Source organism: Streptococcus sp. HMSC067A03 (genome assembly GCF_001814295.1).
In the GTDB taxonomy this organism is placed as follows: domain Bacteria; phylum Bacillota; class Bacilli; order Lactobacillales; family Streptococcaceae; genus Streptococcus; species Streptococcus constellatus.
Window position 1 is genome coordinate 1 of the sequence record NZ_KV815651.1, and the last position, 49780, is coordinate 49780.

The 49780-nt window shown below is 37.9% G+C and carries 54 protein-coding genes, 2 tRNA genes, 1 pseudogene and 1 riboswitch; of the genes and pseudogenes, 51 read left to right on the forward strand and 6 right to left on the reverse strand.

The annotated features are described in order from the left end of the window. The first annotated feature begins 93 nt into the window (after positions 1-93). The 13 genes and pseudogenes from HMPREF2963_RS04900 to HMPREF2963_RS04960 all read left to right on the forward strand — a co-directional run bounded on the left by HMPREF2963_RS04900 (position 94) and on the right by HMPREF2963_RS04960 (position 9094). A tRNA-Arg gene (locus HMPREF2963_RS04900) sits at positions 94-167 on the forward strand. Positions 168-206: 39 nt separating this feature from the next. Continuing rightward, positions 207-280: transfer RNA gene (locus HMPREF2963_RS04905), tRNA-Pro, on the forward strand. A 420-nt stretch (positions 281-700) separates the two neighbouring features. Continuing rightward, positions 701-1549, forward strand: a complete 849-nt coding sequence (locus HMPREF2963_RS04910) for an SAM hydrolase/SAM-dependent halogenase family protein (RefSeq protein ID WP_070669051.1) — start codon at positions 701-703, stop codon at positions 1547-1549. A 14-nt stretch (positions 1550-1563) separates the two neighbouring features. Beyond that, positions 1564-2109, forward strand: a complete 546-nt coding sequence (locus HMPREF2963_RS04915; RefSeq protein WP_003068088.1) for an ECF-type riboflavin transporter substrate-binding protein — start codon at positions 1564-1566, stop codon at positions 2107-2109. Between the two features lie 145 nt (positions 2110-2254). Further along, positions 2255-2461 carry a hypothetical protein gene (locus HMPREF2963_RS04920; protein WP_022525734.1) on the forward strand — a complete coding sequence of 69 codons (207 nt, stop codon included), beginning with the start codon at positions 2255-2257 and terminating at the stop codon, positions 2459-2461. Next, positions 2445-2648, forward strand: coding sequence for a helix-turn-helix transcriptional regulator (locus tag HMPREF2963_RS04925; RefSeq protein WP_020998005.1), 204 nt, complete (start codon positions 2445-2447; stop codon positions 2646-2648). The genes HMPREF2963_RS04920 and HMPREF2963_RS04925 overlap by 17 nt, the downstream gene beginning before the upstream one ends. After that, positions 2645-3130, forward strand: coding sequence for a DUF6773 family protein (locus HMPREF2963_RS04930; RefSeq protein WP_070669054.1), 486 nt, complete (start codon positions 2645-2647; stop codon positions 3128-3130). Before HMPREF2963_RS04925 ends, HMPREF2963_RS04930 begins: the two co-directional genes overlap by 4 nt. A gap of 13 nt (positions 3131-3143) precedes the next feature. Continuing rightward, positions 3144-3623 carry a DUF6773 family protein gene (locus tag HMPREF2963_RS04935; protein ID WP_070669057.1) on the forward strand — a complete coding sequence of 160 codons (480 nt, stop codon included), beginning with the start codon at positions 3144-3146 and terminating at the stop codon, positions 3621-3623. Between the two features lie 566 nt (positions 3624-4189). Further along, complete coding sequence (locus tag HMPREF2963_RS04940; RefSeq protein WP_070669061.1) at positions 4190-4951, forward strand: nucleoside phosphorylase; 762 nt, start codon at positions 4190-4192, stop codon at positions 4949-4951. Between the two features lie 11 nt (positions 4952-4962). Next, positions 4963-6642 carry an ABC transporter ATP-binding protein gene (locus HMPREF2963_RS04945; protein WP_003068102.1) on the forward strand — a complete coding sequence of 560 codons (1680 nt, stop codon included), beginning with the start codon at positions 4963-4965 and terminating at the stop codon, positions 6640-6642. Then, positions 6635-7471, forward strand: a complete 837-nt coding sequence (locus HMPREF2963_RS04950) for an energy-coupling factor transporter transmembrane component T family protein (protein ID WP_003071815.1) — start codon at positions 6635-6637, stop codon at positions 7469-7471. The genes HMPREF2963_RS04945 and HMPREF2963_RS04950 overlap by 8 nt, the downstream gene beginning before the upstream one ends. Before the next feature lie 32 nt (positions 7472-7503). Further along, positions 7504-8254, forward strand: a pseudogene (locus HMPREF2963_RS04955) (SDR family oxidoreductase). Between the two features lie 15 nt (positions 8255-8269). Next, positions 8270-9094 carry a glycosyltransferase family 8 protein gene (locus tag HMPREF2963_RS04960; RefSeq protein ID WP_070669064.1) on the forward strand — a complete coding sequence of 275 codons (825 nt, stop codon included), beginning with the start codon at positions 8270-8272 and terminating at the stop codon, positions 9092-9094. A 51-nt stretch (positions 9095-9145) separates the two neighbouring features. Here HMPREF2963_RS04960 and rsmG read toward each other — a convergent pair whose 3' ends face one another. Continuing rightward, the gene (gene rsmG, locus HMPREF2963_RS04965; protein WP_070669090.1) at positions 9146-9859 is read right to left on the reverse strand and encodes a 16S rRNA (guanine(527)-N(7))-methyltransferase RsmG; all 714 of its coding nucleotides are present in this window, start codon (positions 9857-9859) and stop codon (positions 9146-9148) included. Positions 9860-10006: 147 nt separating this feature from the next. Between rsmG and HMPREF2963_RS04970 the strand changes: the two genes are divergently transcribed. Together HMPREF2963_RS04970 and htpX are read left to right on the forward strand one after the other, a co-directional pair. Continuing rightward, a complete protein-coding gene (locus tag HMPREF2963_RS04970) occupies positions 10007-10567 on the forward strand; it encodes a LemA family protein (RefSeq protein ID WP_039677367.1) in 561 nt (186 codons plus the stop codon). A gap of 1 nt (position 10568) precedes the next feature. Continuing rightward, positions 10569-11465 (forward strand): zinc metalloprotease HtpX, encoded by an 897-nt coding sequence (gene htpX, locus HMPREF2963_RS04975; RefSeq protein ID WP_003068114.1) that lies wholly within the window; start codon positions 10569-10571, stop codon positions 11463-11465. 68 nt (positions 11466-11533) lie between these two features. Here htpX and HMPREF2963_RS04980 read toward each other — a convergent pair whose 3' ends face one another. Continuing rightward, positions 11534-12793 (reverse strand): MFS transporter, encoded by a 1260-nt coding sequence (locus tag HMPREF2963_RS04980; protein WP_070669066.1) that lies wholly within the window; start codon positions 12791-12793, stop codon positions 11534-11536. A gap of 187 nt (positions 12794-12980) precedes the next feature. Between HMPREF2963_RS04980 and HMPREF2963_RS04985 the strand changes: the two genes are divergently transcribed. The 17 genes from HMPREF2963_RS04985 to HMPREF2963_RS05065 all read left to right on the forward strand — a co-directional run bounded on the left by HMPREF2963_RS04985 (position 12981) and on the right by HMPREF2963_RS05065 (position 32664). Next, positions 12981-13517 carry a YceD family protein gene (locus HMPREF2963_RS04985; protein ID WP_039677365.1) on the forward strand — a complete coding sequence of 179 codons (537 nt, stop codon included), beginning with the start codon at positions 12981-12983 and terminating at the stop codon, positions 13515-13517. Between the two features lie 91 nt (positions 13518-13608). Next, on the forward strand, positions 13609-15033 hold the full coding sequence (gene gndA, locus HMPREF2963_RS04990; protein ID WP_006268166.1) for an NADP-dependent phosphogluconate dehydrogenase: 1425 nt from the start codon (positions 13609-13611) through the stop codon (positions 15031-15033). Positions 15034-15041: 8 nt separating this feature from the next. Beyond that, positions 15042-15731: a response regulator transcription factor gene (locus tag HMPREF2963_RS04995; protein WP_003068120.1), complete on the forward strand. Its 690-nt coding sequence runs from the start codon at positions 15042-15044 to the stop codon at positions 15729-15731. Positions 15732-15941: 210 nt separating this feature from the next. Next, positions 15942-18131 (forward strand): PTS transporter subunit IIBC, encoded by a 2190-nt coding sequence (locus HMPREF2963_RS05000; RefSeq protein ID WP_037590989.1) that lies wholly within the window; start codon positions 15942-15944, stop codon positions 18129-18131. A 16-nt stretch (positions 18132-18147) separates the two neighbouring features. After that, entirely contained in the window at positions 18148-18963 is an 816-nt protein-coding gene (locus tag HMPREF2963_RS05005) for an endonuclease/exonuclease/phosphatase family protein (RefSeq protein WP_058669787.1), read from the forward strand. A 182-nt stretch (positions 18964-19145) separates the two neighbouring features. Further along, positions 19146-19619 carry a transcriptional regulator NrdR gene (gene nrdR, locus HMPREF2963_RS05010; protein ID WP_070669068.1) on the forward strand — a complete coding sequence of 158 codons (474 nt, stop codon included), beginning with the start codon at positions 19146-19148 and terminating at the stop codon, positions 19617-19619. Then, the gene (locus tag HMPREF2963_RS05015; protein WP_070669071.1) at positions 19620-20771 is read left to right on the forward strand and encodes a DnaD domain protein; all 1152 of its coding nucleotides are present in this window, start codon (positions 19620-19622) and stop codon (positions 20769-20771) included. It begins immediately after the preceding gene. Further along, on the forward strand, positions 20772-21671 hold the full coding sequence (gene dnaI / locus HMPREF2963_RS05020; protein WP_070669073.1) for a primosomal protein DnaI: 900 nt from the start codon (positions 20772-20774) through the stop codon (positions 21669-21671). It begins immediately after the preceding gene. 78 nt (positions 21672-21749) lie between these two features. After that, positions 21750-23060: a ribosome biogenesis GTPase Der gene (gene der / locus HMPREF2963_RS05025; RefSeq protein WP_070669075.1), complete on the forward strand. Its 1311-nt coding sequence runs from the start codon at positions 21750-21752 to the stop codon at positions 23058-23060. 455 nt (positions 23061-23515) lie between these two features. Next, complete coding sequence (locus tag HMPREF2963_RS05030; protein ID WP_070669077.1) at positions 23516-26626, forward strand: pilus expression-regulating Snf2 family helicase; 3111 nt, start codon at positions 23516-23518, stop codon at positions 26624-26626. A gap of 41 nt (positions 26627-26667) precedes the next feature. After that, the gene (locus HMPREF2963_RS05035; RefSeq protein WP_006269471.1) at positions 26668-27300 is read left to right on the forward strand and encodes a divisome accessory protein ZapJ; all 633 of its coding nucleotides are present in this window, start codon (positions 26668-26670) and stop codon (positions 27298-27300) included. Positions 27301-27382: 82 nt separating this feature from the next. Then, the gene (gene murC, locus HMPREF2963_RS05040) at positions 27383-28714 is read left to right on the forward strand and encodes a UDP-N-acetylmuramate--L-alanine ligase (protein WP_006269441.1); all 1332 of its coding nucleotides are present in this window, start codon (positions 27383-27385) and stop codon (positions 28712-28714) included. After that, positions 28704-29222, forward strand: a complete 519-nt coding sequence (locus tag HMPREF2963_RS05045; protein ID WP_070669080.1) for a GNAT family N-acetyltransferase — start codon at positions 28704-28706, stop codon at positions 29220-29222. The genes murC and HMPREF2963_RS05045 overlap by 11 nt, the downstream gene beginning before the upstream one ends. Positions 29223-29224: 2 nt before the next feature. Next, positions 29225-29722 carry a GNAT family N-acetyltransferase gene (locus HMPREF2963_RS05050; protein ID WP_037598793.1) on the forward strand — a complete coding sequence of 166 codons (498 nt, stop codon included), beginning with the start codon at positions 29225-29227 and terminating at the stop codon, positions 29720-29722. Between the two features lie 110 nt (positions 29723-29832). Beyond that, a complete protein-coding gene (gene mltG / locus HMPREF2963_RS05055) occupies positions 29833-31437 on the forward strand; it encodes an endolytic transglycosylase MltG (RefSeq protein WP_070669082.1) in 1605 nt (534 codons plus the stop codon). 203 nt (positions 31438-31640) lie between these two features. Then, complete coding sequence (gene greA, locus HMPREF2963_RS05060; protein WP_003068147.1) at positions 31641-32123, forward strand: transcription elongation factor GreA; 483 nt, start codon at positions 31641-31643, stop codon at positions 32121-32123. Positions 32124-32199: 76 nt separating this feature from the next. Beyond that, entirely contained in the window at positions 32200-32664 is a 465-nt protein-coding gene (locus HMPREF2963_RS05065) for an 8-oxo-dGTP diphosphatase (RefSeq protein WP_037598795.1), read from the forward strand. Between the two features lie 132 nt (positions 32665-32796). Here HMPREF2963_RS05065 and yidC read toward each other — a convergent pair whose 3' ends face one another. Together yidC and HMPREF2963_RS05075 are read right to left on the reverse strand one after the other, a co-directional pair. After that, complete coding sequence (gene yidC / locus HMPREF2963_RS05070; protein WP_003068149.1) at positions 32797-33714, reverse strand: membrane protein insertase YidC; 918 nt, start codon at positions 33712-33714, stop codon at positions 32797-32799. Between the two features lie 79 nt (positions 33715-33793). Beyond that, positions 33794-34072, reverse strand: a complete 279-nt coding sequence (locus HMPREF2963_RS05075; protein ID WP_048800593.1) for an acylphosphatase — start codon at positions 34070-34072, stop codon at positions 33794-33796. A gap of 31 nt (positions 34073-34103) precedes the next feature. Between HMPREF2963_RS05075 and HMPREF2963_RS05080 the strand changes: the two genes are divergently transcribed. From HMPREF2963_RS05080 to yidD, 13 genes are all read left to right on the forward strand, one after another. Beyond that, entirely contained in the window at positions 34104-34844 is a 741-nt protein-coding gene (locus HMPREF2963_RS05080) for a TrmH family RNA methyltransferase (RefSeq protein WP_006268567.1), read from the forward strand. 45 nt (positions 34845-34889) lie between these two features. Then, positions 34890-35381: an HDIG domain-containing metalloprotein gene (locus tag HMPREF2963_RS05085; RefSeq protein ID WP_003068154.1), complete on the forward strand. Its 492-nt coding sequence runs from the start codon at positions 34890-34892 to the stop codon at positions 35379-35381. Positions 35382-35406: 25 nt separating this feature from the next. Continuing rightward, entirely contained in the window at positions 35407-36090 is a 684-nt protein-coding gene (locus HMPREF2963_RS05090) for a Bax inhibitor-1/YccA family protein (RefSeq protein ID WP_006268119.1), read from the forward strand. 337 nt (positions 36091-36427) lie between these two features. Then, positions 36428-36676 (forward strand): YneF family protein, encoded by a 249-nt coding sequence (locus HMPREF2963_RS05095; RefSeq protein WP_003068156.1) that lies wholly within the window; start codon positions 36428-36430, stop codon positions 36674-36676. A gap of 92 nt (positions 36677-36768) precedes the next feature. Further along, positions 36769-37563, forward strand: coding sequence for a glutamate racemase (racE, locus tag HMPREF2963_RS05100; RefSeq protein WP_048800595.1), 795 nt, complete (start codon positions 36769-36771; stop codon positions 37561-37563). Further along, entirely contained in the window at positions 37560-38546 is a 987-nt protein-coding gene (locus HMPREF2963_RS05105; RefSeq protein WP_003068158.1) for a nucleoside-triphosphate diphosphatase, read from the forward strand. Before racE ends, HMPREF2963_RS05105 begins: the two co-directional genes overlap by 4 nt. Beyond that, positions 38522-39043: a metallophosphoesterase gene (locus HMPREF2963_RS05110; RefSeq protein WP_003068159.1), complete on the forward strand. Its 522-nt coding sequence runs from the start codon at positions 38522-38524 to the stop codon at positions 39041-39043. The genes HMPREF2963_RS05105 and HMPREF2963_RS05110 overlap by 25 nt, the downstream gene beginning before the upstream one ends. Beyond that, positions 39040-39501 (forward strand): cyclic-di-AMP-binding protein CbpB, encoded by a 462-nt coding sequence (gene cbpB / locus HMPREF2963_RS05115; RefSeq protein ID WP_003068160.1) that lies wholly within the window; start codon positions 39040-39042, stop codon positions 39499-39501. The genes HMPREF2963_RS05110 and cbpB overlap by 4 nt, the downstream gene beginning before the upstream one ends. Continuing rightward, positions 39498-40229, forward strand: a complete 732-nt coding sequence (gene xerD, locus HMPREF2963_RS05120) for a site-specific tyrosine recombinase XerD (protein WP_003068161.1) — start codon at positions 39498-39500, stop codon at positions 40227-40229. Before cbpB ends, xerD begins: the two co-directional genes overlap by 4 nt. Beyond that, entirely contained in the window at positions 40229-40939 is a 711-nt protein-coding gene (locus tag HMPREF2963_RS05125) for a segregation/condensation protein A (protein WP_020998359.1), read from the forward strand. Before xerD ends, HMPREF2963_RS05125 begins: the two co-directional genes overlap by 1 nt. After that, positions 40932-41498, forward strand: coding sequence for an SMC-Scp complex subunit ScpB (scpB, locus tag HMPREF2963_RS05130; RefSeq protein ID WP_070669084.1), 567 nt, complete (start codon positions 40932-40934; stop codon positions 41496-41498). Before HMPREF2963_RS05125 ends, scpB begins: the two co-directional genes overlap by 8 nt. Next, a complete protein-coding gene (locus tag HMPREF2963_RS05135) occupies positions 41485-42210 on the forward strand; it encodes a pseudouridine synthase (protein WP_020997994.1) in 726 nt (241 codons plus the stop codon). The genes scpB and HMPREF2963_RS05135 overlap by 14 nt, the downstream gene beginning before the upstream one ends. Then, positions 42210-42464 (forward strand): membrane protein insertion efficiency factor YidD, encoded by a 255-nt coding sequence (yidD, locus tag HMPREF2963_RS05140; protein WP_058669772.1) that lies wholly within the window; start codon positions 42210-42212, stop codon positions 42462-42464. Before HMPREF2963_RS05135 ends, yidD begins: the two co-directional genes overlap by 1 nt. Before the next feature lie 32 nt (positions 42465-42496). On the opposite strand, the gene HMPREF2963_RS05145 is transcribed toward yidD, so the two are convergent. Together HMPREF2963_RS05145 and trkA are read right to left on the reverse strand one after the other, a co-directional pair. Next, a complete protein-coding gene (locus HMPREF2963_RS05145) occupies positions 42497-43936 on the reverse strand; it encodes a TrkH family potassium uptake protein (RefSeq protein ID WP_070669086.1) in 1440 nt (479 codons plus the stop codon). Positions 43937-43939: 3 nt separating this feature from the next. Then, the gene (gene trkA / locus HMPREF2963_RS05150) at positions 43940-45289 is read right to left on the reverse strand and encodes a Trk system potassium transporter TrkA (RefSeq protein WP_006269456.1); all 1350 of its coding nucleotides are present in this window, start codon (positions 45287-45289) and stop codon (positions 43940-43942) included. A gap of 362 nt (positions 45290-45651) precedes the next feature. On the opposite strand from trkA, the gene HMPREF2963_RS05155 reads away from it, so the two are divergent. The 6 genes from HMPREF2963_RS05155 (at position 45652) to HMPREF2963_RS05180 (ending at position 49685) form a co-directional block, all read left to right on the forward strand. Continuing rightward, complete coding sequence (locus HMPREF2963_RS05155; RefSeq protein WP_070669088.1) at positions 45652-46164, forward strand: tRNA (cytidine(34)-2'-O)-methyltransferase; 513 nt, start codon at positions 45652-45654, stop codon at positions 46162-46164. A 68-nt stretch (positions 46165-46232) separates the two neighbouring features. After that, positions 46233-46459, forward strand: a riboswitch (FMN riboswitch). A gap of 148 nt (positions 46460-46607) precedes the next feature. Then, positions 46608-47171 (forward strand): ECF transporter S component, encoded by a 564-nt coding sequence (locus tag HMPREF2963_RS05160; protein ID WP_003068171.1) that lies wholly within the window; start codon positions 46608-46610, stop codon positions 47169-47171. Next, positions 47161-47811, forward strand: coding sequence for a phosphatase PAP2 family protein (locus HMPREF2963_RS05165; RefSeq protein WP_006269455.1), 651 nt, complete (start codon positions 47161-47163; stop codon positions 47809-47811). Before HMPREF2963_RS05160 ends, HMPREF2963_RS05165 begins: the two co-directional genes overlap by 11 nt. 22 nt (positions 47812-47833) lie before the next feature. Next, on the forward strand, positions 47834-48160 hold the full coding sequence (locus HMPREF2963_RS05170) for an MGMT family protein (protein ID WP_048800600.1): 327 nt from the start codon (positions 47834-47836) through the stop codon (positions 48158-48160). Positions 48161-48201: 41 nt separating this feature from the next. Then, a complete protein-coding gene (locus HMPREF2963_RS05175) occupies positions 48202-49146 on the forward strand; it encodes a tRNA modification radical SAM protein MnmL/YtqA (protein WP_021001949.1) in 945 nt (314 codons plus the stop codon). Then, positions 49140-49685 carry a tRNA 5-(aminomethyl)-2-thiouridylate-methyltransferase MnmM gene (locus tag HMPREF2963_RS05180; protein ID WP_048800601.1) on the forward strand — a complete coding sequence of 182 codons (546 nt, stop codon included), beginning with the start codon at positions 49140-49142 and terminating at the stop codon, positions 49683-49685. The genes HMPREF2963_RS05175 and HMPREF2963_RS05180 overlap by 7 nt, the downstream gene beginning before the upstream one ends. Positions 49686-49780 lie beyond the last annotated feature (95 nt).

Here is a 49780-nt window from a genome sequence, read left to right on the forward strand (position 1 = left end):
GGCGGTTAGAGGTTCGACTCCTCTAGGGTGCATAAAAAGGTTTGACTTTTTTAATATTTTTGGTATAATGAATATATATATTCAATAGTTAGAGCACCCTTAGCTCAACTGGATAGAGTACCTGACTACGAATCAGGCGGTTAGAGGTTCGACTCCTCTAGGGTGCATGTGGAAGAAGTCTGAGGGCTTCGGTTTTTCTACCTATACGGGAAGTAGCTCAGCTTGGTAGAGTACTTGGTTTGGGACCAAGGTGTCGCAGGTTCGAATCCTGTCTTCCCGATATTTTATTCGATATTAGCTTAAATAAATGTTAGTTTTTAACATCTGGAGAGAATAAGTTTATTCTCTCCTTTTTTCGACTTAATATAAATTGTAGTATTGAAAGCGGGAGAAGTATTTTGCTTTTCTATTTTATATGTAAATGCTACTGGCTTATTTATTATCAACTTCTTGAATCATATGTTACATTCTGGAGAGGTGTGAAATTTTATAAATATTAGGTTAGAAATTATTATGTTTTGCTGGTAATGTTATCTTCTAATATTTGAGATTTGTATCAACTCAAAATAGTTATTTTATATTTAGTCATTTGCTAAGATGGGCGAATAACTATAGATAGTATTTATTGATGTGATAAAAAAATAGATATGGATAAGAAATTTAATTTGTGTTATGATAGAAGTGTGATGAAGGAGAGAAGATGTATAATAATTTACTTGTACTACAATCAGATTTCGGTTTGGTAGATGGGGCTGTATCGGCGATGGTCGGTGTGGCGTTAGAAGAATCTCCAACTTTAAAAATACATCATTTGACCCATGATATTACGCCTTACAATATTTTTGAGGGAAGTTATCGTTTGTTTCAAACGGTGAATTATTGGCCGGAGGGAACAACTTTTGTATCAGTTGTGGATCCGGGTGTTGGCTCTAAGCGCAAAAGTGTGGTTGCCAAAACTGTACAAAATCAGTATATTGTCACGCCAAATAATGGGACACTTTCTTTTATCAAGAAACATGTGGGAATTGTTGCGATTCGTGAGATTTCGGAGGTGGAAAACCGACGAAAAAATACGGAGCATTCTTATACGTTTCATGGTCGGGATGTTTATGCTTATACAGGGGCAAAACTAGCTAGTGGACATATTACTTTTGAGGAGGTAGGACCTGAACTAGATACTGAGGATATCGTGGAAATTCCTGTTGTGGAAACGACAATTGGGAATGATTTTGTTAGTGGGGCTATTGATATTTTAGATGTTCGTTTTGGGTCACTGTGGACTTCTATTAGGCGTGAGGAATTTTATACTCTAAGTCCTGAATTTGGTGATCGGTTTGAGGTCACGATTTACAATAATGATATGCTGGTCTATCAGAATCAGGTGACTTATGGGAAATCTTTTGCGGATGTCCGGATTGGTCAGCCAATTTTGTATATCAATTCTCTTTATCGTGTTGGTCTGGCTATCAATCAAGGTTCTTTTGCAAAGGCCTATAATGTAGGAGTCGGAGCGCAATGGAGTATTGAAATCAAACGGATTGAAAAATAATAAAGGAGGTTGTTATGAAAAATAATTCAATAAGAAGTGTTGTCGCAACGGGGATTGGAGCAGCTCTCTTTGTTGTTATTGGAATGATTAGTATTCCAACACCTGTTCCAAATACTAGTATTCAATTGCAGTATGCTTTGCAAGCCTTGTTTAGTGTAATTTTCGGACCTGTCGTTGGATTTTTGACGGGCTTTGTTGGTCATGCACTAAAGGATTCATTGCAATATGGGAATCCTTGGTGGTCATGGGTCATTGCCAGTGGTTTGTTTGGTTTGATTGTTGGGCTGTTTCGAAAACGGATTCGTGCTACGCAAGGGATTTTTGAGGTAAAAGATATTATATCTTTTAATGTGATTCAAGTATTAGCTAATGCTATAGTATGGGTTGTTATTGCCCCATTAGGGGATATTTTGATTTACAATGAGCCTGTCAATAAGGTTTTGGTACAAGGTGTTGTTGCAACGATTTCTAATGGCTTAACTGTTGCTATTGCAGGAACAGTGCTGTTGCTGGCTTATGCTCGTACACAAACCAAATCGGGAAGTTTGAAAAAGGATTAGTTATATTTGAGGGCTCAGAAAGAATAATCTGAGCTTTTTTATTTTAAATTTTTTCTAAGGACATAAAAAATGTACAAAATGTTATTTATATATTGCATTTTACAAAATATAATGTATAATAGTAGTAAAGAAAGAGTTAAAATTTATGAAAAATGATAAAAAACCAGTAGGAGCAGCTTACATGATATGGCTGTTGCTAGGAGTAACTTTTTTATTAGTAGGATTGAGTCAGAAAAATCGGACGTTCATAGTTCTGGGTTTTAGTAATATAACTTTGGGTTTCACCTTGTACGCGGCAAAGAAAAAAAGTGATGCTGACCGAGAGGACAAAGAGAATGGCAAAAAATCTTAAATTGAAAATGGCGCGGGTAGAGCATGACATGACACAGGGAGATTTGGCCGATGCGATTGGTGTGACACGGCAAACGATTGGTTTGATCGAAGCAGGGAAATACAATCCTAGCTTGAGTCTTTGTATTGCAATTTGCAAACGATTGGACAAAACATTGGATCAATTATTTTGGGAGGAGGAATCATGAAATTCATTAAACGTCAGATTTTGGATGAGCGAGAAGAGCAATTAATCAATAAGGCTGGGACGGAAGCATTTAGTTTGCTGATGATTAGTAATTTTATCTTTTATATTGGAAGTGTCTTTGTCCATTCAGGGGAAATCTATGCGCAGTTATTCTTGTTTTCGAGTATTATTGCATTTCTTTACTTTTTGGAGCGTTGTCGGCGGTTAGGTGCAAATTATTTTAATAGTTTTACCTTTACTATTTGGGGTGTGATTGCCATGACAGCTTTTGTGACTGTCATGATCCTAGTTCAAAATTTCCAAGTTAATCATGCTATGTATCAAAACAATCCGTTGCATGCCAAGTTTTTATTGGCTATCCCAATTACATTTTTGCTGTATCTCCCTATCATGTTGGTGATTAATCTGCTACTAGAGATTATCGGTAAATGGCAGAAGGCGCGATTTGAGAAATATTTATCGGAATTAGAAGATGAAGCCTGAGAGGAGGTTTGTCATGAACAAAATAAAGAATTATTTTGATGGCGAAAAGGACGAGCGTATTCGGCAAGGGACATACAAGGCTGAAGCTTATGCATTTCGAGTTTTACTTGTTATTTTAGGTATTGGAATTATTATCAAGTTTTTCCTGTTTAACTTTTCAATAAAATCTTATGTGGATGAATTGCTAGCTATTCTGATTAGCGGTGGAATTTACTTCTTTGTGATGAGGAAAGAAAAAATTGTTGAAAAGAAGAAGCTAGGAATACTCATGACTTTCTTCCAAGCATTCTGTTTGACAGTTTTGAGTGGTTATTATCACTATCATTTTGGTGTATTGCACTATAAAACTCGTCCGACAAATGATTTCATTCTGTTTCTATTTAGCAGTTTTATCACATATTTGGTTGCGCTAGGAATACTTAATTGGCTTTTAAATACATACAATCAATCCTGTCAACATAAGATTGACAAGGAAATGGACGATTCTGAATGAGAGAAGATCAGGCTGTCTTTATATGTTAAGGAGGTTGGGCTACCCAGCCTCTTTTTGATAAAAGTGAACTACTTTTTGGGTAATCCGTCCGCCCCTCGGCCAGAGCAAACTAGTTTCGGTTCATGTTGTCCTAGGCTCGGATGAAGAAAACTGCTTTTGGTTCATATCGTCCGAGGCTCGGATGGAGAAAACTGCTTTTGGTTCATATCATCCGAGGCTCGGCCAGAAGAAAGAAGTTCTTGTTCGTCCTGTCGCTCTAGTCGGCAGTCTTAACGAGTTTTGATTTGCTTTGTCGACTGGGTCGCTAATCTTAACAAGTTTTGGTTTGTTTTGTCGACTGAGACGCCAATCTCAACGAGTTTTAGTTTACTTCGTCGACAAGGTCGACCATTTTAATCATTGTCACATTTTCTCATTAACCAAGTAGGGTCGGCAAGAAGCTGAACTCTTTTTGTTTGGTTAGATTCTTTTACACTTAGGGAGAGTTTTAAGGAACTTCAAAATTGATTTTCATCTTATTTTCTTTTGTGCTACAATAGAATGAGTATATATGGGAGGAGCAGTGGATGATTTTAGAGGAATTTGATAACAATCGCAGAGCGATTATCAATCCAGAAGATTTGATTGAGGCGTTGCCAGATTTTCCTGAAACAGTAGTATCTTGTTTTGCTCACGCAACTTTTGAGCGGATGCTAATGAGTTTCCGACATGAACAGGTGGCCACCACTTCCATGGCAAATATTGAGATTCCAATTTACAGGATTATTGTAAAAGGTACACCGATTGCTCTATTTAATGCACCGGTTGGTGCATCAGCTTGTGTCGCTATTCTGGAAGATTTGATTGCCTTCGGGATGAAAAAATTGGTCTTATTTGGAACATGTGGTGTTTTAGATGAAGCTATTAAGGAAACATCTATCATTGTACCTCAGATGGCTATTCGTGATGAAGGAACCAGCTATCATTATCTGCCAGCTTCTGATGAGATAGAGGTGAATGTGGGCTTGCAAGATTTTCTGATTTCCTTTTTAGATGAGAATGGGATTTCTCACTCCGTTGGTAAAGTTTGGACAACGGATGGCATTTATCGAGAGACCGCAGAAAAATTGTATAAGCGTAAAGAAGCAGGAGCCATTTGTGTAGATATGGAATGTTCAGCAGTTGCAGCCTTAGCCGCTTTTCGTAATATTCCCATCTGCCACTTCTTTTATGCGGCGGATCATTTGTCCGAGGAAAATTGGGATATGCGTAATCTGTCGAATCATGCAGATTTAGATGAAAAAGACAAAGTAGCTAACTTGGCAATACAAATTGCTCTTGCTTTATAAAGAAGAATGTGATGGAAAAACCAATTATTCAATTTGAAAATTTTAGTTTTCAGTATCAAGTACAGACAGAACCAACATTAAAAAATGTTGATTTGACAATTTATGAGGGGGAAAAAGTCCTGATTGTGGGGCCTTCTGGTTGTGGTAAATCGACGCTTGGCCAGTGCTTGAATGGAATTATCCCCAATATTTATCATGGAGAAATGACAGGAAGTTTATTGATTCAAGGAAAGTCTGTCTTTGATAGGAGCGTCTATGAACTGTCAAATCTCGTGAGTACAGTTTTGCAGGATACAGACGGTCAGTTTATCGGGTTGAGCGTTGCAGAAGATTTAGCATTTGCTTTGGAAAACGACATGGTGGATTTGCCAACGATGAGAGATAGGGTACATTTGTGGGCTGAGAAATTGGAGCTACTGTCGCTCTTACATCAGCGTCCTCAAGATTTGTCTGGTGGGCAGAAACAGCGGGTCAGTTTAGCCGGGGTGTTGATTGATGAAAGTCCGATTTTATTGTTCGATGAGCCTTTGGCAAACCTAGATCCTAAATCAGGGCAGGATACAATTGAGCTGATTGACCAAATTCATGCGGAAGCAGGAACGACGACGATTATCATTGAACATCGTTTGGAAGATGTGCTTTATCGAGCGATTGATCGAATTGTGCTCATCAATGATGGGCGAATTTTGTTTAATGGTAGTCCAGATGATTTGTTGCATACGGATTTACTAGCTGCCAATGGTATTCGTGAACCTCTTTATCTTACAACGCTGCGCCAGCTTGGCTTTCATGTGAAAGATGCTACACAGTTGGCAACTTTAGATCAGATAGACGTATCTTCTATTCAGTTTTTGGGAGAGTTGGTTCCTATTCAAAAACCACAGGTGCAAGATTACTTGCTAGAATTGAAAAACGTTCAATTTGCTTATGGGGAGAAAAAAGTTTTAAAGGATATTCATCTAGCAATCTCTAGAGGGGAAAAGATTGCGATCGTTGGAAAAAATGGTGCAGGAAAATCCACGTTAGCAAAAGCGCTTTGTCAATTCATTGAAACGGAAGGAAGCTATACTTGGCAGGGGCAAAACATCAAAAATGACTCTATCAAGGAGCGTGCCGAACGAATTGGTTATGTGTTACAAAATCCAAATCAGATGATTTCAACAACCATGATTTTTGATGAAGTTGCCTTGGGATTGAAGCTGCGTGGCGTTGCAGAAGAAGAAATAAAAAAGCGAGTCTTAACTGTACTAAAAACTTGTGGTCTATATGAATTTCGACATTGGCCTATTTCTGCTTTGTCCTTTGGCCAAAAAAAGCGTGTGACCATTGCTTCCATTTTAGTGTTAAATCCAGAGATTATTCTTTTAGATGAGCCAACAGCTGGGCAAGACCAACATAATTATACAGAAATCATGAATTTTTTGGACGAGTTGAATCAAAAAGGCCACACTATTGTGATGATTACACACGATATGCAATTAATGCTGGATTATTCTGAACGTGCGATTGTTATGCTGGATGGACATATCTTAGCAGATAAAGCCCCTGCAGAAGTTCTGACAGATAAGAAGTTGATTCAGGCGGCAAATCTGAAAGAAACATCAATTTTTTCTTTGGCTGAAAAACTAGAAGTAGATCCGCTAGCTTTGACTGAATTTTACATGCGAGAAAGGGAAAAAAGTCATGCTTAATCAACAAAAACTAATCGGTTACCATGCGGGTACGACCTTTCTTCATCGCTTATCGGGTGCTAGTAAATTGCTGTTTTTCATTTTAGTATCAACTGCAGCAATGATTAGCTATGATACACGTTTATTATTGGTCATTGCGGTTGGATCGCTCTTTTTATTCAAAGTGTCTCATATTCATTTTAAGGATGTATCATTTATTTTGATCTTTGCTGGTCTTTTTGCTGCTTTGAATCTCATCATGGTCTACCTGTTTGCGCCTCAGTATGGAGTAGAGATTTATGGAGAACAGACAGTTTGGCTAAGTGGACTAGGTAGTTACACTGTAACTGCTCAGGAGATATTTTATCTATTTAATTTATTTTTGAAATATCTCTGCACTATTCCTTTGGCGGTTATTTTTCTGATGACAACTCACCCAAGTCAGTTTGCCTCTAGCATGAATCAAATCGGAATACCCTATAAAATAGCTTATTCAGTCAGCTTAACGCTGCGATATATTCCGGATTTGCAAGAGGAGTTTTACTTGATTAGAATGTCCCAAGAAGCGCGTGGATTAGAATTGTCAAAAAAAGCAAAGTTCAGTCAGCGAATCAAAGGCAATTTGCAAATTATTGTTCCCTTGATTTTTAGTTCGCTGGAACGGATTGATACGATTGCGACAGCTATGGAATTGCGGCGTTTTGGCAAAAATAAGAAGCGGACATGGTACACTTATCAGGCTTTTCAGAGGTTGGATATTGAAGTAATTGTACTGGCTGGTTTATTTTTATTATTCAGTCTATTACTCTTTGTCGTGAATCACGGTCGATTTTACAATCCTTGGTTATAAATGAGAATGAAAATACATATAGGAGGAAGAAAATGATTGCATTGGTAACAGGAGCTTCGGCTGGTTTTGGACAAGCTATTTGTCGCCGTTTGGTGGCAGAAGGCCATCAAGTGATTGGTGCAGCAAGAAGATCAGAAAAATTAGCGCAACTTCAGCAGGAATTGGGCTTTGCAAACTTTTATCCACTTCAAATGGATGTATCGGATGTGAAAAGTGTAGATCAGGCTTTAGAAAATTTGCCAGAGGCTTGGCAAAAGATTGATATTTTGGTCAACAATGCAGGTTTGGCATTGGGTTTAGATAAGGCTTATGAAGCAGATATGCAAGATTGGCTGACAATGATTCAGACTAATGTTGTTGGTTTGGTTTATCTAACACGCCAGATTATACCACAAATGGTAGAGCGGGATAGTGGGCTTATTATCAACCTTGGTTCAACTGCTGGGACAGTCCCTTATCCGGGAGCTAATGTGTATGGAGCTAGTAAAGCATTCGTAAAACAGTTTTCTCTGAATTTACGTGCTGATTTGGCTGGACATCATATTCGTGTGACCAATATTGAACCCGGTCTTTGTGAAGGCACAGAATTCAACTGTTCGGTTTAAGGGAGATAAGCAACGATCTGAAAAATTGTATGAAGGAGCTCATGCTATTCAGCCAGTAGATATTGCCAATACTGTTGCTTGGATTGTTGGGCAGCCTCCTCATGTCAATATTAACCGAATTGAGCTCATGCCTGTTTCACAAACATTTGGTCCACAACCCGTTTTTCGAGAAGAATAGATAGATGGGGAATAAATGATGGAAATAAATCTTTTATTCTCAATTGATGATCACTATATAGAGCCGTTTAAAACGACCTTATATTCAGTGTATCAGAATACACCGTCAGCTTTGCTGCATGTGTTTGTCTTGCAGAAACAATTGTTAAAAAAGCATGCAGAGATTGAGAGCTTTTGTGAGGCATTAGGAATCGTTTATGATCCAGTTGTGATTGGTGAAAGAGCTTTTGAAGATGCTCCAATCGCTGATCGGTATCCAGAGACAATTTACTATCGTTTATTGGCTCATGAATATCTCCCTAAGGATTTAGACAAAATTCTATATTTGGACGCCGATATTTTATGTTTGAATGATATTTGTCCACTTTATGAAATGGAGTTAGGCGCTTCTTTATATGCTGCAGCTAGTCATGGTTCAGATACTAACATGACAGATTTAGTCAATAAGCTACGCTTACAAAATTTTGAGGCAGAAAGTTACTATAATTCAGGAGTTTTACTCATGAATTTGATAGCAATTCGACAAAAAGTGAAGCGTGACGCTATTTTAGATTATATTGCTCAAAATCGTTTTAAACTTTTTTTACCAGACCAAGATGTACTAAATGCTTTGTACGGGCATTTGACACTCCAGATTCCAGATGAATTATATAATTACGATGTACGCTATAATGTTCTTTATTACGCTAGAAGTAAGGGAGAGTGGGATTTAGACTGGGTCATAAAACATACTGTCTTTCTTCACTTTTGTGGCCGAGATAAGCCTTGGCGGAAAGACTACCACGGCCGCTATGCTGCCCTTTATAAGCATGTCCAGCATTGCTGTAGAAAAGTGGGCTAAATTGGAGATAATAAAGAAACCAAGCAGTTTTAAAGTGCTTGGTGTTTCGTTTTATAAGGGGCGTTTATTAGGAATTCCTGCTTTGCGAGGGTATTTATTGGGAGTTTCTTTTTTCTTATCAACAATAGTGATATAGCGTGGGTCGCCATTTGGAAGTTGATAGCTACTATTTTCTTTGACTTTGCTAAATAGAAGTTTGAGAGCATCGTTAGCCTCCGTTAATTCCTCAGGGGCATTAGTAGCTTTGAGTGCTAAAAGACATCCACCAACTTTCAGAAAAGGAATGGTTAGTTCGGCTAAGATTTGCATACAGGCAACGGCGCGCGCAGTTACAATATCAAATTGGGCGCGGAAGTCTTTATCTTGAGCAAAATCTTCTGCCCGACCATGATAGAAATGAACTTTTTCCAAATCTAATTCGTCAGCCAAATGATTTAAAAATAGAATGCGCTTGTTTAGAGAATCAATAACCGTCACATCTAACGCTGGATAGAGGATTTTCATAGGGAGGCTAGGAAAACCTGCCCCGGCTCCAATATCCAATAGTTTGATATTTTGGTTTTTAATGCGTCCCTGCAAAATTGGTGCAATGGAGTCATAGAAATGCTTGAGATACACTTCTTTTTTTTCAGTGATAGCTGTCAGATTGATTTTTTTATTCCATTCAACGAGCAGTTCAAAATAGCGTTCAAACTGCATCTGTTGTCGGTCCGTGAGTTCAATCTGTTGCTGTTTTAAAAGTTGATAAAATTCTTCGGGTGTCATCATTTGTCCTTACTTGTATCTTCTTGCCTCTATTATACCAAATAATCAGAAGAGAATCTTTAAAATTTCTCTTTTGAAGAAGTCAAAATGTTTATTATTTTCATTTTTCTGGTATAATATCTATAATAAATTAAAAGGAGAATGACTATGTGGATAATTATTTTAGCTATTGTAGTGGTACTAGTGCTGTTTGTAATTGCTAGTTACAATGGTCTTGTCAAAAGTCGTATGCAAACCAAAGAAGCATGGAGTCAGATTGATGTTCAATTGAAACGTCGAAATGACTTGCTACCAAACTTGATTGAAACGGTCAAAGGGTATGCCAAATATGAAGCATCAACGTTTGAAAAAGTAACAGAACTGCGTCGGCAGGTAGCTGCTGCAACAACTCCAGCAGAAGCTATGAAAGCAAGTGATGCCTTGACGCGTCAGATTTCAGGAATTTTTGCTGTTGCAGAAAATTACCCAGAATTGCAAGCAAGTACAAATTTTGTAAAATTGCAAGAAGAATTAACTAATACTGAAAATAAAATTTCGTATTCTCGTCAACTTTATAATAGCGTAACAAGCAGTTATAATGTGAAGATAGAAACATTTCCAAGTAATATTATTGCTGGAATGTTCAGTTTTAAGCCAGCAGATTTCTTGGCTGTTCCAGAGGAAGAAAAATCCGTACCAAAAGTTGATTTTAGCGGTTTAGGTGACTAATATGCTCTTTGATCAAATTGCTAGTAATAAAAGACGAACGTGGGTTCTCTTGATTGCATTTTTTGCTCTCTTAGCGATTATTGGTGCTGCAGTTGGCTATTTGTGGTTCGATTCGATTCTTGGCGGAGTGTTGATTGCCTTTATCATTGGAGGGATTTATGCTTTTAGCATGATTTTTCAGTCTACTGAGGTTGTCATGTCCATGAATGGTGCTCGACAAGTCACGGAAGCTGAGGCTCCTGATCTTTATCATGTGGTAGAAGATATGGCGATGGTAGCCCAAGTTCCTATGCCACGAGTGTATATTGTTGAGGACTCATCACCCAATGCTTTTGCAACAGGCTCAAAACCTGAAAATGCGGCAGTAGCAGCGACAACAGGTCTGTTGAATATGATGAATCGTGAAGAATTGGAGGCTGTTATTGGACACGAAGTGAGTCACATTCGGAATTATGATATTCGAATTTCAACGATTGCAGTAGCGCTTGCTAGTGCGGTAACGATGTTATCGAGCTTGGCAGGGCGTATGATGTGGTTTGGTGGGAGTGGTCGCAGACGTGATAGCCGAGATAATGATAATGGTTTGGGCGTTCTAATGTTGATTTTATCGCTCGTTGCGATTATATTAGCTCCTTTAGCAGCAACGTTGGTTCAATTAGCCATTTCTCGTCAGCGTGAATTTTTAGCGGATGCTTCAAGTGTAGAATTAACTCGCAATCCACAAGGGATGATTAATGCTCTCTTGAAATTAGAAAATAGCGATCCTATGCACCATAAAGTTGATGATGCTAGTGCAGCTCTCTATATTAATGATCCGAAAAAAGAAGGTGGCTTGCAAAAATTATTTTACACCCACCCACCGATTTCTGAACGGGTTGATCGTTTAAGAAAAATGTAAAAAGATTGAGATAGATTCCTATGATTGTGTTGCAATCATGACTGTCTATCCCGATCTTTTTTGCTGTTTTACAATATAAGTGAAAGCAATCTAGTTTTATTCCTATCTTTTCTTAATGAGAGTAGGAGGGATATGATACCGCATCCTGTAAACACCATCCAGGTGATTTTCATATTCCAAATAGCTAGACTGGTAAAAATCATTGTTCCTAGTGGAATAGAGAACGAAAAGAGCAAACTAAGAAAACTAGAAGTTTGAGCTAAAACATCTGAAGGCAGTTTGCTGAGAAGCAGGCTGTTAATTTTAGGATTGACCTTCCCAGCAATATACATCATAAAGAAAATAACAAGTAATCCTAGAAAAACAGGTAGATGATAGAAATTGATAATCCCTAAAATAGGAATTGTTAGAGAAGCCCAAAGAGCTAATTTATTGATCGATAATTTGCTAAAATAATCATTGGGGGTAAGACTAGCAGAAATAACTCCTAAAATAAACGTCGTTTCAAAGATTAGTAAAGATTGACTGAAAGAGAGACCAAATAAAGGATGATCCAATAAATACAAATTATAAAGAGCCATAATAGAGCCACCTAGCGCATTAAGGATGAGCACCTGTAATAGCAATTTGAAAAAATTAGTAGAACTATCTTGCTCAAAAATTAATTTAGAACTTTGATACATCTGTTTGAATTGCTGCTTTAGCGGAGTCGTCTTTATTTGTTCACGTTGAACGATTTCGTGGGTCAAACGGTGACGGACAAAATAGAGTGTTGTAGAAGATAGTAGGAAAGACAGGGCATTGATAAGAGCGACTAGAGTGAAGTTTTGATTGCTAACAGTTAATAGCCAAACACCAAGAGCTTGTCCAGCAAGATTGCATAGATAGGTGAGGAGTTGTGTGAAAGAAAAAGCTTCCATCATATCTACATCAGCAATATTCTTTTTCAAAATAGGCATTTGTAGTCCACTACGATAGTCGCTGATAATATCTGAAAGGATATTGATGAGACAAACGGTTGAAAAGGCAATGTAGGTACTAGACTTTGTCAAAATAGCTACCGCGGTAAAGACGAAAGCTTGTACATAACCCATATGAATGAGCCAGCGAGCTTTCTGAATCGTTTTATCCGCTTGCATACCGATAAATATCGTAAAAAATGTTGGAACAAGAACGATAAAGTTTGCAATTCCCACAGCAAATTTTGGATGTGGCAGACTGGAAGCAAAAACAACAAAAACAATATTATAAATGGAAGAACCTAGAATATTGAACATGCGTGACAAGCTGATAAAAGCGAATACTTTATTTTTGAAGATGAGTTTCATCATAATCTCCTTTTTATTTGTTGCAATGATTATAGCAGGAACGAGCCTGATTTCAAGGCATTTTCTGTAAGTGGTAATAAAGTATAAGTAAGTGAATGGTATAGTAAAGTAACTTGCAAGTGAACTTTATGTCTTTTTTTAAAAATGGTATAATAAAACTAGAAATTTAAATACAAACGAGGAAATCATGTTACATATTCAAGAAATTCATAAAAATCCAGATGGTCTTACTTTTGAGCAAGATTTTGATTTGACACAAGAATTACAAATGCGCAATCCAGAAATTTTGAATGTCGCAGATATTGTTGCAAGTGGAAAGGTGCAGTATGAGGATGGCCTTTACTTTTTAGATTATGATTTGTCTTATACCATTACACTAGCGTCCAGTCGTAGCATGGAACCGGTAGATCAAAAAGAAAACTACTTGGTGAATGAGGTTTTCTCTGATGCACATAGTGGGAAAATGGATCAAGATTTGATAGCTGATGATTTGGTGTTGCCGATTGAAAATGAAGTAATCAATCTAGCCGAAAGTGTGGCAGATAATATTTTATTGCATATTCCACTTAAAGTGTTGACGTCCGAGGAGAAAGCGAGTGACTGCATGCCTTCAGGAAATGATTGGCAGGTCATGACTGAAGAAGAGTATCAAAAAAGTAAACAAGCGCAAAAAGAGAAGAATAGTCCGTTCGCCAGTTTGCAAGGCTTATTTGATGAAGAGTGAACCCCTCTTTAACATTGGTTTTTAGCAACAAATCCTTTCTTTTCCTGCTTAAAAATGATAAAATAAGACAAACAAAAAAGAGGAGTGCAAAATGACAAAAGCGAATTTTGGTGTTGTTGGTATGGCTGTTATGGGGCGTAACCTCGCCCTTAATATTGAATCTCGTGGCTATACAGTGGCAATTTACAACCGATCAGCGAATAAAACAGAGGATGTGATTGCATCTCATCCTGAAAAAAACTTTGTTCCAAGTTACGATGTGGAAAGTTTTGTGAATTCTATTGAAAAACCACGTCGGATCATGCTCATGGTTAAAGCTGGGCCAGGGACAGACGCAACGATTCAGGCATTGTTACCGTTTCTTGATAAGGGAGATATCTTGATTGACGGTGGAAATACGTTCTATAAAGATACTATTCGTCGTTCAGAAGAATTGGCAAATTCTGGAATCAATTTTATCGGGACAGGTGTATCTGGTGGTGAAAAAGGTGCGCTTGAAGGTCCATCTATCATGCCTGGTGGACAAAAAGAAGCCTATGAATTGGTAGCAGATGTATTGGAAGAAATTTCAGCGAAAGCGCCAGAGGATGGGGCACCATGTGTAACTTATATCGGACCAAATGGTGCAGGTCATTATGTAAAAATGGTACACAATGGGATTGAGTATGGCGATATGCAATTGATTGCAGAAAGTTATGATTTAATGCAGCACTTGCTTGGATTTTCAGCAGCAGAAATGGCTGAAATCTTTACTGAATGGAATAAGGGTGAGTTGGATAGCTATCTGATTGAAATCACTGCTGATATTTTGACACGTAAAGATGATGAAGGACAAGATGGACCAATCGTTGATTACATTTTGGATGCAGCTGGAAATAAAGGAACGGGCAAATGGACGAGCCAATCAGCTCTTGATTTTGGTGTTCCACTTCCACTTATTACGGAGTCTGTTTTTGCGCGTTATATTTCTGCTTATAAAAAAGAACGTGTTCAAGCTAGCAAAGTTCTTCCAAAACCTACTGCTATTAAATTTGATGGGGACAAGGCTGAATTAATTGAAAAAATTCGCCAAGCTCTATACTTCTCGAAAATCATGTCTTATGCACAAGGTTTCTCACAATTGCGTGTCGCATCTAAAGAGCAGGCTTGGAATCTTCCATTTGGTGAAATTGCTTCTATTTGGCGTGCTGGATGTATCATCCGTGCTCGTTTCTTACAAAAAATTACAGATGCATATGGTCGTAATGCAGATCTTGCAAACTTACTTCTTGACGAATACTTTATGGATGTTACTGCAAAATATCAACAAGCTGTTCGCGATGTAGTTGCTTTAGCTGTTCAGGCGGGTGTGCCAGTGCCAACTTTCTCTAGTGCGATTGCTTATTTTGATAGCTATCGTGCAGAAAACTTGCCAGCCAATTTGATTCAAGCGCAGCGCGATTACTTTGGGGCGCATACGTATGAACGCAAGGATAAAGAAGGCATTTACCACTATTCTTGGTATGATGAAAAATAGGATAAGCTATGGGGAAGCGGATTTTATTAGTTGAGAATGAAAAAAAATTAGCACAATTTATTAGCTTAGAGTTGCAAAATGAAGGTTATCGAGTGGATCTTCTTGAAACGGGAAAAGATGCTTTAGCATCTGCGAGAGCTAATCAATACGATTTATTCCTGTTGAATTTTATGCTTGAAGATATGACAGGAACGGAGTTTGCTGAGCAATTAAGTTTGATAAAGCCTGCTTCAGTCATTATTGTATTGGATAATCGTGATATTATTTTAAAATATACTGAGGAAATCCAACGTTTTGCTGTTAGTTATATGATAGAGCCTTTCATTGTGATGGACTTGGTCGAAAAAATTTCTGCTATTTTTCGTGGGCGTGATTTTATTGATCATCATTGTAGTCAGATGAAAGTTTCAACATCTTATCGGAATCTTCGCATTGACGTGCAAAATCATACTGTATATCGAGGGAATGAAATAATTTCCTTGACTAGAAGAGAGTATGATTTGTTAGCAACGCTGATGGGCAGTCATCAGGCTTTAAGCCGTGAACAGCTGTTAGAGCGCGTTTGGAAATACGAAGGAGCAGTCGAAACAAATGTTGTTGATGTCTATATTCGTTATCTTCGTAGTAAACTTGATATAGCAGGGCAGAAAAGTTACATAAAAACCGTGCGTGGTGTTGGCTATGCTATGCAAGAATAAACGTGAAGTGCAGGAAATATCGTTTTTCTGCACTTTTCTAATGGGGATGTTTTTTAATCTGTTATACTTTGCAAGTAAAAAATAGGGAAAGTTTTTAAAATATTATATAAAAACGCTTTACAAAATAGAAATATATGATATAATTAAAGAGTCAAATAAATGCAAACGTTTGCGGAAAGCGTTTGCGGAAAATTTTATAAGGAGATATGAATGATGAAAGAGACATTCAAAAACATATTCAGTTTCGAATTTTGGCAAAAATTCGGAAAAGCTCTGATGGTCGTTATCGCAGTAATGCCCGCGGCTGGTTTGATGATCAGTATTGGTAAGTCAATTCCAATGATCAATCCAAACGTAGCTGCTCTTGTTACAACAGGCGGTATTCTTGAGCAAATTGGTTGGGGAGTTATCGGAAACCTTCACATTTTGTTTGCATTAGCTATTGGAGGTAGCTGGGCAAAAGAACGTGCTGGTGGTGCATTTGCGGCCGGACTTTCATTTATTTTAATTAACCGTATTACAGGGGTCTTTTTTGGAGTAACTTCAGACCTTCTTACAAAACAAGGAGCTACTGTAAAAACTGTCTTTGGTGGAACCATTAAGGTGGCTGATTATTTTGTAAGTGTACTTGAAGCTCCTGCCCTTAATATGGGGGTGTTTGTTGGTATCATTGCCGGTTTTGTTGGAGCAACTGCTTACAACAAATATTATAATTACCGTAAATTACCAGATGCGCTTTCATTCTTTAATGGTAAACGGTTTGTGCCATTCGTTGTTATTTTGCGTTCTACAATTGTGGCTTTGATTCTTGCAGTATTTTGGCCAGTTGTTCAAACTGGAATCAACAATTTTGGTATTTGGATTGCTAACTCTCAAAAGACAGCTCCAATTCTCGCACCATTCTTGTTTGGTACTTTAGAACGTCTTCTTTTACCATTTGGACTTCACCATATGTTGACAATTCCAATCAACTATACTCAATTAGGTGGGACATATGAAGTGTTGACAGGGGCTGCTAAAGGAACGACTGTATTTGGTCAAGATCCATTATGGTTGGCTTGGGTAACAGACCTTGTTAATTTAAAAGGTTCACACGCTGACCAATATCAACATCTTCTAAATAGTATTACTCCAGCTCGTTTTAAAGTTGGGCAAATGATTGGTTCATTTGGTATTTTGATGGGGGTTGCCTTTGCAATTTATCGAAATGTAGATGATGATAAGAAACATAAATACAAAGGGATGATGATTGCAACAGGACTTGCAACTTTCTTAACAGGTGTTACAGAACCAATTGAATACATGTTTATGTTTGTTGCAACACCTCTTTATTTGGTGTATGCTGTTGTGCAAGGGTTAGCCTTTGCTATGGCAGATATTGTTCACTTGCGTATGCACTCATTTGGTTCAATCGAATTTCTGACTCGTACTCCACTAGCCATCAATGCTGGTTTGGGTATGGATATTATTAATTTTGTTTGGGTAACAGTGCTCTTTGCAGTTGGAATGTACTTTATTGCCAACTTCATGATTAAGAAATTTAACTACGCAACTCCAGGACGTAACGGAAACTATGAAACAGCTGATGGAGAAGATAGTCCTTCGTCTGCCCCAGCTGGTGGCAAAGTAGCAGAAGCATCTCAAGCTGTGAATATTATCAATCTTCTTGGTGGACGCGCAAACATTGTTGATGTTGACGCATGTATGACACGTCTTCGTGTAACTGTTAAAGATGCAGAAAAAGTTGGTACAGAAGAGCAATGGAAAGCCGAAGGAGCTATGGGCTTGGTGATGAAAGGTCAAGGTGTTCAAGCAATTTATGGACCAAAAGCGGATGTTTTGAAATCTGACATTCAAGACTTACTTGACTCAGGCGAAGTGATTCCCGAAACTCTTCCGAGCCAAATGACAGCTTCACAAGCTGCCGAAGCGAGCTACAAAGGCGTGACAGAAGAAGTTGAGACAGTCGCAGACGGTGAAGTGATTGCGATTACAGATGTCAAAGATCCAGTCTTCTCTCAAAAAATGATGGGTGACGGATTTGCTGTTGAACCTGAAAATGGCAAGATTTACTCACCAGTAGCAGGTACGGTTAGCAGCATTTTCCCTACCAAGCACGCTCTCGGTCTCTTGACTGATAATGGTCTTGAAGTGCTTGTTCATATCGGACTTGATACAGTCAGTCTTGAAGGTAAACCATTTGAAGTGCATGTAGCAGAGGGACAAAAAGTAGCAGCTGGTGATTTGCTTGTAACTGCTGATTTGGAAGCGATTAAAGCAGCAGGTCGTGAAACTTCAACGGTTGTTGTCTTCACAAATGCACAAGCGATTAAATCTGTATCAGTTGAAACATTCGGCAAAGTAGCAGCGAAAACAGTTGTTGCTAAAGTAGAATTGTAGATAGAAAAGAGAAATCATGGCAAAATTCCTGACTTTAAATACTCATAGTTGGATGGAAGATGAGCAAGAAAAAAAGCTAGATCAACTAGCTGAGCGGATTCTTCAAGAAAAATATGATGTCATTTGCCTGCAGGAAGTCAATCAAGAAATGGAGTCTGAACAGGTTGTTCAGGCTCCGTTTTATCATGCGGTAGATGACGCCATTGCGATTCATAAGGATCATTTTGTATATTGTCTCGTGGAGAGATTGGTGGAGAAAGGTCTTATTTATCATTGGTCTTGGGCTTATAATCATATTGGATTTGATCGGTTTCATGAGGGAGTTGCTATTTTATCTTTAAATCCATTGAAAGCAAGTGAGTTGTTGGTTTCTAAGACCAACGATCCAACGGATTATCACACTAGAAAAGTACTTTTGGCGGAAATAGAAGTTGCTGGACGGCTTGTAACAGTGGCTTCCTGTCATCTTTCCTGGTGGAACAAAGGGTTCCAAGAAGAATGGGGACAAGTAGAAAAAGAATTATTGCAGCGCAACATGCCTCTACTATTGATGGGAGATTTTAATAATCCTGTCGGTTATGAGGGCTATCGGTACATTCTGAAAAGTCCACTTGCTTTGCAAGACAGTCATGTTGTTGCTGCCACAGTGCTTGGTACAGCAACAGTTGAAGGTGACATTGCTGGCTGGACTGGAAATAAGGATGCTCTGAAAATTGATTATATCTTTACAAGTAAAGATTTCAACATTGAAAAATCTGTTGTCGTCTTTGATGGCAAATCAACACCAATGATTAGTGACCATTTTGGATTAGAAGTAGAAGTGACATTTTAACAATCAAAAGCGAGAAGTTTTGAAATGAAATTTCTCGTTTTTTGATTGTCATTTTTTCGAAGTGAATGTTTTCTAAATAGATAGCTGAAATTTCACTATACTATGGGAATACCAATTTACTAGCTTTTGTTATTTCTTAAAACATGGTATAATGAAGTATTAAGAGTTCAGGAGGGAAGCAGATGCGTTGTCCTAAGTGTGGTGGTAGTAAGTCAAGCGTTATTGACAGTAGACAGGCTGAAGATGGCAATACAATTCGTCGTCGTCGTGAATGTGATGAATGTCAATATCGGTTTACAACGTATGAACGTGTAGAAGAGCGGACGCTTGTTGTCGTAAAAAAAGACGGTACACGAGAACAATTTTCAAGAGATAAAATCTTTAATGGAATCATTCGTTCGGCGCAAAAACGTCCTGTTTCTAGTGATGAGATTGAGGCGATTGTTAGCAGAATTGAGCAAAAAGTGCGTAGCAATAATGAAAATGAGATTGCGAGTGAGTTTATCGGAGGTCTGGTAATGAAAGAATTAGCGGAATTAGATGAGATTACCTATGTTCGCTTTGCCAGTGTCTATCGTAGTTTTAAAGATGTGAGCGAGTTGGAAAACCTCTTGAAGCAGATTACAAAAACAGCTAAAAAGAAAAAGGAACAATAAATGAAACCCAATGATCAATTTTCTTTTGTGAAAAATAATCTGATCAGTCAGGACAGTACAAATTTAATTCGTCTGTATTTGCCGATTTTAGGGTTTGATGCGACCTCTATTTATCAATATTTGCTCGCTTTTTGGGATAATGGGAAATCATCTTATACTTTTGGACACATTTTGAATCATCTCAATCTGGGAATGAATGCCTTACAAAAAAGTTTAGAAATTTTGTCTGCTATGCGGTTAATAGAGCTTTATCATGCGGAGAATTATTTTCAAGTTTATTTGCAGCCGACTTTATCTGCTGTTGACTTTTTAGCTAATCCTGTTTATAGACGTCTTTTGGAAAAGAAGATTGGTGAAGCTGCGGTAGAGGCTTTGTTACCTAGTCAACCAAGGGGTGAGAAGCAAGATGTGAAGCTGTCAGAGATTTTTCAAGTAGAAGAAACGAAGGTGGAGACACAAATAAAACAGAATCATTTTGAGTTGGACTATTTTAAACAATTGATGGCACGTGAAAACTTGCGCTTTGATAATGAAAAAGAAGATTTGCTGGTACTCTTTGCCATTGCAGAGAAAAAAAATTGGACCTGGTATGAGACCTATTTGTTAGCTAAAAAAACAGCTGTCGGTCATGTGATTTCAACTAAGCGAATGAAGCAAAAATTACAGCAAAAAGTTTCAAATGAACTGTTTTCAACTCAAGAGCAAACGATTCTTCGAGAGGCTAAGAGTAAAACAGCTCTGCAATTTTTGGCGGAAATCAAGAAAACTAAGCATGCAACGATTACACACGGAGAGCGTCAGTGCTTGACAGAAATGGCAAATTTAGGCTTGTTAGATGAAGTGATCAATGTAATTTTATTATTGACTTTTAATAAGGTAAATTCAGCCAACCTTAATGAAAAGTATGCTTTAAAAGTAGCAAATGATTTTTCCTATCAAAAAGTCTTCTCAGCTGAAGAGGCTGTGGTGTATATTCGCGAACGTTATCAAACACAGCATAGCAAAAAAGCAGCGAAAGATTCTGCTCCAAAGAGCAATGTTCCTGACTGGAGTAATCCTGACTATAAGAATGAAACAAGTGCTGAAAAACAGGCTGAGCTAGAGGAGCAAAAGAGAAAACTTTTAGCGAAATTAGATCAAGGAGGTGACTAGATGGAACGTGTTGGACAAGCAATGTCACGTAGAAATGGTGCGCAGCAATTTGATTATGATAAATTGGTCGAGCAAATCATGGCTGATCCAGATGTGGCGGATTTTATCCAGTCAGAAGGGATGACACCAGCTGAAATTAAACGAAGCATTTCTAAGTTTAATCAGTATATTTCTGAGCGAAATCGTTTTTTACTAGGCGATAAGGCTTATATTGCTAAGGGATATAAGCCAATTTTAGTGAAAAATGAGGGATATGCTGACGTTTCTTATGAAGAAACTCCAGAGCTAGTTGAAGCACAGAAGCAAGCAGCTATCAATGCGCGCTTAAACCTGATTAGTCTTCCGGCTAGTCTCAAGGAAGCTAGTTTGGCAAAAGTGGATTTAGACGATGTTGGTCGTTACAAGGCTTTTGAGTTGCTGACGAATTTTGTAGCGGATTATCCAAACTATAAAAAAGCGATTTACCTTTATGGTGATTTTGGCGTGGGTAAAAGTTACATGATGGCTGCCTTGGCACATGATTTGTCGGAAAAACGCAGTGTTTCCACAACGTTGCTTCATTATCCTAGTTTTGTGTTGGATGTAAAGAATGCCATTTCTTCTGGTTTGGTGAAGGAAAAGATTGATGAAGTAAAAGTAGCACAAGTCTTGATTTTGGATGATATTGGTGCGGAGCAATCAAGTCCTTGGATGCGAGATGAGATTTTGCAGGTTATTTTGCAGCATCGGATGCAGGAAAATTTGCCAACTTTCTTTACATCAAATTTTAATTTTGCGGATTTGGAACGTCATTTTGCTACATCCAAAAACGGAGATGAAACTTGGCAGGCTCGTCGGGTCATGGAAAGAATAAAATTCTTAGCAGAGGAAGTGCGTCTGGAAGGAGAAAATCGCCGGTGAATGAAATAGTTCATTGTTAGATGAGAAGTTACTTTATGTAGATCAGTTGACTAGTGAATAAATAAGAAAGAGGAGAATATGGCTTTACCAACCATTGCCATTGTCGGTCGTCCCAACGTTGGCAAATCAACACTTTTTAATCGGATTGCCGGGGAACGGATTTCTATTGTTGAGGATGTTGAAGGGGTCACTCGTGACCGTATTTACGCGACGGCTGAATGGCTGAATCGCAAGTTTAGCATGATTGATACAGGTGGTATTAATGATGTGGATGCTCCTTTTATGGAGCAAATCAAGCACCAAGCAGAGATTGCTATGGATGAGGCAGATGTTATCGTTTTTGTTGTGTCTGGAAAAGAAGGTATTACAGATGCGGATGAATACGTGGCTCGTATGCTCTACAAGACCCATAAGCCGATTATTCTAGTGGTCAATAAAGTAGATAACCCAGAGATGCGTAATGAAATTTTTGATTTTTATGCGCTGGGCTTGGGTGACCCTTATCCCGTTTCTTCCGTTCATGGAATTGGCACAGGGGATGTCCTAGATGCCATTGTTGAAAATCTACCGAATGAGGAAGTGGCTGAAAATCCTGATATGATTAAGTTTAGTCTGATTGGCCGTCCTAATGTCGGCAAGTCTAGCTTGATCAACGCGATTTTGGGAGAAGATCGCGTGATTGCTAGTCCTGTAGCTGGAACCACTCGTGATGCTATTGATACGGTCTTTACAGACAACGAGGGACAGGAATTTACCATGATCGACACGGCTGGTATGCGCAAGTCAGGCAAGGTCTATGAAAATACAGAGAAGTATTCTGTTATGCGAGCTATGCGAGCGATTGACCGCTCAGATGTCGTTCTGATGGTGCTCAATGCTGAAGAGGGCATTCGCGAGTATGACAAGCGCATTGCTGGTTTTGCTCATGAAGCTGGTAAAGGAATCATTATCGTTGTTAACAAGTGGGATACGCTGGAAAAAGATAACAAGACCATGCAAAATTGGGAAGCAGATATTCGTGACCAATTTCAGTATCTTTCTTATGCACCGATTGTCTTTGTATCAGCTCTTACCAAGCAACGTTTGCATAAGCTTCCAGAGATGATTAAAAATATCAGTCAAAGTCAAAATACCCGCATACCGTCTGCAGTGCTCAATGATGTCATTATGGATGCTATTGCGATCAATCCAACACCAACCGACAAAGGGAAACGGCTGAAAATCTTCTATGCGACACAAGTCGCGACTAAACCACCAACTTTTGTCATTTTTGTCAATGAAGAAGAACTCATGCACTTTTCTTACCTTCGTTTCCTAGAAAATCAAATTCGTAAGGCCTTTGTTTTTGAGGGGACACCAATTCATCTTATTGCCAGAAAGCGGAAGTAGGGCGGAGCCAGCTAAACAAGGACTGGCATAAAAATAATAGGAGAAGCACAAGGTGATTAGTTTAATGTACCTATGTGAGAAAGAAATATGAATTGGATGAATGTTTCTAGGGCAGTGCTCATTGGAACTGCAAGTTTAGCTTATGCGAATATTTACTACGATGATAGAAAGTATAAACCATTTGTTTTTCGTTAATGGTTATCACTTTTTAGTCTGATATTTGTAGGAGTTGCACATCTTGACTGCCATAACGTTGGGAACCATTTGACTTATGATAACAAAATTCTCTCTCCCTTTACTGGAGATTTGGCTCTTTTTAGTGTTCCTAGTAACACGCACTAAATGCTATAAAAAGCTCAAAGAAAATATTTTTTAAAAGAAAGCAAGAAAGAGCTTGCTTTTTTCTTTATGCCGAAAATATGATATAATGAATAGATAAAATAAAGGTGGTACTTATGGCAAAATTGATTCCTGGGAAGATTCGGACAGAAGGGACGACTCTTTATGAAGCAGGGAAAATTGAAATTCTTAAAGTGAAAGATCGGATGATTTACAGCCGAGTTGAAAATCACAATCTGCGATATAGCTTGGACGACGAAGCCATTTTTTGTGCCTGTGATTTTTTTCAAAAAAAGAAATATTGTGCTCATCTCGCAGGATTAGAATATTTTCTAAAAAATGACCCCGAAGGAAAAGTTGTTTTGGCCAATCTGGAAGAAGAACAGACAACTTCTGAGGCAACACAAACAAAGGTCTCTTTTGGCAGTCTTTTTTTGGATAAAATTCTTCTAACAGAAGAAATACCTGTTCGATATGAATTATCGGCAGTTGGGCAAGAAGATGATTATACAGGACAATTTCTGTGGACTTTGCGTATCAGTCGTTTACCCGATGAACGCTCTTATGTTGTTCGAGATATTCGTGCTTTTTTAAAAATTGTTGAAAAAGGCGATTATTATCAAATCGGAAAACACTACTATGAAAAAATGCAATTAGCTGCTTTTGACGAAGCCAGCCAAGAGGTGATTCAGTTTTTACGAGGGCTTGTTTCTTATCAGCAAGATCAAGATACTTCTTTTATTTTTCCAAATGCAGCTAGACATCTTTATTTTCCATCTAGTCTGTTTGAGGAAGGCTTGAATCGGCTTATGAATTTGCCGCATTTCCGCTTAGAATACAGTCTTTATGACTATGACGAAGTTTTTTTCCAAGATTTACATGCCGAAGTAGGAATTTATGATTTTACAGTAGAGGAAAATTCAGATTATTTTGAACTCACTATTACAGAGCAAAATTATAAAATTCTATACGGTGGTGACTTTATTTTTTATGGAAATCATTTTTACCAATTAACTGAACAGCAAAAGCGTATGATTCAGGTGATGCGAGAATTGCCTGTGGACACCGATCGTAAAAAACGCCTGCAATTTGATACAAGTGATCAAGCGAAACTGGCTTCAGGATTACTAGAATTTCACAAAATCGGCTCTATTCATGCACCAGAAAGTTTGGTGATTCATACTTTCACCCCGTTATTTAATTTTGAGTTGTTAGAGTCTAAAAAAATCAGTCTCAAAATTCAGTTTGATTATGGAACTCGTATAGTCGCCAGTCGTTTGGAGTTAGAGAAATTACCATTTGCTAGTGATTTTCAGTTAGAGCAGAAAGTTTTTCAACAAGCTCTGTCTGCTGGTTTTGAAGCAAATTTTGTAAGCAAGCGTCCTCCGCTGCAGCCACAAGAGCTTTATTCATTCTTCACATCAACTCTTCCTCGTTTCAAACGATTGGGAAAGGTAATTGTATCAGAAAATTTGGCAGCTTTATACCAAGTTGAAAGACCGACAATTTCGATTCAGACAAATGGTGGTTTGCTAGATATCGGTTTTGACTTTACCAGTATTGACCAGGCGGAAGTGGATGATGCTTTAGCAGCTCTTTTTTCGACCAATGATTATTTCATCAGTAAATCTGGCAAGGTGCTCGTTTTTGATGAGGAAACAAAAAGAGTCAGCAAAACCTTACAGGATTTACGAGCTAAAAAAGGAAAAAATGGTATTTTCCAGACACAGCGGATTGCTGCCTATCAGCTATCTGAATTGTTCAAATGCCAAGAAAAAGTGAGCTTTTCAGAAGAGTTTCGCCATTTAGCTTTTGATTTGACGCATCCGGAGGAATTTACACTGCCGCCATTAAAAGTGGAGGCAACTTTGCGTGATTACCAAGAAACTGGTGTCAAGTGGATAAGCATGCTTGACCGTTACGGGTTTGGTGGTATTTTAGCAGATGATATGGGGCTTGGGAAAACACTCCAAACGATAGCCTTTTTAAGTAGCAGGCTAAAAAAGGAAACGAACGTCTTAATTTTGGCGCCGTCTAGTTTGATTTACAATTGGCTGGATGAGTTTGCAAAGTTTGCACCAGATATTGATGCGGCAGTCATCTATGGCTTAAAATCAATAAGAGATAACTTAATTGCAGAACGCCATCAGGTGATGATTACAAGTTATGCCTCTTTCCGTCAAGATGTTGAAGAATATAGTCAATTGAACTTTGATTATCTCTTTTTAGATGAAGCACAGGTCATGAAAAATGCGCAAACTAAGATTGCTCATCATTTACGAAATTTTGAGGTCAAAAATACTTTTGCTCTTTCTGGAACACCGATTGAAAATAACCTCAGCGAATTATGGTCTATTTTTCAAATTGTTTTGCCAGGATTATTACCTAGCAAAAAGAACTTTTTGAAACTGCCTGCAGAAACTGTCGCTCGTTTTATCAAACCATTTGTCATGCGACGGAAGAAAGAAGATGTCTTGCAAGAATTGCCAGAACTCATCGAAGTTTCTTATCGCAATGAGCTTGCAGATAGTCAAAAGGCTATCTACCTAGCGCAACTAAAACAAATGCAGGAGCGTGTGCTTACTTCTACAGAGGAAGAACTGAATCGTAGCAAAATGGAAATTTTGTCTGGTTTGATGCGGTTACGTCAAATCTGCGATACTCCCACGCTCTTTATGGAGGACTATCATGGAGAGAGTGGCAAACTAGAAAGCCTGCTAGAACTATTAGAGCAGATTCAGACAGGAAGCCACCGTGTGTTAATCTTTTCTCAATTCCGAGGAATGCTAGACATTATCGAAAAAGAATTGAAAAAGATGAAAATGGAGACATTTAAAATTACAGGTTCTACACCAGCAAAAGAGCGACAAGAAATGACAAATGCTTTTAATAATGGGGAAGGAGACGCCTTTTTAATCTCTTTAAAAGCTGGTGGTGTTGGCTTGAATCTAACTGGTGCTGATACTGTTATCTTAGTAGACCTTTGGTGGAACCCAGCAGTAGAGTCTCAGGCAATTGGTCGAGCTCACCGTATGGGTCAAGAAAGAAATGTAGAAGTATATCGATTGATTACGCGAGGAACGATTGAAGAAAAAATTCAAGAGTTGCAGGAAAGCAAGCGTCATCTCGTATCAACTATCCTAGATGGAACAGAATCCCGTAGCAGCCTAACCGTTGCTGAAATACGAGAAATTCTAGGAATTTCTACAGAAACACTTGAAAAATAGCACCAATAGGTTATAATGAAGTGTTGAAAGGAAATGTGCTCATGAAAGAAAAAACTTTTCCGTTGATTTCTGATGATGAAATCATGTTATCAGAAATGCCGCGTATGAACCTTTACGATGAAAGCGATCTTATCAGCAATATTAATGGTGACTATGTTGATAAAAATTATTTAGAATGGGAACCAATTGTAAAGAAAATTGCAGATAGTCAGGTAAAAGAAGGAAAAGCTTACCAAGCAACTTCAGCTATTCCGTCTGCTGAAGTCGCCAAACCTGCCCCAAAAAGCTATGCAGAATTGGCTAGAGAAGAAGCCAGAGCGGATTTAAAAAAGAAACGCTCAGCAGCTTATTTGACTTCAGACTTTATAACTAAAAAACGCTCCCATCCTGCTGTTAATACTGCTAATACAGCTATTTCACATCAACCAACAGCATTTTTCCAAAAGGAAAATGGTAGTGGGTTATCAAAATATAGTCGAAATTTAAAGCAGGATCATTATATTTTAGCAGATATCAAAGTAAATACCTCTTTGCCGAAGGAATCACCCAAAAAATCTAAAAATAATTATGACTTTTTAAAAACAAGTCAAATTTATAACAAAAAAGAATTGCAAAAGCAAAGAGAGCGTCGGATAGCGCAAGAGCTAAATTTAACACGGTTGGAAGAAAAATAATCGAATGTTGACAAAAAGTAAAGACGTTTTGGTGTGAACGCGATTTCACCTATTTAATGTTCTTTGTATTTAAGGAGAAATTATGACAAAAACCTATCATTTTATCGGGATTAAGGGCTCTGGAATGAGTGCCTTAGCATTGATGCTGCATCAAATGGGACATCAAGTTCAAGGAAGCGATGTTGAAAAATACTATTTCACTCAACGTGGCTTAGAACAAGCAGGAATTAAAATCTTGCCTTTTGACGAAAAAAATCTTCAAGCAGATGTAGAAGTTATTGCAGGAAATGCTTTCCGTCCGGATAATAATCTTGAAATTGCCTACGCCGATGCAAATGGCATTTCTTATAAGCGTTACCATGAATTTCTTGGAATCTTTATGCGTAATTTTGTCAGCATGGGGGTGGCGGGTGCACATGGAAAGACATCAACGACTGGCATGTTAGCACACGTTTTGTCAAATATTACAGATACTAGTTATCTCATCGGTGACGGTACGGGACGTGGCTCTGCAAATGCGAAATATTTTGCGTTTGAAGCAGATGAATATGAGCGTCACTTTATGCCTTATCATCCTGAATATTCGATTATTACGAATATTGACTTTGACCACCCAGATTATTTTACTAGCTTAGAAGATGTTTTCAATGCATTTAATGATTATGCTAAACAAGTTAGCAAAGGGGTGTTTGTTTACGGTGAAGACAAGGAGTTGCGTCGGATTACAGCCAATGCTCCTATTTATTATTATGGTTTTAAAGAAGGAAATGATTTTGTCGCTCATGATTTGCTTCGTTCTACGACGGGTTCCAGCTTTAAAGTTTCTTTCCGCGGGAAAGAATTAGGAGAATTCAAGATTCCTAGCTTTGGTCGCCACAATATTATGAATGCAACAGCTGTTATTGGTTTATTGTATACAGCTGGATTTGATTTGACTTTGGTTCGAGAGCATTTGGCTACTTTTGGTGGTGTGAAACGTCGCTTCACTGAAAAAATGGTGAATGGAACGACAATTATTGATGACTTTGCTCATCACCCTACTGAAATCATTGCAACTTTAGATGCAGCTCGCCAGAAATATCCAAGCAAAGAAATCGTTGCAATTTTCCAACCCCATACCTTTACTAGGACTATTGCACTTTTGGACGAATTTGCAGAAGCTTTGAATCAAGCAGATGCAGTGTATTTAGCACAGATTTATGGTTCTGCACGTGAAGTGGATCATGGAGATGTCAAAGTAGAAGATTTGGCAGCGAAAATCGTGAAAAAAGCAGACATCATTACCGTTGACAATGTTTCTCCCTTACTAGAACATCCAAATGCAGTTTACGTTTTCATGGGGGCTGGTGATATTCAAACCTATGAATATTCTTTTGAACGCTTATTATCCAATTTGACAAGCAATGTCCAGTAATCTAACTCCTCAAGTCACTCTTCGAGAAGCTATTTTGGAAGATTTGGAAACAATCAAGGCTATCGAACAGGTGAATTTTTCCACAACAGCGGTTGGTGCAGAAACTATTCAAAAATGGATTGCACATGTTCCAAATACATGCTTAATAGCAGAATTAAATGAAAAAATAGCTGGCTATATTGTCGGGTCAGCCGTTTTTTCACGTCATTTAACAGATGAGTTGTTTGAAAAAGTGGCAGAAAATCCAGATTCGGGTGGTTTCATTGCTATTCAAAGTTTGTCTGTTCATCCGGATTTTAAAGGACAGGGAATTGGAACTCTGCTACTTGCAGCTTTAAAAGAAAAAGCAGTCGTTCAAAATCGACAAGGGATCAATCTAACTTGTCATGATTATTTGATTTCCTATTATGAAATGAATAATTTTAAGAATGAAGGAATTTCAGATTCCGTTCATGCTGGAGTCGTTTGGTATGATATGGTTTGGGATAATCCGTATTTTAAGGAGTAAAAATGAAGATTAGACAAGCAAATTTAGCAGATTTGGATGCTATTACGGCTATTGAGTTGGAGAATTTTGGACCAGAGGAAGCCTTAAGTCGAGAGATTTTAGAAATTCATATTCAAAAATTAACAACAAGTTTCTTAGTCGCTGAACGAGGCGGTCAGATGTTAGGCTACCTAGAGGGACCTGTTCGTCCAGAACGCCATCTAGTAGATCAATCCTTTACTTCAGAAGTAAAAGATTATAGTCATTTACCGAATCATTATATTTCGTTGACCAGTTTATCGATTTCTAAAAATGCGCAAAATATGGGACTAGGTCGTAGCTTGTTGGATGCAATGAAAGAGATTGCTATTCGAGACCAGCGCTTGGGAATCAACTTAACTTGTCATGATTATTTAGTCGGCTATTATGAAAAGCATGGTTTTATCAATGAGGGCCTGTCTCAATCTACCTATGCAGGTGAACTTTGGTATGATATGGTTTGGGAAACGCCTAGTAATTGAGAGACGTATTGATTATTTCGTAGAAAGCCTGAAAGAAAGGCTTTCTCTTATTGCTTTTCTTTTCCTTTTAAGATATAATAGTAGGGATATTGAACAAGGAGGTCAACTATTTGGCTGAAGATTCACAAGAAAAAGAAGGGTTGAGTTTTAAAGAGCAAATTCTGCGAGACTTAGCTAGAGCAAAGGGGACTGAACAACCTACCCCTGTAGAAAAATCTAATGATTTACACGAAAAGTTGGGGCTAGGCCAATCGACACTTCCTTCTATTCAGGAAGAAGAGGAAACACTTGCTTCTGAAATGGATATACCACAGGTGCAAAAAGAAGAAACTAACGAGCCAGAGCCAGCTCCATTAGAAAGTCCTCTTCCAACCATTGAGCAAATAGAAGCCGAAGCGGCAGCTAGGGAAGAGAAAGAGTTTAATACTCATACAACGAAAGTCCCTGTTTCTTACCCAATCAATAAAGCGGTCGAAGAAATCAAGGTTCCAGAAGAATTGGTTCAGCCTGCAGTTTACGGAACAGAGAAAGAAACAAAGCAACTTTCTCGTTCAAATCGGACTTCTCAGATAGTCACTACTCAGAAGCGTCAAAACAAAATCGCAGGAAAAATTGTTAAAACTGTTTTGATATTACTGCTTTTAGGAATTGGAATAACTGGTTTCTTTGCTTATCGTTATGTTGCGTCGGCACTACAACCAGTTGATGCGAAAAATACCAAGTATGTGACGGTTAAGATTCCGACTGGATCGAGTACCAAAGAAATTGGAACGGTCTTGGAAAAAGCTGGTTTGATCAAAAATGCTCAGATTTTTAGCTATTATGCCAAATTTAACAATTATGCAGATTTCCAATCAGGTTATTACAATCTACAAAAGAGTATGAATTTGGATGCAATTGCTAAAAAACTACAGCAAGGTGGAACAGATACTCCGCAAGATCCATCAATGGAAAAATTGACGATTCCAGAGGGATATACGATTGAACAAATTGCAAAAATGATTGCGAAGCTGAAGAAAAATAAATTATCTTCAGAAGCTTTCTTAAAGAAAATACAAGATGATAATTTTATCACTCAGGAAGCTGCGAAATATCCGAAATTATTGGAAAGCCTAGCTAAAAAAGAGAGTGGTGTGAAGTATCGCTTAGAGGGCTATCTTTTCCCTGCCACTTACAATGTGACAGATAGTACAACAGCTGAAACTCTCATTGATCAAATGTTAGCTGCAATGGATAAGACTATGTCGCGATATTATGATGTTTTAGCAACGAAGAACTTGACGGTGCACGATGTTTTAACAATTGCATCCTTGGTTGAAAAAGAAGGTTCAACGGATCAAGATCGGAAAAATATTGCAAGTGTTTTTTACAACCGTTTGAATCAAAATATGCCTTTACAAAGCAATATTGCAATTCTGTATGCTCAAGGAAAACTTGGACAAAAAACGACCTTATCGGAAGATGCTGCAATTGATACGAATATTGATTCGCCTTACAACGTCTATAAAAACACTGGTTTAATGCCTGGCCCTGTAGATAATCCGAGTCTCTCTGCTATTGAAGCGACGGTTAATCCAGTTAAAACTGATTATCTATACTTCGTAGCTAATACAGAAACAGGAAAAGTTTATTTCGCAACTACCTATGCAGAACATGAGAAAAATGTTCAGGAGCATGTCAATAGTAAATTGACAAAGCCAAGTAGTTCGAATTAAAAGGAGTAGAGCAAAATCGGTACTTCGTAGAACTTGATTTGATTCTCCTTTAGCGCAATGAAAATTAGGTCTGAAATAGAGTGCAATAAGCATATTTTAGACTGGATGGAGATTGTGCCTTGTAAAGGAATCACACACGATATTAGAAAGTTGGGACATTATTGTCCCAATCTCTTTGTTTAAAAAATAGAAAGAAGAAAATAATGGCAGAAAAAACTTATCCTATGACCCTTGAAGAAAAGGAAAAACTTGAAAAAGAATTAGAAGAACTTAAATTGGTTCGCCGTCCTGAAGTAGTAGAGCGTATTAAAATTGCTCGCTCTTATGGAGATTTATCAGAAAATAGTGAATATGAAGCAGCCAAAGATGAGCAGGCTTTTGTTGAAGGACAAATATCTAGTCTAGAAACCAAGATTCGTTACGCTGAAATTGTAGACAGCGATGCAGTAGCTCATGATGAAGTCGCTATTGGTAAGACCGTTACGATTCAAGAAGTTGGTGAAACAGACGAAGAAGTCTATATGATTGTTGGCGCAGCTGGAGCAGATGCTTTTGCTGGAAAAGTCTCTAATGAAAGTCCTATTGGACAAGCTCTAATTGGCAAGAAAACAGGTGACACAGCTACAGTTGAAACACCTATTGGTAGCTATGATGTAAAAATCCTAAAAGTCGAAAAAACAGCATAATTAAAAAAAGAAAACGCGCCCCATGGTATCATCACAATCACGGGGCGCGTCTCAGTAAAACATAGAGGAGGGAAACATGTCCCATCAGTCCCAAGTGATTTTAACTAACATGTGTCTGATTGAAGATGATCAGAATCGTATTGTTATGCAGATTCGGGACCCAAAACGGTATTCTTGGTCAGGAGCAGCTCTACCTGGCGGACATATAGAAGAAAAAGAAAGTCTCCACCAAGCAGTTGTGCGTGAAGTATATGAGGAAACGGGATTAACAATCCATCGTCCTAGACTGGTTGGTATGAAACATTGGTATACGGCGGAAGGTATTCGTTATCTGGTCTTTCTTTATCGTACAAATGAATTTTCTGGTCATCTTCATTCGTCAGAAGAAGGTGAAGTTATGTGGGTGGCACGTGAAGAGTTAGACACTCTCGAATTGGCTTATGATTTAAAAAATCTACTACGTATTTTTGATGATAAATCGTTGTCAGAATTATTTTATAGTGAGCGCTTAGAAAATGATTTTGTTCGTGAATTTTGGTAAGTTTATTTTTAAATGAGAATATTCTGTCATTCAAGTTGGTGTTTGAAAAGATGGAGTGTTGTTTCATAGTAGGATGATTTTCTGATTGAACGGCAAGCAAAAAGCTGGAATGATTATCCCAGCTTTTTTTGTTTATCTTGAACGTTGTTTTCCAGCATTACGATTTTTCTTTTTATTTTGTTTTCTATTTTCGATAACGGCCTGTGCTTGAGGGGTTACATCCTTTTTATAAGTAGAATTTTTAATGTCTTTAGGTGGGTTATTTTTGTATTCTTCAGCTACGCGTTTTCTGAGCTGAGGACGGATGTAATGATTGATAATCAATTGTTGAATGATCATAATGAAACCGCCGATTACCCAGTAAAGTGTTACACCTGCTGGAGCTGTGAAAGAAAAGATAACAATCATGAGCGGGCTCATGTACATCATTTTTTTCATTTGTTCTTTTTGAACTTCATCAACACCGACAAGAGTTAAAGCAGACTGGATGAAATACAAAACACCGACGATAGCAGTAAGGAGAATGCTGGCTTTTCCAAGTGGAATACCTAAAAATACGCTGTGTGCAATTCCTTCAGTGTATTGAGCTGAAAAGTACAAAGCCGAGAAGAAAGGCAATTGAATCAATAATGGTAAGCAGCCAATCCCGCCAAACATGCTGACACCATTTTCTTTTTGAGCAGCCATGAGTGCTTGCTGAGCAGCAAGTTTTTCTTCTTGTGTTTCAGCATTTTTCATACGTTCTTGGATAGGCTCAAAAATAGGCTTCAAGTAGTTCATCTTTTCAGATTGATAAGTTGCTTTCCATGATTGATAAAGTCCTAGTGGCAAAATGATCAGCCGCACAATCAGGGTAACAATGATAATAGCAACACCAAAACCTAGCCCCATGTTATTAGCAAAATACTGAATGGCAAGGCTCATTGGTCTTCCAATGATATCCCAGACAAACCCAGCAGGCTTACCATCTTTTACTTGCACACATCCTGAGAGCAGCAGAAGCATAGATAACCCTAATCCTGAGAATAAAATACGATTTAATTTTTTCACGTGTTTGTTTCCTTTTTCTAAAAAATAATACCTTTCTATTCTACTGTTTTTTTCCCAAATATACAATAGTTCTTAGGACTTAATTTGCAATTTTAAAATCTGAATAGGATTCAAAATTCGTCATTGTAACATCTAAATAGCTGACTTTTGAAAATGGCGTTGGTCCTTTGCGGATTTCTTGGATAAATTTTGCCATAAGGGCAGAGTTTTTTGCTTGCGCCAAAATCTCTACGGTACCATCTTCATTATTCCAGACACGCCCTGTAATGCCACCAATTTCTGTAGCAAGCCTATAGACTCCCCAACGAAAGCCAACACCTTGTACGCGACCTTGCGCAATCATTCTTACTTTTTGCATGCGAGCCTCCTTTTTGTGATATAATATACCTATGAATATTATAACCTCAAAAGCTAATAATGTGGTAAAAAATACTAAAAAATTACTTCAAAAAAAGTATCGGAAGAACTCATACTTAATTGAGGGTTGGCATTTATTTGAAGAAGCAGTAAATGCACAAGCTGAGATTCGACATATCTTTGTTTTAGAAAATTTTTTTGATAAAGTGAAAGATTTTTCTCAAGTTCATGTGGTAACCTCAGAAATTTTGACTGATTTGGCTGATTCGAAAACGCCGCAGGGCATTGTGGCAGAGATTGCTTTTGAAAAACAATCTGCTCCTTCATTTCTCAAAGGGAAATATCTCTTTTTAGAAGATGTGCAGGATCCCGGAAATGTAGGAACGATTATCCGAACGGCTGATGCAGCTGGTTATGATGGAGTGTTTATTTCGCAGCATTCGGCAGATATTTACAATCTTAAAACCCTACGTTCCATGCAAGGCAGTCATTTTCATTTGCCTATTTATCAAATGAAAACATCAGATTTTCTTGAGCTTGCCAAACAAATACAATTGCCGGTCTTGGCAACGACACTTTCAAGAGATTCTATTGATTATCGAGAATTAGCACCAATGACAGATTTTGTTCTTGTATTGGGAAATGAAGGGCAAGGAATCAGCCAGCAGATGATGGATAAGGCAGATCAACTGGTTCATATTTCGATGAAAGGACGAGCTGAGAGTTTAAATGTAGCCGTTGCAGCAGGAATTCTCATCTTTTCTTTAAGTTAAAATTTAGAAATATATTTATAATTTGAAGCACATGGAGGTGGTTCTATGCTTTATAAAGAAGATAAAGAGTATATGGAGCATGTTGGACAATTGATTGCTCAACCACGCGTCCAGAAATTAAAAACTATAACACATCATATTTATTCCAACCGTTTGGAACATTCGATTCATGTTAGTTATACGAGTTATAAAATTGCTAAGAAATTAGGTTGGGATGCAAAAAGTACCGCGCGTGGAGGTCTTTTGCACGATATGTTTTATTATGATTGGCGTGAAACAAAATTCAATAAGAGCCATGCTTGGGTACACCCTCGGTTAGCAGTGAGGAATGCACGGAAAGTAACCAAACTAAATAAAGTCGAAGAAGATATCATTCTCAAACATATGTGGGGTGCAACAGTAGCGCCACCGCGGTATAAAGAGGGCTATATTGTCACCATGGTGGATAAATACTGGGCAATCAAGGAAGCAATAGCACCAGTTCGGAAAAAGATTGCTAAAAGAAGACTTTTCCACAGAAAAATGTTAAAATCATAACATATAACAATAAAGGAGAGAGCTTATGAACAATACAATTATTCAAGAAAATAGTGGTATCAATAGTTTTTATGCAAAAGTATACTCTTTAGTTGGAATGGGGATTGGTATTTCTGCTCTTGTATCAGCACTAATGCTGACCATCTTTCAAGATGTGATTTTGTCTGTCATGACAGGAAATACTTGGATTTTTTACTTAGCAATTTTTGCTGAGCTGATCCTTGTCTGGGTAGCTTCGGGCATGTCTGCTAAAAACAATCCAGCTGCATTGCCAACTTTTCTAGTTTATTCGGCTTTAAATGGTTTTACGATTAGTTTAGTGTTGGCTCTTTACACACAAGCAACAGTTTTAGCAGCCTTTGTTACTTCTTCTGCAATGTTTTTTGCGATGGCACTGATTGGCAAATTTACTAAGAAGGATTTGTCTGGTCTAGGCAGAGCTTTTATTGCAGGGTTAATTGGAATTATCATCGCTAGTTTGGTGAATATTTTCCTTAAAAATTCTGGACTGGATTTCATCATTAGTATTATTAGTGTGATTATCTTTTCTGGTTTGATTGCTTGGGATAATCAACGAATCCGCTATGTCTATGAGCAATCGGGAGGAAATGTAGCAGCTGGTTGGGCAGTTTCATTGGCCTTGAGCTTGTATCTTGATTTTATCAATTTATTCCTAAGTATTCTTCGTATTTTTGGAAGAGATAATTAGGAGTGAAAGAAATATTAATGATTGAAAGTGGGGCAAAAATCGGTAACTCGAAGAATTCGATTTTGTCGTCCCATCCCCGCAACGATGGTTAGGTTTTAAAAAGCTTGATATAAGCGCCTTTAAAGCCAGACAGTGACTGCGTCTTGCAAGTTTTGCTACATAGTTTTAGGAGACTGAGAATTTTTGTCTCAGTCTCTTTTTGTTTATGAAAGAATGAGCTTGTTAGATGTCTTAGCCCATTGACAAGAGTATCGTTTTCTATAGTTTGGACTTTGAAAAATAGACAATTTTTGATATAATAAGAAGATATAAAAAGGGAAAAGAGGATTACATATTTATGAATTTACTATTAGCTATTTTGTTGATTATTCTTGCTTTTTTTGGTGGCATGGTCGCTGGCATGTATCTTGTCCGCAAACAAATTGAAAAAGAATTTGCAGACAATCCACGTTTGAATATCGATGCTGTCCGTACGATGCTATCCGCAAACGGACAAAAACCAAATGAAGCAAAGGTACAACAAGTGTATCGTCAAATTAAAAATCAACAAAAAGCAGCACTTGAAAATGCTAAAAAGAAAAAATAATCTTTGTTTTATACGATAAATTGATTTTTAAAGAGATAAATGAATGGGGATTTGGGACTTGCACCCAGTCCCTTCTTTAGAAAGAAGAACTTATGGATAATCGACCAATTGGTTTTTTAGACTCAGGCGTGGGCGGTTTGACAGTTGTTCGTGAGTTGATGCGGCAACTTCCACATGAGGAAGTAATTTATATTGGCGATTCTGCACGTGCGCCTTATGGTCCCCGACCTGCAGAGCAGATTCGTGAGTACACATGGCAATTGGTACAATTCCTTTTAACCCAAAATGTCAAAATGATTGTTCTCGCCTGCAATACAGCTACTGCTGTGGTTTGGGAAGACATCAAAGAAAAATTAGATATCCCGGTTTTAGGAGTCATCTTACCAGGAGCTAGTGCAGCAATCAAAGCATCTCAACATGGAACGATTGGCATTATAGGAACGCCAATGACGATTCAATCAGATATTTATCGTCAAAAAATCGAACGTCTCTTACCGGAAGTGGAAGTGACAAGTCTTTCTTGTCCCAAATTTGTACCGCTAGTAGAATCTAATGAACTGTCGTCTAGTATTACGAAAAAAGTGGTGTATGAAAGTTTAATGCCTTTAAAAGGCAAGGTGGATACTTTAGTACTAGGCTGTACTCATTATCCTTTACTAAAACCAATCATTCAAAATGTGATGGGACCAACTGTGAAATTGATTGACAGCGGAGCAGAATGTGTACGGGACATTTCTGTCTTGCTAAACTATTTTGAAATCAATCATAGCAGAGAAGGAAAACTCCCGCAACACTGCTTTTTTACAACAGCTAATGCGAAAAGGTTTGCTGAAATTGCAGAAACGTGGTTAAACAAAAAAATAAATGTGGAGCATGTAACATTATGAGCAATAAAGTTTATGAGTATAAAGATGCTCAAGATTGGTATGTTGGAGAATGGTCTTCCTATGGCGGCGGATTCTATTTTAAAGATGTCATTTCAGAAGAACTTAGTCGAATGGAGGAAGAGCTCCGTCAATTAGTAGTTGAAGGACAGTCTTTTTCTGTTGCAGTGATTCAATATAACTCAATCATGTCTTTTGTTCAATTCGTCTTGCAACTAATCAATGAAAATCAAGCATCACAGTTTCAGGCACAATTTCATAAGGGTGCTATTTTAATCACGGAAAAGGGACAATTAGTTTTAGTGCACTTACCTGAAAAAGGTGTCAAATTAAATGTTTTCTTTTCTCAACAAGAATTGTCAGGTTTGACAGTAGGAGATACGATTTTAATTGCTACTCGTAATGAGGGAAAGACCGCTGAATTCCGCAGAATCTTTGAAAAATTAGGCTATCAGATTGAAAATTTGAATGACTATCCTGATTTACCAGAGGTCGCAGAAACTGGGATGACTTTTGAAGAAAATGCTCGTTTAAAAGCAGAGACTATCTCTAAGCTGACTGGCAAAATGGTATTGGCAGATGATTCAGGCTTAAAAGTAGATGCGTTAGGTGGTCTGCCTGGAGTTTGGTCTGCTCGCTTTGCTGGAAATGATGCGACAGACTTAGAAAATAATGCAAAACTACTACATGAATTGGCAATGGTTTTCGAGTTGAAAGATCGCTCAGCGCAGTTTCATACAACTCTTGTGGTAGCAAGTCCTACTAAAGAAAGTCTAGTCGTGGAGGCTGACTGGGCAGGCTATATTAATTTTGAGCCAAAAGGGGAGAATGGATTTGGCTATGATCCGTTATTTTTAGTAGGTGAAACAGGCAAAACATCTGCAGAATTAACAATGGAAGAAAAGAATGCTCAATCACATCGAGCTCAAGCAGTTCAAAAATTAGTGGAGGTATTTCCAACATGGCAAAACAAACTATCATCGTAATGAGTGATTCTCATGGAGATCGTGCTATTGTAGAAGAGATCAAGACCTATTATCTCGGAAAAGTAGATGCTATTTTTCATAATGGTGATTCTGAGCTGCCAAGTGATGACGAAGTGTGGCAAGGAATTTATGTTGTAGCAGGGAACATGGATTTCTATGGTGGCTATCCAGATCGTTTGGTGACGGATTTAAATGGTACCGTTATTGCACAAACTCATGGTCACCTTCAGCATATCAACTTTGGTTTTCAAAAATTGGATTTATGGGCACAAGAGGTAGATGCGGATATTTGTTTATATGGGCATTTACATATTCCAGATGCGTGGATGGAAGGAAAAACACTCTTTTTAAATCCCGGCTCTATCAGTCAACCGCGTGGTGTTATCAATGAGCGACTTTATGCTAAGGTAGAGATTAGTGATGATGCATTTCAAGTGAACTACTATACGCGTCAACACGAACTGTATTCTCGCCTATCAAAGGAGTTTACTCGATGATTGCCAAAGAATTTGAAAATTTTCTCTTACAGCAAGAAGACACTTTTTTAACACCGGCAGAAAACTTAGCTGTCTTGATTGATACCCATAATGCAGACCATGCTATTTTATTACTGAGTCAAATGACATACTCACGAGTACCGGTAGTGACAGATCAGAAAAAGTTTGTGGGTACGATTTCGCTAACAGATATCTTGTCTTATCAAATGCAGCACGAAATCCCTGATGAGGAGTTTATGACAACTGATATTGTACATATGGTAAAAAAAGATGACCTAACTGTCGGCCCAGATTTTACATTGACAGAAGTACTACATAAATTAGTAGATGAGTCCTTCTTGCCAGTTGTTGATCAGGAAAATACGTTTCAAGGAATTATTACGCGTAAATCTATCTTAAAAGCAGTCAATGCTCTTTTACACAGCTTTGCGAATGAATACGAGATCCATCCAAAATGAAAGAAGAAATAATCACCTTTTTAGAAGGAAAAAATTTATCTGATAATTCAAAAACAGCTTATTTTTATGATTTGGAGCAGTTTGTAGATGTGATTCATGCAAAAATTACAGATACTAATCTTCGAATTTATCGGGCTTCTATTGCTGACTTCAAACCTTCTGTTCAAAAGCGAAAGCTATCTGCTGTCAATCAATTTTTGTATTATTTATACAACAAACGCTTCATTTCAAATTTTTATCGCCTAGAGTTGCCAAAAGTTGGAATTCCGAAAGAACACGATGCGGAGATTTTGGACTTATCTAATTTTTATGCCGATACAAATCAATACAACGGTCGTTTGATTGCACTTCTCATTTTGGAAATGGGGCTGTTGCCAAGTGAAATTTTGCAGTTAAAAGTAGCAGATGTAAATCTAGATTTTCAGATTATTCGCATTGAGAAAGCAGGTCAAAAGCGTATTGTTCCTATTCCAGATCAATTGATTGGAGAACTGGGAACAACTCTGGAAGGGACTTATTTGTTAGAAAAAAATGGGAAAACCTATTCACGGCAATGGGGCTTTCGTCAATTAGAGGCTTTTTTGATTGAAAAAAATCAAGCTACTTTATCTGCTCAGAGTTTGCGAGAGCAATATATTTTACGTCAGCGAGAGAAAGGCGTAGAAATATATGAAATTGCGCGCAATTTAGGTTTGAAAACAATGATGACGTTGGAAAAATATAGATAATGGACATAAAAATTAAAGATTTTGAAGGCCCGTTGGATTTATTACTTCATTTGGTGTCAAGATACCAAATGGATATCTATGATGTGCCGATTACAGAGGTTATTGAGCAGTACTTAGCTTATGTAGCGACCCTTCAAGCTATGAAGTTAGAAGTGACGGGTGAATATATGGTCATGGCAAGTCAGCTCATGTTGATTAAAAGTCGGAAGCTCTTGCCAAAAGTGGCGGATACCATAGAAACTGAAGAGAATCTGGAGCAAGATTTACTTGCTCAAATCGAAGAATATCGGAAATTCAAATTGTTAGGTGAAAAAATGGCAGAGCAGCATGAAGAACGGGCTCTTTATTATTCCAAACCTAAAATCGAATTGGTATATGAAAATGCTGAGTTACGTCATGACAAAACAACGATTGATTTGTTTCTGGCATTTTCAAAGTTGATGACACAAAAAAGAGAAGAATTTGCTCAAAACCACACAACCATTGTCAAAGACGAATATAAAATTGAAGACATGATGAATGTAATACGCAATCGCTGCCATTTACAAGAAAAAATTGCTCTTCAAGCAATCTTCTCAGAAACAAAAGATATAAATGAAGTCATTACTCTATTTTTAGCAACATTGGAATTGGTAAAAGTGCAAGAAATTCAAGTGGTACAGGAAGAAAATTTTGGGAATATTTATCTAATGGGAAAAAGAAATGAGTAAATTAGCAGAGATTGAAGCCTTGCTCTTTGTAGCAGGTGAGGACGGCTTGCGTGTCCGTCAACTAGCCGAGCTCCTCTCTATACCGCCTACGGGTGTGATACAGAGTTTGGAGAAATTAGCAGAAAAATATCGAAAAGACGAAGATTCAAGCCTTGCTCTGTTAGAGACATCGAATGCTTATAAAATTGTTACCAAACAAGATTTCGCTGACCTTTTGCGGGAATATTCAAGAGCTCCGATCAATCAAAGTTTATCAAGAGCTGCACTTGAAACCTTGTCGATTATTGCTTACAAGCAGCCCATTACAAGAATTGAAGTGGATGAGATTCGTGGTGTCAATTCTAGTGGTGCAATCTCTAAGTTACAGATTTTTGATTTGATTCGCGAAAATGGGAAGAAAGAAGTGCTTGGTCGCCCAAATCTTTATGTGACGACTGATTATTTTTTAGATTATATGGGCATCAATAGTCTAGAAGAATTGCCAGTAGTAGAAGAAACAGAGCTAATAACAGAGGAAAGTCAACTATTTGCTGAAAGGATAGAGGATGAGAATCAATAAATATATTGCCCATGCTGGGATTGCTAGTCGTAGAAAAGCAGAAGAATTGATAAAGCAAGGGCTGGTCACTGTAAACGGACAAGTTATTCGTGAATTGGCAACGACGATCAAGTCTGGAGATCGCGTGGAGGTAAATGGTCAGCCAATTTACAATGAAGAAAAAGTGTACTACCTCTTAAATAAGCCACGTGGTGTTATTTCTAGCGTGACAGATGACAAAGGTCGTCCAACAGTAGTTGATTTGTTACCAAATGTCACAGAACGGATTTATCCAGTAGGGAGGCTTGATTGGGATACGTCAGGTGCCTTAATTTTGACAAATGATGGAGATTTTACAGATGAAATGATTCATCCTCGAAATGAGATTGATAAGGTCTATGTCGCTCGTGTCAAGGGGGTAGCTGATAAAGAGATCCTTCGACCGTTGACAAAAGGTGTAAAAATTGATGGTAAGAAAACCAAACCAGCTGTTTATGAAATTCTGAAAGTAGATCCGGTTAAGAATCGTTCGATTATCCAGTTGACGATCCATGAAGGACGAAATCATCAAGTAAAAAAGATGTTTGAGGCTGTTGGTTTGCAAGTAGATAAACTTTCCCGCACGCAATTTGGCCATCTAAATTTAACTGGTCTTCGTCCAGGTGAAGCTCGCCGTCTCAATAAAAAAGAGGTCAGTCAGTTACATAATCTAGCTGTTACAAAGAAAAAATAATGAAAAAAGTTCTTATCGCGCTAATCCGTTTTTATCAAAAATTTATCTCACCGGCTTTTCCACCTTCCTGTCGTTATCAGCCAACTTGCTCAAACTACATGATTCAAGCGATAGAAAAACATGGCATCAAGGGTTTGTTGATGGGGATTGCACGTATTTTGCGTTGCCATCCATGGGCGAACGGAGGAGATGATCCTGTACCGGATGATTTTAGTTTGAAACGCAATCACTCAGAAAATAAAGAAACTCACTAGTCTATTGACTGGCGAGTTTTTATTGGATCTAGTTATCGTTTGGACCAAGTTTGTGGCATAAAGAGCAGAATCATTGGGTAAATTTCTAAACGTCCAGCAATCATAGCAAGAGAGAGCAGGAATTTGGAAATTGGACCAAAGATTGCAAAGCTATCTGTTGTACCAAGCATTGGTCCAATGTTGTTGAAACAGCTAAGAACAGCACTCACGACGGTCATCAAATTATTATTATCTAGACTGACAATGAAAATAAGACTGATGATAATCATCGTATAAAGCACAAGGTATTTTAAGATTTTATGCTGTGTATCTTTGTCAATCACGCTATGGTTGACATGCAGGGTCAGTACACGTTTTGGTGAGAGAGTGGATAAAACTTGATTTTTAGCAATGCGGACTAAGATTAAGCCACGAACAATTTTTAAACCTCCTGCAGTTGATCCGGCAGAACCTCCTATACACATGAGAATGAGGAGAATAAATTGAGAAAAGAGTGGCCAAGAGGTAATGTCACCAAGACCAAAACCAGTGGTGGTGATGATATTCGCTACTTGGAAAAGAGAAATTTCTAAAGTCTTAGCTATATTTTGATAAATATGAAAGACATTCAAACAGATGAGAAGAGTAGTTGATGTTACAATAATGAGATAGGTCCGCAATTCTTCATCTCCAAAGAATGCTTTAAATTTTCTCAATAGTAAAAAGTAGTAGAGGTTGAAATTTACTCCAAAAATAAGTACTCCAAAACTAACTAGATACGTAATGAGAGAGCTGTTATAGTGAGCAATACTATCGTTGTAAACGGCGAAACCTCCAGTTCCTGCTGTTCCCATGGCGATGATAAAGCTATCAAATAAAGGCATTCCTGCAAGGTAATAGATTACTACAAAAATAGCAAAAAGTGCCAAATAGAGTAAATAGAGAATTTGTGCCGTGTCTTTTAATTTAGAGACAACTTTACCAAAGACAGGACCAGGAACTTCTGCTCGCATCACTTCCAAATGGCTATTTTTATTATTTTCCATGATAGCAAGGGCAAAGACGAGGACTCCCATACCTCCGATTAAGTGGGTGAAACTACGCCAAAAGAGTAGAGAATGTGATAAGACAGAGACATCTGGTAAGATAGAGGCACCTGTTGTTGTAAAACCTGAACTGATCTCAAAGAAAGCATCTATGAGGTGAGGAATTTGTCCTGAAAAAACAAAAGGAAGTGCCCCAAAGAAGGACCAAAGTATCCAGCATAAGGCGACAATTAAAACCCCTTCTTTGGCATAAATATGATGATTTTTGGGCTTAAAAGAACTGCCTAAAAGTCCGACCACCAAGAGGATTCCAATTGTGATGCTAATGGAAAGTAAATTTTGATGAGGCTCGCGATAGATGAAAGCCACAATGAGTGGAACTAGAAGTAGTCCAGCTTCAATGATTAACAACTTGGAGAGGAGGAAACGAATCATATTTCTATTCATGGCTTACCTCTCTAACAAATCATATATTTGTGTGATACTTTGAATGAGCGTTGTGACAATGATTTGGTCACCTATTTGAATGTAATCCTCACCCGTCGGGAAAATAGGTTTTCCATTTCGGATAATGGCTGCAATTAAGACACCTTTCTTTAGTTTCAAACTAGAAAGTGGTCTTCCAGTCATTTTATTTTCTTCCTTGATTTGAAATTGCAAGGTTTCAAGTTGTCCATTAGCTAAGTGGTGCATAGCTTGCAAATCGGAATACTGAGCATTCACACGTCCGCGGACAAAGTGCATAATTGTATCCACTGCAATTCTCTTAGGCGTCACAATACTTGAGAATTCCTGACTGTCAATGATTTCAAGTAAACTAGTCCGATTGACTTTCGTGATATTTTTTTGAACCCCCATGCTTTCAAGGAACATAGAAGAAATGATATTTTCTTCGTCTACACCAGTCAGGGTCGCAACTGCATCATAGTGTTGAGCACTTTCTTCTAGTAAAATGTCTTTTGCAGTACCATCACCTTGAACAATATGTAAATGCGGAAATTCTTGACTAAACCATTCAGCATGTTTTGAATTAATTTCAATCACTTTCAGTTTGATTTTGCTATTTTTTAGAATATTGAGTAGGTAATAAGCAATCTTCCCTGCTCCAATGAGCATCAAACTTTTTATAACTTTTGGTCGAACGAAATTATGGAAAAGAATAACATCCACCCGATTTCCAGTGACATAGATTATATCATTCTGCAAAATGGTAATTTCACCATCTGGAATGAGCAATTGATTATCACGTTCAATAGCACAAATCAAGACATTTCCAAATTTCTTCCGAAATTGAGATAAAGTCATCTGACACAGATTACTATTTTGTTTGACTTTAAATGCCATTAAACTGACACGTCCATTTGAAAAATGTTCCACAGAAAGTGCGTTAGGAAATTCGATGATATTGGCAATGTAACGGGCTGCTAGTAGCTCAGGATTGACAATAAGTGAAAAACCAAGGATATTTTTTTCTTTAAAATAAGAATTTGAATATTCTGGATTGCGAGCGCGGACAATCGTTTCTTTTGCCCCCATTTTTTTAGCCAGCACAGACGACACCATATTGACTTCGTCATGCTCTGTCATGGAAATGAAAATATCACAATGCTCTACATTAGCCTGCTCTAAGATTTTAAAATTAGCACCGTTACCGACAATGCCCATAATATCATAACGTTTTGTGATCCGATTGAGTACGGACTCATTTTGCTCGATGAGAATCACATCATGTTTTTCAGCCACAAGTGAACGGCAGAGTGCAGATCCGACCTTACCGCCACCAACGACAATAATTTTCATGTTATACCTCCCAAGTATACTTCTATATCATACTCTTTTTTTGCAAAAATTTCATCATTTTGAAGAAAGAAAAATGTATATTTTGTCCTATTAAAGCGTCCTGATGAAAACGATAAGAGAATTCTTGAAAAAATTGACAAATAATCTAGAAAATATGAAAATTTTAAGCTTTTTTTGTTGACATGTGCAAAGAAAGTGATATACTAAGAAAGTACCCTCATTGATTTACCTCAAACCTGTTGTGATGTAAGTTAATGAGCCTTAAACCACGCTGTCTGCTGAGCTTGACTCCGGGCAGTGTGGCTATTTTTTTGCTTGATAGCAATTACAGTTCACTAAGATAGATGAGAAGGCTATAACATATGACAACATTTCAAAACCACATTGTTCTTTTTGAACCGCAAATCCCACAGAATACGGGTAATATTGCTCGGACTTGCGCAGCAACGAATTCATCGCTTCACATCATTTTACCAATGGGATTCCCGATTGATGATCGTAAGATGAAACGAGCAGGTTTGGACTATTGGGATAAGCTGGATATTACTTATTATGACAATTTAGAAGAGTTTATGAGTAAAATGGATGGACATCTCTATTTGATTTCTAAATTTGCGGAGAAGATTTATGCAGCAGAAAATTTTACAATCGCTGGAAATCATTATTTTATGTTTGGGCGTGAGGATAAAGGATTGCCAGAGGATTTTATGCGTGCTCATTCTGAAAAAGCCCTGCGTATTCCGATGAACGATGAGCATGTCAGAAGTCTGAATTTGTCAAATACAGTTTGTATGATGGTGTATGAAGCCCTGCGGCAGCAAGATTTTACAGGATTAGATCTAGTACACGAATACGAACATGACAAATTAAAATAATGGTGTCAGAATAATTTTTGTATATCAGATAAAACGCTTGCTCTTGCAGGCTTTTTTTGTTATGATTAAAGGGTCTTCAGGGCAGGGTGAAATTCCCGACCGGCGGTAATTTTCAGTCGTTGACAATCTTTTACTTTTTATATAGTAATGCAGCTTCTTGATAGATCTTTGAGGTGCAACATCATCTAAAAATAAAATCTTTGTCGACTAAGGGAACTGTTTTAAGTCCGCGAGCGCAAGCTGATGTGGTGTAATTCCACAACCGACAGTACAGTCTGGATGGGAGAAGACGAAAGGCAGGGGAGAAGTCCCAAGACTGTGGCTTTTAATTTTATTTAAGGAGACTTCCTTATACTATCATAAAGGTTTCACTGACTGGGATAAGTTATTCTTCAGCAAGCCTTTCCAGCTTCTCTAATTTAATAAAATTGGAGGAACCTGTTATGACACATACACGCAAAATGGCTATTATTGCCATTCTTTCAGCTATCTCATTTTTGCTGATGTTCTTTGATTTCCCGATTTTACCGGGAGCCAGCTTTTTGAAGTTGGATTTTAGTATTTTACCAATTCTATTGGGATTAGTGGTACTGAATCTGAGAGGAGCTTTAAGCATTTTACTGGTTCGTTCAGTGCTCAAACTTCTACTGAACAACCAAGGGGTCAATACCTACATTGGTTTGCCGATGAATATCATTGCAGTTGCTGTTTTCGTAATCGCTTTTGCGCTTATTTGGAAAAAAGAACAGACAATCGTTCGTTTTCTGATTGCTTCTGTGGTGGGAACACTGGGATTGACTGTGGCAATGCTTCTTTTGAATTATATCTATGCAATTCCGCTATATGCAACGTTTGCTAATTTTGATATTTCAAAGATTCTTGGTGTAGCAAATTATCTGTTTGCGATGGTCATTCCATTTAATCTATTGGAAGGTGTAGTTTTTGCAATTGCCTTTTGGGTCATTAACTTGCTTTTAAAACCGATTTTAATTAAATATGAAAAATAAACAAACTTTTTTAACCAAGGGCTCTTTTGCCCTTTTACTTTTTGTGATTCTAGGCTATGTTGTCAAGTTTCATCCTAATTATTTAAAAGACTTTGATAGTCTAATTCAGATAACTTTACGTGGAGATTTGCCACATACTTTGACATTTTTCTTTTCTAGCGTAACGAGTCTGATTAATACGCCCGTTATTATGACCTGGGTCGCAGTTTTGGCTGGTTTTTTCCTTTATAAGAAATGGTGGAGTGAGGCTATTCTTTTAATTGGGAATCTTGCCTTGACGGGGCTTTTAGTTGCTTTTTTGAAAAATATCTATCAACATTCGCGTCCTGCTATTCAACATTTGGTAGAAGAAGGTGGATTTTCTTTTCCGAGTGGGCATGCCTTGGCTTCTACACTAATCTTTGGTACGCTGTTGATTATCGTTAGTCAACGAATAAAATCAGTGCAGACGAAGCGTATCTTGCAAAGTTTGATGATTGTGATGATTTTTATCATTATGACGTCACGTGTGTATCTGGGAGTACATTATCCGACAGATGTGTTGGGAAGCTTTCTCTTAGGTCTAGGAATTTTGCATGTTGAATTTCCTTATTATGATAAGTTGCGTTTTCAATGGCGTTTCAAAGGAAAACAAAAATAGCATTGCTACAAGGAAAAAGATGATGCAAAAAGTGTTAAATGACAAGTTAGTACATCAAATTTTATCAGTTGTGTCCTGTATTCCCTTGGGGAGCGTAGCGACATATGGGCAAATTGCGCAGTTGATTGGGCGAGAAAGAAATGCTCGTTTGGTAGGTCGCGTCCTGTCTCAGGCTGGACTTTATGGGAAGTATCCTTGCCATCGTGTGGTTAATTCCGCAGGACGCTTAGCGCCAGAGTGGGAGGAGCAGAGACATCTCCTTTGGGCCGAAGGAGTGACTTTTAAAACGAATGGCTGTGTGGATTTAAAAAAACACCAATGGAGGCCAACGGATATTAGTAAAGTGTAAATGGAACTCCGAGCGCGAGTTCTGTTTTATTTTGTGGTACAATGAAAGTTATGAAACCTTATAATTCTTTGAATGCTTATTATCGAAAACTATTTGGAGAGAAGACTTTTAAAGTTCCGATTGATGCGGGATTTGATTGTCCCAATCGAGATGGAACGGTTGCTCACGGTGGCTGTACTTTTTGTACGGTGTCAGGTTCTGGTGATGCGATTGTAGCTCCTGAAGCACCGATTCGTGAACAATTTTATAAAGAAATTGCCTTCATGCATCGAAAGTGGCCTGAAGTCAAAAAATATCTAGTTTATTTTCAAAATTTCACCAATACCCACGATAAGGTAGAAGTTATTCGTGAGCGTTATGAACAGGCCATCAATGAGCCAGGGGTTGTAGGTATCAATATCGGTACCAGACCAGATTGCCTGCCTGATGAGACGATTGCCTATCTAGCAGAATTATCTGAACGTATGCATGTGACGGTAGAGTTGGGCCTGCAGACGACTTATGAAACTACTTCGCAATTGATTAACCGCGCACATTCATATGAATTATACGTTGAAACGGTTCAACGGCTGCGGAAATTTCCAAAAATCGAGATAGTTTCCCACTTAATCAATGGTTTGCCTGGTGAAAGCCATGAGATGATGATAGAAAATGTTCGCCGCTGTGTGACAGACAATGATATTCAGGGGATTAAATTACATCTTTTGCATTTAATGACTAACACACGGATGCAACGAGATTATCATGAAGGACGCTTGCAGTTGCTTAGCCAAGATGAGTATGTTGCTATTATCTGTGATCAATTAGAAATAATCCCTGAACATATCGTCATTCATCGAATTACAGGAGATGCGCCACGGGACATGCTCATTGGACCCATGTGGAGTCTCAAAAAGTGGGAAGTGCTAAATGCGATTGAGCAAGAAATGAAACGTCGTGGTAGCGTGCAAGGTTGTAGGGCAAAGGAGCAAAGATATACATGTTGAGACCGTTGGAGATGGCACATGCCTTTTTATCAGAAATCATAACCAAAGAAGATATAGTCGTAGATGCTACTATGGGAAATGGATATGATACTCTTTTCTTGGCACAATTAGCTAAAAAAGTCTATGCTTTTGATATTCAAGAACAAGCTATTAAGCAAACCACTAAGCGCTTGGTAGAAGCTAAAGTAGACAATGTTGAATTGCTTTTAACAGGTCACGAAAATGTGGATCAATACATTGCAACTATTAAAGCAGCTATTTTTAATTTAGGCTATCTGCCGTCAGCAGATAAGTCAGTAATTACCCAGCCACATACAACTATACAGGCCTTGGAAAAATTATGTCAGCGTTTAGAAGCTGGCGGTCGGATTGCGCTCATGATTTACTATGGGCATATAGGTGGCGAGATAGAGCGGGATGCGGTACTAGATTTTGCGAGCCATCTACCCCAACAGGAATTTACCGTGACTTTGTATAAAACTATCAATCAGATCAATCAACCGCCTTTTTTGGTAATGATTGAGAAATTTAATTCGTAATTAACTCAGTCAGGATAGCGTAAAGCCTAGTTAGGCTGAAAAATATGACATATACCCCTGTTGCTAGTTGATTTTGCTTCACAAAAAAGCCCATT

Coding starts and splice junctions, on each gene's coding strand:
- HMPREF2963_RS04910 (WP_070669051.1), top strand. CDS start 701: ATGTATAATAATTTACTTGTACTACAATCAGATTTCGGTTTGGTAGAT.
- HMPREF2963_RS04915 (WP_003068088.1), top strand. CDS start 1,564: ATGAAAAATAATTCAATAAGAAGTGTTGTCGCAACGGGGATTGGAGCA.
- HMPREF2963_RS04920 (WP_022525734.1), top strand. CDS start 2,255: ATGAAAAATGATAAAAAACCAGTAGGAGCAGCTTACATGATATGGCTG.
- HMPREF2963_RS04925 (WP_020998005.1), top strand. CDS start 2,445: ATGGCAAAAAATCTTAAATTGAAAATGGCGCGGGTAGAGCATGACATG.
- HMPREF2963_RS04930 (WP_070669054.1), top strand. CDS start 2,645: ATGAAATTCATTAAACGTCAGATTTTGGATGAGCGAGAAGAGCAATTA.
- HMPREF2963_RS04935 (WP_070669057.1), top strand. CDS start 3,144: ATGAACAAAATAAAGAATTATTTTGATGGCGAAAAGGACGAGCGTATT.
- HMPREF2963_RS04940 (WP_070669061.1), top strand. CDS start 4,190: ATGATTTTAGAGGAATTTGATAACAATCGCAGAGCGATTATCAATCCA.
- HMPREF2963_RS04945 (WP_003068102.1), top strand. CDS start 4,963: ATGGAAAAACCAATTATTCAATTTGAAAATTTTAGTTTTCAGTATCAA.
- HMPREF2963_RS04950 (WP_003071815.1), top strand. CDS start 6,635: ATGCTTAATCAACAAAAACTAATCGGTTACCATGCGGGTACGACCTTT.
- HMPREF2963_RS04960 (WP_070669064.1), top strand. CDS start 8,270: ATGATGGAAATAAATCTTTTATTCTCAATTGATGATCACTATATAGAG.
- rsmG (WP_070669090.1), bottom strand. CDS start 9,859: ATGACACCCGAAGAATTTTATCAACTTTTAAAACAGCAACAGATTGAA.
- HMPREF2963_RS04970 (WP_039677367.1), top strand. CDS start 10,007: ATGTGGATAATTATTTTAGCTATTGTAGTGGTACTAGTGCTGTTTGTA.
- htpX (WP_003068114.1), top strand. CDS start 10,569: ATGCTCTTTGATCAAATTGCTAGTAATAAAAGACGAACGTGGGTTCTC.
- HMPREF2963_RS04980 (WP_070669066.1), bottom strand. CDS start 12,793: ATGAAACTCATCTTCAAAAATAAAGTATTCGCTTTTATCAGCTTGTCA.
- HMPREF2963_RS04985 (WP_039677365.1), top strand. CDS start 12,981: ATGTTACATATTCAAGAAATTCATAAAAATCCAGATGGTCTTACTTTT.
- gndA (WP_006268166.1), top strand. CDS start 13,609: ATGACAAAAGCGAATTTTGGTGTTGTTGGTATGGCTGTTATGGGGCGT.
- HMPREF2963_RS04995 (WP_003068120.1), top strand. CDS start 15,042: ATGGGGAAGCGGATTTTATTAGTTGAGAATGAAAAAAAATTAGCACAA.
- HMPREF2963_RS05000 (WP_037590989.1), top strand. CDS start 15,942: ATGATGAAAGAGACATTCAAAAACATATTCAGTTTCGAATTTTGGCAA.
- HMPREF2963_RS05005 (WP_058669787.1), top strand. CDS start 18,148: ATGGCAAAATTCCTGACTTTAAATACTCATAGTTGGATGGAAGATGAG.
- nrdR (WP_070669068.1), top strand. CDS start 19,146: ATGCGTTGTCCTAAGTGTGGTGGTAGTAAGTCAAGCGTTATTGACAGT.
- HMPREF2963_RS05015 (WP_070669071.1), top strand. CDS start 19,620: ATGAAACCCAATGATCAATTTTCTTTTGTGAAAAATAATCTGATCAGT.
- dnaI (WP_070669073.1), top strand. CDS start 20,772: ATGGAACGTGTTGGACAAGCAATGTCACGTAGAAATGGTGCGCAGCAA.
- der (WP_070669075.1), top strand. CDS start 21,750: ATGGCTTTACCAACCATTGCCATTGTCGGTCGTCCCAACGTTGGCAAA.
- HMPREF2963_RS05030 (WP_070669077.1), top strand. CDS start 23,516: ATGGCAAAATTGATTCCTGGGAAGATTCGGACAGAAGGGACGACTCTT.
- HMPREF2963_RS05035 (WP_006269471.1), top strand. CDS start 26,668: ATGAAAGAAAAAACTTTTCCGTTGATTTCTGATGATGAAATCATGTTA.
- murC (WP_006269441.1), top strand. CDS start 27,383: ATGACAAAAACCTATCATTTTATCGGGATTAAGGGCTCTGGAATGAGT.
- HMPREF2963_RS05045 (WP_070669080.1), top strand. CDS start 28,704: ATGTCCAGTAATCTAACTCCTCAAGTCACTCTTCGAGAAGCTATTTTG.
- HMPREF2963_RS05050 (WP_037598793.1), top strand. CDS start 29,225: ATGAAGATTAGACAAGCAAATTTAGCAGATTTGGATGCTATTACGGCT.
- greA (WP_003068147.1), top strand. CDS start 31,641: ATGGCAGAAAAAACTTATCCTATGACCCTTGAAGAAAAGGAAAAACTT.
- HMPREF2963_RS05065 (WP_037598795.1), top strand. CDS start 32,200: ATGTCCCATCAGTCCCAAGTGATTTTAACTAACATGTGTCTGATTGAA.
- HMPREF2963_RS05075 (WP_048800593.1), bottom strand. CDS start 34,072: ATGCAAAAAGTAAGAATGATTGCGCAAGGTCGCGTACAAGGTGTTGGC.
- HMPREF2963_RS05080 (WP_006268567.1), top strand. CDS start 34,104: ATGAATATTATAACCTCAAAAGCTAATAATGTGGTAAAAAATACTAAA.
- HMPREF2963_RS05085 (WP_003068154.1), top strand. CDS start 34,890: ATGCTTTATAAAGAAGATAAAGAGTATATGGAGCATGTTGGACAATTG.
- HMPREF2963_RS05090 (WP_006268119.1), top strand. CDS start 35,407: ATGAACAATACAATTATTCAAGAAAATAGTGGTATCAATAGTTTTTAT.
- HMPREF2963_RS05095 (WP_003068156.1), top strand. CDS start 36,428: ATGAATTTACTATTAGCTATTTTGTTGATTATTCTTGCTTTTTTTGGT.
- racE (WP_048800595.1), top strand. CDS start 36,769: ATGGATAATCGACCAATTGGTTTTTTAGACTCAGGCGTGGGCGGTTTG.
- HMPREF2963_RS05105 (WP_003068158.1), top strand. CDS start 37,560: ATGAGCAATAAAGTTTATGAGTATAAAGATGCTCAAGATTGGTATGTT.
- HMPREF2963_RS05110 (WP_003068159.1), top strand. CDS start 38,522: ATGGCAAAACAAACTATCATCGTAATGAGTGATTCTCATGGAGATCGT.
- cbpB (WP_003068160.1), top strand. CDS start 39,040: ATGATTGCCAAAGAATTTGAAAATTTTCTCTTACAGCAAGAAGACACT.
- xerD (WP_003068161.1), top strand. CDS start 39,498: ATGAAAGAAGAAATAATCACCTTTTTAGAAGGAAAAAATTTATCTGAT.
- HMPREF2963_RS05125 (WP_020998359.1), top strand. CDS start 40,229: ATGGACATAAAAATTAAAGATTTTGAAGGCCCGTTGGATTTATTACTT.
- scpB (WP_070669084.1), top strand. CDS start 40,932: ATGAGTAAATTAGCAGAGATTGAAGCCTTGCTCTTTGTAGCAGGTGAG.
- HMPREF2963_RS05135 (WP_020997994.1), top strand. CDS start 41,485: ATGAGAATCAATAAATATATTGCCCATGCTGGGATTGCTAGTCGTAGA.
- yidD (WP_058669772.1), top strand. CDS start 42,210: ATGAAAAAAGTTCTTATCGCGCTAATCCGTTTTTATCAAAAATTTATC.
- HMPREF2963_RS05145 (WP_070669086.1), bottom strand. CDS start 43,936: ATGAATAGAAATATGATTCGTTTCCTCCTCTCCAAGTTGTTAATCATT.
- trkA (WP_006269456.1), bottom strand. CDS start 45,289: ATGAAAATTATTGTCGTTGGTGGCGGTAAGGTCGGATCTGCACTCTGC.
- HMPREF2963_RS05155 (WP_070669088.1), top strand. CDS start 45,652: ATGACAACATTTCAAAACCACATTGTTCTTTTTGAACCGCAAATCCCA.
- HMPREF2963_RS05160 (WP_003068171.1), top strand. CDS start 46,608: ATGACACATACACGCAAAATGGCTATTATTGCCATTCTTTCAGCTATC.
- HMPREF2963_RS05165 (WP_006269455.1), top strand. CDS start 47,161: ATGAAAAATAAACAAACTTTTTTAACCAAGGGCTCTTTTGCCCTTTTA.
- HMPREF2963_RS05170 (WP_048800600.1), top strand. CDS start 47,834: ATGCAAAAAGTGTTAAATGACAAGTTAGTACATCAAATTTTATCAGTT.
- HMPREF2963_RS05175 (WP_021001949.1), top strand. CDS start 48,202: ATGAAAGTTATGAAACCTTATAATTCTTTGAATGCTTATTATCGAAAA.
- HMPREF2963_RS05180 (WP_048800601.1), top strand. CDS start 49,140: ATGTTGAGACCGTTGGAGATGGCACATGCCTTTTTATCAGAAATCATA.